The 57671-nt window shown below is 66.6% G+C and carries 47 protein-coding genes and 1 pseudogene (2 of these 48 running past the window's edge); 23 read left to right on the top strand and 25 right to left on the bottom strand.

Annotated features, from left to right (window positions below; genetic code table 11):
• Positions 1-7, bottom strand: partial view of a TetR/AcrR family transcriptional regulator gene (locus ACQPW1_RS37830; protein ID WP_433657368.1) — the beginning only. 617 nt of this gene lie to the left of the window's left edge; 7 of the gene's 624 nt are visible here — the first part of the coding sequence; its start codon is at positions 5-7; its stop codon lies beyond the left edge, outside the window.
• A gap of 203 nt (positions 8-210) precedes the next feature.
• On the opposite strand from ACQPW1_RS37830, the gene ACQPW1_RS37825 reads away from it, so the two are divergent.
• The 4 genes from ACQPW1_RS37825 (at position 211) to nrdE (ending at position 4072) form a co-directional block, all read left to right on the top strand.
• Entirely contained in the window at positions 211-780 is a 570-nt protein-coding gene (locus tag ACQPW1_RS37825) for an NAD(P)H-dependent oxidoreductase (RefSeq protein WP_433657366.1), read from the top strand.
• Positions 781-1193: 413 nt separating this feature from the next.
• Complete coding sequence (nrdH, locus tag ACQPW1_RS37820) at positions 1194-1427, top strand: glutaredoxin-like protein NrdH (protein WP_150407919.1); 234 nt, start codon at positions 1194-1196, stop codon at positions 1425-1427.
• A gap of 39 nt (positions 1428-1466) precedes the next feature.
• Positions 1467-1928: a class Ib ribonucleoside-diphosphate reductase assembly flavoprotein NrdI gene (gene nrdI, locus ACQPW1_RS37815; protein WP_433657365.1), complete on the top strand. Its 462-nt coding sequence runs from the start codon at positions 1467-1469 to the stop codon at positions 1926-1928.
• A 38-nt stretch (positions 1929-1966) separates the two neighbouring features.
• A complete protein-coding gene (nrdE, locus tag ACQPW1_RS37810) occupies positions 1967-4072 on the top strand; it encodes a class 1b ribonucleoside-diphosphate reductase subunit alpha (RefSeq protein WP_433657363.1) in 2106 nt (701 codons plus the stop codon).
• 93 nt (positions 4073-4165) lie between these two features.
• Here the strand turns inward: nrdE and sthA are convergent, their stop codons facing one another.
• The 12 genes and pseudogenes from sthA to ACQPW1_RS37750 form a co-directional block, all read right to left on the bottom strand.
• Positions 4166-5566, bottom strand: a complete 1401-nt coding sequence (gene sthA, locus ACQPW1_RS37805) for a Si-specific NAD(P)(+) transhydrogenase (protein WP_433657361.1) — start codon at positions 5564-5566, stop codon at positions 4166-4168.
• Between the two features lie 134 nt (positions 5567-5700).
• Positions 5701-6693, bottom strand: a complete 993-nt coding sequence (locus ACQPW1_RS37800) for an LLM class F420-dependent oxidoreductase (RefSeq protein WP_433657359.1) — start codon at positions 6691-6693, stop codon at positions 5701-5703.
• Positions 6694-6816: 123 nt separating this feature from the next.
• Entirely contained in the window at positions 6817-7761 is a 945-nt protein-coding gene (locus tag ACQPW1_RS37795) for a TauD/TfdA dioxygenase family protein (RefSeq protein WP_433657358.1), read from the bottom strand.
• Positions 7762-7872: 111 nt separating this feature from the next.
• Positions 7873-8199: a 4Fe-4S dicluster domain-containing protein gene (locus ACQPW1_RS37790; protein ID WP_433657356.1), complete on the bottom strand. Its 327-nt coding sequence runs from the start codon at positions 8197-8199 to the stop codon at positions 7873-7875.
• On the bottom strand, positions 8196-9776 hold the full coding sequence (locus tag ACQPW1_RS37785) for an FAD-dependent oxidoreductase (RefSeq protein WP_433657354.1): 1581 nt from the start codon (positions 9774-9776) through the stop codon (positions 8196-8198). The genes ACQPW1_RS37790 and ACQPW1_RS37785 overlap by 4 nt, the downstream gene beginning before the upstream one ends.
• The gene (locus tag ACQPW1_RS37780) at positions 9773-11113 is read right to left on the bottom strand and encodes an LLM class flavin-dependent oxidoreductase (protein ID WP_433657352.1); all 1341 of its coding nucleotides are present in this window, start codon (positions 11111-11113) and stop codon (positions 9773-9775) included. Before ACQPW1_RS37780 ends, ACQPW1_RS37785 begins: the two co-directional genes overlap by 4 nt.
• Before the next feature lie 29 nt (positions 11114-11142).
• A pseudogene (locus ACQPW1_RS37775) lies at positions 11143-12032 on the bottom strand (ABC transporter permease).
• A complete protein-coding gene (locus ACQPW1_RS37770; protein WP_433657350.1) occupies positions 12025-12876 on the bottom strand; it encodes an ABC transporter ATP-binding protein in 852 nt (283 codons plus the stop codon). The pseudogene ACQPW1_RS37775 and the gene ACQPW1_RS37770 overlap by 8 nt, the downstream one beginning before the upstream one ends.
• The gene (locus ACQPW1_RS37765; RefSeq protein WP_433657348.1) at positions 12873-13955 is read right to left on the bottom strand and encodes an ABC transporter substrate-binding protein; all 1083 of its coding nucleotides are present in this window, start codon (positions 13953-13955) and stop codon (positions 12873-12875) included. The genes ACQPW1_RS37770 and ACQPW1_RS37765 overlap by 4 nt, the downstream gene beginning before the upstream one ends.
• Positions 13956-14264: 309 nt before the next feature.
• Positions 14265-14999, bottom strand: coding sequence for an IclR family transcriptional regulator (locus ACQPW1_RS37760; protein ID WP_433657346.1), 735 nt, complete (start codon positions 14997-14999; stop codon positions 14265-14267).
• 91 nt (positions 15000-15090) lie between these two features.
• A complete protein-coding gene (locus tag ACQPW1_RS37755) occupies positions 15091-15822 on the bottom strand; it encodes a class I SAM-dependent DNA methyltransferase (RefSeq protein ID WP_433657344.1) in 732 nt (243 codons plus the stop codon).
• A gap of 66 nt (positions 15823-15888) precedes the next feature.
• The gene (locus tag ACQPW1_RS37750) at positions 15889-17289 is read right to left on the bottom strand and encodes a glycosyltransferase (RefSeq protein ID WP_433657342.1); all 1401 of its coding nucleotides are present in this window, start codon (positions 17287-17289) and stop codon (positions 15889-15891) included.
• A gap of 302 nt (positions 17290-17591) precedes the next feature.
• Between ACQPW1_RS37750 and ACQPW1_RS37745 the strand changes: the two genes are divergently transcribed.
• From ACQPW1_RS37745 to ACQPW1_RS37710, 8 genes are all read left to right on the top strand, one after another.
• Positions 17592-18182: a DJ-1/PfpI family protein gene (locus ACQPW1_RS37745; protein ID WP_433657340.1), complete on the top strand. Its 591-nt coding sequence runs from the start codon at positions 17592-17594 to the stop codon at positions 18180-18182.
• Positions 18183-18246: 64 nt separating this feature from the next.
• Positions 18247-18765: a hypothetical protein gene (locus ACQPW1_RS37740; protein ID WP_433657338.1), complete on the top strand. Its 519-nt coding sequence runs from the start codon at positions 18247-18249 to the stop codon at positions 18763-18765.
• A gap of 270 nt (positions 18766-19035) precedes the next feature.
• Positions 19036-20400: a magnesium transporter gene (mgtE, locus tag ACQPW1_RS37735; protein WP_433657336.1), complete on the top strand. Its 1365-nt coding sequence runs from the start codon at positions 19036-19038 to the stop codon at positions 20398-20400.
• Between the two features lie 254 nt (positions 20401-20654).
• On the top strand, positions 20655-21731 hold the full coding sequence (gene mraY, locus ACQPW1_RS37730) for a phospho-N-acetylmuramoyl-pentapeptide-transferase (RefSeq protein ID WP_433657334.1): 1077 nt from the start codon (positions 20655-20657) through the stop codon (positions 21729-21731).
• Between the two features lie 12 nt (positions 21732-21743).
• Positions 21744-22535 (top strand): SDR family oxidoreductase, encoded by a 792-nt coding sequence (locus ACQPW1_RS37725; RefSeq protein WP_433657333.1) that lies wholly within the window; start codon positions 21744-21746, stop codon positions 22533-22535.
• 184 nt (positions 22536-22719) lie between these two features.
• Positions 22720-23202: an RICIN domain-containing protein gene (locus tag ACQPW1_RS37720; protein WP_433657331.1), complete on the top strand. Its 483-nt coding sequence runs from the start codon at positions 22720-22722 to the stop codon at positions 23200-23202.
• Between the two features lie 99 nt (positions 23203-23301).
• Entirely contained in the window at positions 23302-23946 is a 645-nt protein-coding gene (locus ACQPW1_RS37715) for an FMN-binding negative transcriptional regulator (RefSeq protein WP_433657329.1), read from the top strand.
• Positions 23947-24130: 184 nt separating this feature from the next.
• Positions 24131-24676, top strand: a complete 546-nt coding sequence (locus ACQPW1_RS37710) for a hypothetical protein (RefSeq protein ID WP_433657327.1) — start codon at positions 24131-24133, stop codon at positions 24674-24676.
• A 57-nt stretch (positions 24677-24733) separates the two neighbouring features.
• Here ACQPW1_RS37710 and ACQPW1_RS37705 read toward each other — a convergent pair whose 3' ends face one another.
• The 5 genes from ACQPW1_RS37705 to nrdF form a co-directional block, all read right to left on the bottom strand.
• Positions 24734-24940: a DUF397 domain-containing protein gene (locus ACQPW1_RS37705; RefSeq protein ID WP_433657326.1), complete on the bottom strand. Its 207-nt coding sequence runs from the start codon at positions 24938-24940 to the stop codon at positions 24734-24736.
• Positions 24937-25815: a helix-turn-helix domain-containing protein gene (locus ACQPW1_RS37700; RefSeq protein ID WP_433657324.1), complete on the bottom strand. Its 879-nt coding sequence runs from the start codon at positions 25813-25815 to the stop codon at positions 24937-24939. Before ACQPW1_RS37700 ends, ACQPW1_RS37705 begins: the two co-directional genes overlap by 4 nt.
• 407 nt (positions 25816-26222) lie before the next feature.
• A complete protein-coding gene (locus ACQPW1_RS37695; RefSeq protein ID WP_433657322.1) occupies positions 26223-27074 on the bottom strand; it encodes a TIGR03619 family F420-dependent LLM class oxidoreductase in 852 nt (283 codons plus the stop codon).
• A 74-nt stretch (positions 27075-27148) separates the two neighbouring features.
• A complete protein-coding gene (locus ACQPW1_RS37690) occupies positions 27149-27523 on the bottom strand; it encodes a MerR family transcriptional regulator (RefSeq protein ID WP_433657320.1) in 375 nt (124 codons plus the stop codon).
• Between the two features lie 135 nt (positions 27524-27658).
• Positions 27659-28621, bottom strand: coding sequence for a class 1b ribonucleoside-diphosphate reductase subunit beta (nrdF, locus tag ACQPW1_RS37685; RefSeq protein ID WP_357377903.1), 963 nt, complete (start codon positions 28619-28621; stop codon positions 27659-27661).
• 406 nt (positions 28622-29027) lie between these two features.
• Between nrdF and ACQPW1_RS37680 the strand changes: the two genes are divergently transcribed.
• The gene (locus ACQPW1_RS37680) at positions 29028-29426 is read left to right on the top strand and encodes a DUF7144 family membrane protein (RefSeq protein WP_433657317.1); all 399 of its coding nucleotides are present in this window, start codon (positions 29028-29030) and stop codon (positions 29424-29426) included.
• A gap of 72 nt (positions 29427-29498) precedes the next feature.
• Here ACQPW1_RS37680 and ACQPW1_RS37675 read toward each other — a convergent pair whose 3' ends face one another.
• From ACQPW1_RS37675 to ACQPW1_RS37645, 7 genes are all read right to left on the bottom strand, one after another.
• Positions 29499-30317, bottom strand: coding sequence for an ABC transporter permease (locus ACQPW1_RS37675; RefSeq protein ID WP_433657315.1), 819 nt, complete (start codon positions 30315-30317; stop codon positions 29499-29501).
• Entirely contained in the window at positions 30317-31135 is an 819-nt protein-coding gene (locus ACQPW1_RS37670; protein ID WP_433657313.1) for an antibiotic transporter, read from the bottom strand. Before ACQPW1_RS37670 ends, ACQPW1_RS37675 begins: the two co-directional genes overlap by 1 nt.
• On the bottom strand, positions 31132-32136 hold the full coding sequence (locus ACQPW1_RS37665) for an ATP-binding cassette domain-containing protein (RefSeq protein ID WP_433657311.1): 1005 nt from the start codon (positions 32134-32136) through the stop codon (positions 31132-31134). The genes ACQPW1_RS37670 and ACQPW1_RS37665 overlap by 4 nt, the downstream gene beginning before the upstream one ends.
• Entirely contained in the window at positions 32133-45578 is a 13446-nt protein-coding gene (locus tag ACQPW1_RS37660) for an amino acid adenylation domain-containing protein (RefSeq protein ID WP_433657309.1), read from the bottom strand. Before ACQPW1_RS37660 ends, ACQPW1_RS37665 begins: the two co-directional genes overlap by 4 nt.
• Before the next feature lie 199 nt (positions 45579-45777).
• Complete coding sequence (locus ACQPW1_RS37655; RefSeq protein ID WP_433657307.1) at positions 45778-46233, bottom strand: AMP-binding protein; 456 nt, start codon at positions 46231-46233, stop codon at positions 45778-45780.
• A gap of 152 nt (positions 46234-46385) precedes the next feature.
• Entirely contained in the window at positions 46386-47480 is a 1095-nt protein-coding gene (locus ACQPW1_RS37650; protein WP_433657305.1) for an ABC transporter substrate-binding protein, read from the bottom strand.
• 157 nt (positions 47481-47637) lie between these two features.
• Positions 47638-48444, bottom strand: coding sequence for a VOC family protein (locus ACQPW1_RS37645; RefSeq protein ID WP_433657303.1), 807 nt, complete (start codon positions 48442-48444; stop codon positions 47638-47640).
• A 250-nt stretch (positions 48445-48694) separates the two neighbouring features.
• Between ACQPW1_RS37645 and ctaD the strand changes: the two genes are divergently transcribed.
• The 10 genes from ctaD to ACQPW1_RS37595 form a co-directional block, all read left to right on the top strand.
• The gene (ctaD, locus tag ACQPW1_RS37640; RefSeq protein ID WP_433657301.1) at positions 48695-50437 is read left to right on the top strand and encodes an aa3-type cytochrome oxidase subunit I; all 1743 of its coding nucleotides are present in this window, start codon (positions 48695-48697) and stop codon (positions 50435-50437) included.
• 236 nt (positions 50438-50673) lie between these two features.
• Positions 50674-51894: a phosphoserine phosphatase SerB gene (gene serB, locus ACQPW1_RS37635; protein ID WP_433657299.1), complete on the top strand. Its 1221-nt coding sequence runs from the start codon at positions 50674-50676 to the stop codon at positions 51892-51894.
• 130 nt (positions 51895-52024) lie between these two features.
• Entirely contained in the window at positions 52025-52468 is a 444-nt protein-coding gene (locus ACQPW1_RS37630; protein WP_433657297.1) for a protease inhibitor I42 family protein, read from the top strand.
• Positions 52468-53274, top strand: a complete 807-nt coding sequence (locus ACQPW1_RS37625; protein ID WP_433657295.1) for a peptidyl-tRNA hydrolase — start codon at positions 52468-52470, stop codon at positions 53272-53274. Before ACQPW1_RS37630 ends, ACQPW1_RS37625 begins: the two co-directional genes overlap by 1 nt.
• Before the next feature lie 277 nt (positions 53275-53551).
• Entirely contained in the window at positions 53552-53719 is a 168-nt protein-coding gene (locus ACQPW1_RS37620) for a hypothetical protein (RefSeq protein WP_433657293.1), read from the top strand.
• A gap of 61 nt (positions 53720-53780) precedes the next feature.
• Positions 53781-54614: an ABC transporter ATP-binding protein gene (locus tag ACQPW1_RS37615; protein WP_433657291.1), complete on the top strand. Its 834-nt coding sequence runs from the start codon at positions 53781-53783 to the stop codon at positions 54612-54614.
• 116 nt (positions 54615-54730) lie between these two features.
• The gene (locus ACQPW1_RS37610; RefSeq protein WP_433665450.1) at positions 54731-55501 is read left to right on the top strand and encodes an NUDIX hydrolase; all 771 of its coding nucleotides are present in this window, start codon (positions 54731-54733) and stop codon (positions 55499-55501) included.
• 34 nt (positions 55502-55535) lie between these two features.
• The gene (locus ACQPW1_RS37605) at positions 55536-56327 is read left to right on the top strand and encodes an enoyl-CoA hydratase-related protein (RefSeq protein WP_433657289.1); all 792 of its coding nucleotides are present in this window, start codon (positions 55536-55538) and stop codon (positions 56325-56327) included.
• A 168-nt stretch (positions 56328-56495) separates the two neighbouring features.
• Complete coding sequence (locus ACQPW1_RS37600) at positions 56496-57515, top strand: class I SAM-dependent methyltransferase (protein WP_433657288.1); 1020 nt, start codon at positions 56496-56498, stop codon at positions 57513-57515.
• Positions 57515-57671: the beginning of a THUMP-like domain-containing protein gene (locus ACQPW1_RS37595; RefSeq protein ID WP_433657286.1), read on the top strand. The gene runs 1121 nt beyond the window's last position; 157 of the gene's 1278 nt are visible here — the first part of the coding sequence; its start codon is at positions 57515-57517; the stop codon falls past the right edge of the window. The genes ACQPW1_RS37600 and ACQPW1_RS37595 overlap by 1 nt, the downstream gene beginning before the upstream one ends.

Below are 57671 nucleotides of genomic sequence, written 5' to 3'. Positions count from 1 at the left end.
CGGGCATGGGGAGATCCGATGTGGGGTAGCTCACAGCACTCACGCAATCTCCGCGGGAAGTAATCGGACCACGGTCCAGTTAGTCATCAGTGAAAGTTCGGACACCACACACTCAGTACACCAGGAGTCGTCATGAGCGAGCGCAGTGAGCGAATCATTAGTACAGCGCCTTTGGCGAATGCCGGAGCCGAGCGCCAGCGAGGCGCAGGTATGAGCCAGACCCGCATCCTCGCTCTCGTCGGTAGCCTCCGCGCCGCGTCCATCAACCGGCAGCTTGCCGAGACGGCCGCGCAGACGGCTCCGGAGGGTGTCGAGATCACCCTCTACGAGGGCCTCGCCGACATTCCTTTCTACAACGAAGACCTCGATGTCGAGGGTGCCGTGCCCGCCGCGGCGCAGGCGCTGCGCGACGCGGTCGCCGCATCCGACGGCCTGCTCGTCGTAACCCCGGAGTACAACGGCACCCTGCCCGGCGTGTTGAAGAACGCCATCGACTGGGCCTCCCGTCCGTACGGCGCCGGTGCGATCAAGGCCAAGCCGACCGCGGTGGTCAGCGCGTCGATCAGCCCGAACGCCGCGCAGTGGGCACACGGTGACGCGGTCAAGTCGCTCGGCGTGGCCGGTGCCCGCGTGGTGGAATCCGCACACCTGCACTTCGCCACGATCGGCGAGCGGTTCGGCGCGACACACCCGCGCGAGGATGCCGAAGCGCTCACCAAGCTGGCCGCCACCGTGCACGAGCTGGTCCAGGCCACTCGGGGCGAATTCGCCGCCGTGTAAGCTTCCGGTCCGGTCTTCTCGAGGGTCATCTCCGCGCGGCGGAGGTGACCCTCTTCGTCTGTTCAGGGAGTTTGCTGGAAATCAGCTACGGTACGAAATTGTGATCTGCACCACGGTCGTGTCGGGTTGCGAATCGAGCGTCCAGGTACTTACGACGTTCGAATTCCATCAATGTGACTCGCAACATGTCGTGTTGGATGAATCTGTCGGCCACTAGGTGTAGTGTCTTCGGTACTGGAAGACGGCAAGGCACCCCGCTCTGCGAAATCCAGCCCGAAGGGGCTGAGCAGGGGATTCGAGTCCAGATCCAGGAGTTTGCGCAGCAAGGTCGGAACGTGCATCGCTAGGTCGCTCGAACGATCGGCATACGGATCACAGGCTGTGGATCAGGCACAAGGAGAAGAGGGATACCAATGACCGTCACCGTGTACACCAAGCCCGCTTGCGTCCAGTGCAATGCCACCTACAAGGCCCTCGACAAGGTCGGGGTGGACTACGAGGTGATCGACATCTCCGAGAACGACGAGGCACGTGACTACGTCATGGCCCTCGGCTACCTGCAGGCTCCGGTCGTCGTGGCCGGTGAGGACCACTGGTCCGGCTTCCGCCCCGACCGCATCAAGTCGCTCGCCACCGTGGCGGCCTGACCGCTTCCACTTCCGTTCCTCCGAGAGGAGAGGGTGACCGTGTCCGAACAGGCCGCGCTCGTCTACTTCTCCAGCGCCTCGGAGAACACGCATCGCTTCGTCGAGAAGCTGGGCCTCCCGGCAGCTCGCATTCCACTGCACACCGCCGATTCGCTGCGCGTCGACGAACCCTTCGTGCTGATCGTCCCCACCTACGGGGGCGGTCGGCACGTCCTGGGTGGGAACAGATCCGACAAGGATTTCGTGCCGCGGCAAGTCGCCAAGTTCCTCAACGATCCGCACAACCGCGCTCTGCTGCGCGGGGTGGTCGCGGCGGGAAACACGAACTTCGGCGATACCTACTGCTATGCGGGAGACGTGATCTCGCGTAAATGCGGGGTGCCGTACCTGTATCGCTTCGAACTCATGGGAACCGCCGAGGACGTCGAGCGCGTCCGAGAGGGATTGGGATTGTTTTGGCAACAACAACGACAGCGCCGGCCGGAAAAACGGCTCGCTTAGAGCAGTCTTCCGCCCGCGGTGCGGACGCCACCGAGGTCATGGACTACCACGCCCTCAACGCGATGCTGAACCTGTACGGTCCGAACGGCGAGATCCAGTTCGACAAGGACCGCGAGGCCGCGCATCAGTACTTCCTGCAGCACGTCAACCAGAACACCGTCTTCTTCCACAACCTGGACGAGAAGCTGGACTACCTGGTCGACGAGAAGTACTACGAGCCGGAGGTGCTGAACCAGTACAGCCGCCCGTTCATCAAGCAGCTGTTCCAGCAGGCGTACGCCAAGAAGTTCCGGTTCCCCACCTTCCTCGGCGCGTTCAAGTACTACACCTCGTACACGCTGAAGACGTTCGACGGCAAGCGCTACCTGGAGCGGTTCGAGGACCGCGTCTGCATGGTCGCGCTCACCCTCGCCGCCGGTGACGAGGTACTCGCGGGCAAGCTCGTCGACGAGATCATCGACGGCCGCTTCCAGCCCGCCACCCCGACCTTCCTCAACTCGGGCAAGAAGCAGCGCGGCGAGCCGGTGTCCTGCTTCCTGCTGCGCATCGAGGACAACATGGAGTCCATCGGGCGCTCCATCAACTCCGCGCTGCAGCTGTCCAAGCGCGGCGGCGGTGTCGCGCTGCTGCTCAGCAACATTCGCGAGCACGGCGCGCCGATCAAGCAGATCGAGAACCAGAGCTCGGGTGTCATCCCGATCATGAAGCTGCTGGAGGACTCGTTCTCCTACGCCAACCAGCTCGGTGCGCGTCAGGGCGCGGGCGCGGTGTATCTGCACGCGCACCACCCGGACATCTACCGGTTCCTGGACACCAAGCGGGAGAACGCGGACGAGAAGATCCGCATCAAGACCCTCTCGCTCGGCGTGGTGATCCCCGACATCACCTTCGAGCTGGCGAAGAAGAACGAGGACATGTACCTGTTCTCGCCGTACGACGTGGAACGCATCTACGGCGTGCCGTTCGCCGACATCGACGTCACCGAGAAGTACTACGAGATGGTCGACGACAAGCGGATCCGCAAGTCGAAGATCAAGGCGCGTGAGTTCTTCCAGACCATCGCCGAGCTGCAGTTCGAATCCGGTTACCCGTACATCATGTTCGAGGACACGGTGAACCGGGCCAACCCGATCGCGGGCAAGATCACCCACTCGAACCTGTGCTCGGAGATCCTGCAGGTGTCGACGCCGTCGGTGTTCAACGACGACCTGTCCTACGCCAAGGTCGGCAAGGACATCTCGTGCAATCTCGGGTCGCTCAACATCGCCAAGGCGATGGACTCACCCGACTTCGCGCAGACCATCGAGACGTCCATCCGGGCGCTCACCGCGGTGTCCGATCAGACGCACATCTACTCGGTGCCCTCGATCGAGCAGGGCAACAACGAGTCGCACGCGATCGGCCTCGGCCAGATGAACCTGCACGGGTACCTGGCCCGCGAGCGGGTGCACTACGGGTCCGAAGAGGGCATCGACTTCACCAACATCTACTTCTACACCGTTGTCTACCACGCGATTCGGGCGTCGAACCTGATCGCGAAGGAGCGCGGCAGCTACTTCGGCGGCTTCCCCGAATCCAAGTACGCCAGCGGCGAGTACTTCGACAAGTACACCGAGCAGGCGTGGGAGCCGAAGACCGAACGGGTGGCGCAGCTCTTCGCCGACGCCGAGGTGAAGATCCCGACCCAGGACGACTGGCGCGAGCTCAAGGCCTCGGTCATGGAGCACGGCATCTACAACCAGAACCTGCAGGCCGTCCCGCCGACCGGCTCGATCTCCTACATCAACCACTCCACCAGCTCTATCCACCCGGTGGCGTCGAAAATCGAGATCCGCAAGGAAGGCAAGATCGGCCGCGTCTACTACCCGGCCCCTTACCTCGACAACGACAACCTCGAGTACTACGACGACGCCTACGAAATCGGCTACGAGAAGATCATCGACACCTACGCGGCCGCCACCCAGCACGTAGACCAGGGCCTGTCCCTGACGTTGTTCTTCAAGGACACCGCCTCCACCCGCGACCTCAACCGCGCCCAGATCTACGCCTGGCGCAAGGGCATCAAAACCCTCTACTACATCCGCCTCCGCCAAATGGCCCTGGAGGGAACCGAAGTCGAGGGTTGCGTGTCCTGCATGCTGTAGGAACACCTTTCACGAAAACCTCAGTGCAGATGCTGCACTGAGGTTTTCGTGTTTCACGCCGCAAAGCGTCAGCGCTTGCCGTGCGTGCCCTGATCAGTCCATGCGCTCGATCTGGCGGATCTTGTTCATTGCGTCCAAGGCGGCGACCTTGTAGGACTCGGCGAGGGTCGGGTAGTTGAATACCGCGTCCACCAGGTAGTCGACTGTGCCGCCGCAGCCCATTACGGCTTGGCCGATGTGTACGAGTTCGGTTGCGCCGGTGCCGAATACGTGGACGCCGAGCAGGGATCGGTTCTCGCAGGAGACGAGTAGTTTGAGGACACCGTAGGAGTCGCCGATGATCTGGCCCCTGGCCAGTTCGCGATAGCGGGAGACGCCGACCTCGAACGGAATTCGGGCCGCGGTGAGCTCGTCCTCGGTTTTGCCGATGAAGCTGATCTCCGGAATCGTGTAGATGCCGATCGGCTGCAACGACGAAAGTGCCTGCACCGGTTCGCCGCACGCGTGGTGCGCGGCCAGTCGGCCCTGCTCCATCGAGGTCGCGGCCAGCGCGGGGAACCCGATGACGTCGCCGACCGCGTAGATGTGCGGTACCTCGGTGCGGAAGAACTCGTCCACCTCGATCCGGCCGCGTTTGTCCGCGCTGAGTCCGGCCTTCTCCAGCCGCAGGCTCGCGGTCATGCCCTGCCTGCCCGCGGAATACATGACCACCTCGGCCGGAATCTTCTTGCCGCTGGCCATGATTGCGATGGCACCGCGCGGGTGCCGCTCGACCGCGGTGACCGTCTCCTGGAAGCGGAAGGTGACCGCGAGATCACGCAGGTGGTACTTGAGCGCCTCGACCACCTCGATATCGCAGAAGTCCAGCATCCGTTCCCGCGATTCCACCACGGTCACCTTGCAGCCGAGCGCCGCGAACATGGAGGCGTATTCGATGCCGATCACCCCGGCGCCGACCACGATCATCGACTGCGGCACCCGTTCCAGATCCAGGATGTCGTCGGAGTCGATGATGGTCTTGCCGTCGAAGTCCACCGTGTCCGGCCGGGCCGGCTGGGTGCCGGTGGCGATCACGATCTTGTCCGCGGTCACCTTGGTCTCCTGACCGGTGCCGTCGATCACCTCGATGGTGTGTTCGTCCACGAAGGCGCCGAGGCCGGGCAACATCGCAACCCGATTGCGGGAGAGCTGATTACGGACGACGTCGACCTCGCGGCCGATCACGTGCTGTGCGCGGGAGAGCAGATCGGCGACGGTGATGTCGTCCTTCACCCGATAGCTCTGGCCGTACATCTCGCGCTGGCTCAGCCCGGTCAGATAGAGCACCGCCTCGCGCAGCGTCTTCGACGGAATGGTGCCGGTATTGATACACACCCCGCCGACCATGTCCCGCCGCTCCACCACCGCGGACCGTTTGCCCAGTTTCGCGGTGGCGATCGCCGCCTTCTGGCCGCCGGGACCGGACCCGAGAACCAGCACGTCGAAGTCGTACATCCGCCAAGTCTGACAGTGGAATATGAAATCCACGGTCGCTTCGGGTAACCGATCGAGCGAACATCGGAAACCGGTGGTGGCGGGTCGAAACGCGGGCGGGTGGTCGCGGATCGGCGACCACCCGTTCCGCGGATTCAGGCGAGGGCCGGGGCTACTTCTTTCTCGAAGAGCTCGATGCCCGATGTGTCGTAGGCGGCCTCGGGGAAGTTGAAGATGGCGTAGCCGAGGCCGAGTTCGCGGATGGGGGTGATGCGTTCGATGATCTGTTCCGGGGTGCCGACCGCGAACGACGGGCGGAACATGTTGTCGACGTAGGTCTTGGCGGGGTCGTCGCCGATGACCGACGCCAGTTTGGCCTGGATCGCCGAAAGGCGTTCTTCGACTTCGGCTTCGGTGGACCCGATCACCGCGTTGAAGTTCGCGGAGCGCACGATGGCGTCGAAATCGGTGCCGACATCGGCGCAGTGGGCGCGCAGGATCTCGGACTTGGCCGCGAACTCGTCCGGCGCGCCGCTGAAGTTGGTGTACTGGGCGTACTTCGCCGCGATCTTCAACGTCTTCTTCTCACCGCCGCCAGCCACCCAGATCGGAATCCCGCCCTCCTGCAACGGAAGCGGCCGCACGATGGCACCGTCGACCTGGTAGTGCTTACCGTCCAGGGTGGCCTTGCCCTCGGTCCACGCCTGCCGGAAGATCTGCACGCCCTCGTCGAGCCGGGCCAACCGCTCGCCCGCCGGCGGGAAACCGTAACCGTAAGCGCGCCATTCGTGTTCGTACCAGCCGCCGCCGATGCCCATCTCGACCCGGCCGCCCGAGATCAGGTCGACGGTCGCCGCGACCTTCGCCAGGTAGGCCGGATTGCGGTAGCTCATCGCGGTGCACATCTGCCCGAGCCGGATCCGCGAGGTGGACGCCGCGAACGCCGACATGAGCGTCCACGCCTCGTGCGTCGCCTCCTCGGTCGGCTCCGGGACGGTGTGGAAGTGGTCGTACACCCACAGGGACTCCCAGGTGTCACTGGCATCCGCGCGTTGCGCGAGATCCCGCATCACCCGCCACTGGTCCGCCGGGTCGATGCCGACCAGGTCGAGCCGCCAGCCCTGCGGGATGAAGATGCCGAAGCGCACAGATTTCTCCTTCGTGTGTTTGCCCCAAACCTAGTCAATCATCCCGTGATGGGCTGATCGTGGTATGGCGGCAGCGCAGTGCCCGGCCGAGCCTGGCCCGGCCGGGCACCTACCTGTCTACTCCTAAGCGCCGGTGAACTGCGCCCCGGCGATGGACGTGGACGGCGCACCGTCCACGCCGACCGGGATATCACCCTCCAGCGTCGTGCGATACAGCACCCGGGTGACGTCGAGATGATCGAGATCGCTGGGTGCGAGATGCGCCGTCACCCGGTTGTCCCAGAACGCGATGCTGCCTGCCGCCCAGCGGAACCGGACGGTGTAGGCGGGGTTGGCCACCTCGTCGAACAGCAGCTTCAACAGCGCGTCGCTCTGGTTGGGGCTCAACCCGACGATCCGGGTGGTGAAGCCCGGATTGACGAACAGCGCCCGCTCGCCGGTCACCGGGTGCACCCGGACCACCGGATGCTCGGTCACCAACGGCGCGGCGGCCACCTTCTTGGCGTAATCGCTGTCCTCGTGCCAGACCGGCCTGCGCCCGCCGAACCGGTGCTCGGCACGCAGCCCCTCCACGAAACGCTGCAACGACTCCGGCAGGTTCTCGTAGGCGGCAACCAGATTCGTCCAGCCGGTGTCGCCGCCCTGCGCGGGCGCGATCTCGGCGCGCAGGATCGAGGCGGCAGGCGGGTTGATCAGCGGCGAGACATCGGTGTGCCAGAAGTTGGTGTAGCTGAACTTCCTTACACCGAACCGCTTTTCGTACAACCGGCTGTCCACGGCGAGGATCTCCGGGAACTCGGTCGGCGCGTCGGCATCGTAGGGATGCGACGGGGTGACCGCGCCGAAGCGCCGGGAGAAGGCGATCTGCTCTGCGTGCCCGATGTGCTGGTCGCGGAAGAACAGCACCTTGTGCTTGTGCAGCGCGGCGGTGACCTGCTCGACCTGCTGGTCGGTCAGCGTTTCGCGCAGATCGACACCGGAGATGTCGGCGCCGATGTAACCGGCGACCGGGGTGACTTGCAGGGTGTCCGTGGTGGCGATCGTGGATGGTTCGTGCACCGTGGTCATGGGGACCTCGCTAGTGAAAAGTGATGTGGGGTAGGCGGGTTCGATCGCCCGGGCGACAAGCGCTGCGGCACACGCGCATGAAGTCGACCACGCGCCGTTTCGTCAACGGCGTCATGGCAATTCGGGACCGATCGCGTAACGCGCGCCCAACGGGCCACCGCCCCAACCGAGCGCCTTGCGGTAGCTACCCAACAGGCCGTGCTCGATCAGGTACGCCTCGTCACGTTGCACATCGTCCGGCGGAAGTGGTTCCGTGCGCGCGGCGACGAACAACGCGTCGGCGGGGCAGTACGCCTCGCACATGAAGCACGTCTGGCAATCGGATTGCCTTGCTAGCAGCGGTATTCCGTCCGCACCCCGGTCGAAGACATGGGTGGGGCAGACCTCGATGCACTTGTCGCATTCGATGCAGCGGGCGACCGAGACCAGTTCGATCATGCCGACACCAGCTGTGACTGGGCGAGGAACGCCGGTTCCGGCGCGGTCCACAGCTCGTCGAGCCCGCCGGTGATCAGCCGATGATGCTGGGCCGGATCGAGGTCGGGGAATTCCTGACGGCGAGCCATGCCACGCGACTCGGTGCGCGCGAGCGCCGCCGTGTACATCCACCGCGCGTGCGCGACCATCGCCGCCGCCGACCGAACCTCGGACGGATCTGCCTGCGCGATAGTCAGATTCGCGCGAGCCTGCTGCCACATCTCGTTCAGCGTCGCCAACGCAGGCCGCAGCCGATCGCCGTGCCGGAGATGGTTCTTGTCGTACGGCAGCACCTCCCGCTGCACCACCGCGACGATATCCACCGGCTGCAGCTCGACGTCCGGTCGGCCGGTGGGGCGGACACCAACCCCGCCAGCACCGAACCGTTGCCGATCGTCGACCGAATTGCCCTGCTGCCGTGCGTATTCCGCAGCACCGGCGCCCGCCCAACTGCCGGACGACATCGCCCACGCGGCATTGTGGCTGCCGCCGCTGGTGAAGCCGCCGCAGATCAGCTCCCGAGTCGCGACATCATCCGCGACGTACAGACCGGGCACGCTGGTCGAGCAATCCGCGCCCGCGACGCGAACCCCACCGGTGCCACGAACCGTGCCTTCGAGCAGCAGAGTGATCGGGAACCGATCCGTGAACGGATCGATGCCGAGCCGATCGAAGGTGAGGAAGAAGTTCGGCTGCCCCAGCCGCATCGCCCGCCGCTGCTCCGCGTCCGCCCGATCCAGCGTGCAGTACACCGGTCCGGTCAACAGCGCCCGTGCGATCGGCGAGCGGCTCTTGCCCGACGCACCCGCCAGCGGCTCGCCATTGCCCAGGTAGAAGGTCGCGAACGAGTAGTAGGCGGTCTTGGTCACCGAGGTGAACTCCGGCGCGATGGCATAGGCATTGGAGAACTCCATGCCGGAAAGCTCGGCCCCCGCCTCGACGGCCATCAGCGCGCCGTCGCCGGTATTGACGTTGCAGCCCAGCGTCTTCGACAGGAACGCACATCCACCGGTGGCGAGAACGACTGCGCGAGCACTGGTGTCGACGAGTTCACCGGTTGCCAGCCGTTGCAGGCGCGCGCCCGCTACCGAACCAGCGGCGTCGGTGAGCAGTTCGATCGCCGGAGCATGATCGAGGATGGGTACCCCCGCCCGCTGTAGCCGGAGCCGTTGCCGCCGCATGTATTCCGGCCCCTGCACACCGGTACGCAGCGAACGACCCTTGCGATCGGTCGGAAACGGGTAGCGGCCGACCTCGGCGAGTTCGTTGACCCTGGCGTACGTTTCGTCGAGCACGCGGGCCATCCACCCGCGATCGGCGAGGTAACCACCGAGCGCCTCGCGGCTCGCCATCGCCTTCTCGCGCAGTTCCGGCTCGGGCTGCACGTACCAGATCCCGGTTCCAGCGGCGGCCGTCGCGCCGCTGCTCCCACAGAAACCCTTGTCGGCCAACATAACCGAGGCACCGGTGGCCGCAGCCTTCAGCGCCGCCCAGGTACCGGCCGGGCCGCCGCCGAGTACGAGGACGTCGACGGTCATGCGCTCGCCTCGGTCCGTTCCCGCGTGTACCGGCTCTCCACCGGCCCGAGCCCGTAATGCCCACGCAGCGTGTCCGCCTCGTAGTCGGTGCGGAAGAGGCCGCGCTCTTGCAGGATCGGGACCACCCGGTCGACGAAGTCTTCCAGCCCACCAGGCAGATACGGCGGCATGATGTTGAATCCGTCGGCGGCACCGTTGTCGAACCAGCTCTGCAACTCGTCGGCGATCTGGGTCGGCGTGCCCGCGAAAGTCCGATGACCGCGCCCACCGCCGAGCTTGCCGATCAGCTGGCGCACGGTCAGGCTCTCGTTCTCCGCCAGCTCCTTGACCAGCGTGAACCGGCTCTTGTGCGTTTCGATCTCGCTCTCCGACGGCAGCGGCGGCAGCGGCGCGTCGAGCGCGTGCTCGGTGAGATCGACACCCAGCATGGTGGACAGCTGCCGCAGCGCGTAGTCCGGCGAGATCAGATCGGTGAACTCCTGCTCCAGCGCCTGCGCCTCCTCGGTGGTGTCGGCGATGAACGGCACGAGCCCCGGCAACACCTTGAGCTCGTCGGCCGCGCGACCGTACTTCGCCAAACGCGACTTCAGATCGCGATAGAACGCCTGCCCCTCGGCCAACGTCCGCTGCGCGGTGAACACTGCCTCGGCATGCCGCGCGGCGAATTCCTTTCCGCTCTCCGATGATCCGGCCTGCACCAGCAGCGGCCGACCCTGCGGTGTGCGCGGCGAGTTCAACGGTCCGCGCACCCGGAAGCGCGGCCCGTCGTAGTCGACGGTGTGCACCTTGTCCGGGTCGGCGAAGATGCCGGTCTCGGTGTCGAGCACGATCGCGTCGGCCTCCCAGCTGTCCCACAGCTGATTGACCACGTCGACGAACTCCTGCGCCCGCTCATAACGCCGCGCGTGCTCGGGGACACCGTCGTAGCCGAAGTTGAACGCCTCGTCCTCGCCCGCCGACGTGACGATGTTCCAGCCCGCGCGGCCACCGCTGATGTGGTCGAGCGAGGCGAACTTACGGGCCAGGTTGAACGGCTCGTGGTAGGTGGTGGATGCCGTCGCGATCAGCCCGACATGCGTGGTGGCGGCGGCGATCGCGGCCAGCAGCGTGATCGGCTCGAAGACGGCCAGGGTGTTGCGCTTGATCCGCGGACCGACCGCGAGGCCGTCGGCGAAGAACACCGAATCGAGCTTGCCACGCTCGGCGATCTGGCCCAGCTCCTGGAAATGCCGGACGTCGAGCACCCGGTGCGCCTCGGTGCGCGGGTGCCGCCACGCGGCCTCGTGATGCCCGACGCCCATCAGGAAGGCATTGAGGTGGAACTGTTTACGAGACATGGTTCTTCCTTGCGTTGCGGAGTGGACGGTCAGGCGTTCGGTTCGGTGCGCCAGCGCGAGAATCGGCGCTCGAGGGCGACCAGCAGGCCGTTGAAGGCCAGACCGAGCAGGGAGATGGCGATGATCCCCGCGTACATGTTCGGGATCTGGAAGTTCTGTTGCGCGGCGGTGATCAGGTAGCCGAGTCCCGCTCTGGCGCCGAACATCTCGGCCGCCAGCAACACCAGGATCGAACTCGCCGCGGCCATCCGCAGACCGGTGAAGATGGACGGCAGCGCGGCGGGCAGAATCACCTTCTGGAACAGCCGCAGCGGCGAGAGACCCAGTGACACAGCCGATTTGATCAGCAACGGGTCGACGGTGCGAACACCGCTGATCGTGTTCAGCAGGATCGGGAAGGTGCTCGCGTACACCACCAGGGCGACCTTCGAGGTCTCGCCGATGCCGAGGATCAGGATGAACACCGGCAGCAAGGCCAGCGCCGCGGTGTTGCGGAACAGCTCCAGGATCGGGTTGAGGAAATCCGCCACCGGCTTGTACCAGGCGATCGAGATGCCGAGCGGGATGGCCACGGCCAGCGCGATCGCGTAACCGGCCAGCGAGCGGCTCAGGCTGGCCGAGATGTGGGTCCACAGCTCACCGCTCACGACCAGGTCGGCGACTGCGCGACCACCGAGAACGGCGGCAGGAACACCTCGTCCACCAGCCCGAGGGTGGGGGCGAGCTGCCACAGCAGCAGGAATAGCGCGATCACGATCGTCGGTTTGAACACCCGCCAGGCGAAGCGGCCGACTAACCGGACCGCGCGCGATCCCGCCTTGAATGAAGGCCCTGCGGCAGGTCGAATAGCGGTGACTCGATCGGGTGGGGCCGCGCTCACCGCGATCGAACGCTCGGTGAAGTCCACTGCACTAGACATGGGTCAACCTCTCGACATGTGCATCTGCATGGGTCGTGTTGTCCGACAGCGACTCTCGCTCCAACGACGCCGCGCGCTGAACCTCGCTCTGCAACAGCGTCCAGATCTCGTGGCGGTAGTCCCGGAACCGCTCCGACGAACGGATATCGCCACCCGCCTCCCGGTCGATCTCCACCTCGACCACCGCCTTGATCCGACCGGGCCGCGAGGTCAGCACCGCGACCCGCTGACCGAGATACACCGCCTCGTCGATGCCGTGCGTGATGAACAGGACCGTCTTCCCGGTGGCCCGCCAGATGCGTAACAGCTCGTCCTGCAACGACTCCCGGGTCTGCGCGTCGAGCGCGGCGAACGGCTCGTCCATCAGCAGCACCTCCGGATCGAAGGCCAGGCTGCGGGCGATCGCGACGCGCTGCTTCATCCCGCCGGACAGCTCGTGCGGGTAGCGATCGCCGAACCCGGTCAGTCCCACCAACTCCAGGTAGTTCTCGGCGATCTCGCGCCGGGCCCTGCGCCGTAATCCCTTGGCCTCCAAGCCGAATTCGATATTGCCGCGCGCCGTACGCCACGGCAGCAGCGCGTACTGCTGGAACACGATGCCCCGGTCCAATCCCGGCCCGGTGATCGGCTTTCCATCGAGGAGGATCTCGCCGGAGGTCGGCTTGCTCAAACCGCCGAGCAGATCGAGCAGGGTCGACTTGCCGGACCCGCTCGGTCCGACCAGGACGAGGAACTCCCCATCACGCAGATCCAGCGAAATGTCTTCGATGGCAGTGAACTTCTCGTTCGAGCCGCGGATCGAGAACTGCTTGTGCACCTGGGTCAGCGACAGTTTCGCGGTCATTTCGCGGCCACCGCCTCGCCGGTCGGTCCGCTCTGCGGGGTGAATGTGCCGTTGGCGTAAGGGTTGTCCTTGTTGGTGAACAGATCCTTGGCCTGCAACTGCCCGTCCTTCAGTTCGCCGTTGCGGACCAGCCAGTCGATCCAGATCTGCAGTTCCTTCTCGGCGACCACCCCGCCCGGCGTCGGCAGCCCGGAGCTGCGCCAGTACTTCACCAGGCCGGTGTTCTCGTTGCGGCCGCGCTTCTCGATGATCGAGGTGAACCGGGCGAGCACCTCGTCGCGCGGTGTGAGCTGCAGCCAGCGGGTGGCGCGGGCGGTGCCCTGCACGAAATCCTTGACCGCTTCCGGGTTCTTGGCGATGTAGTCGTTGCGGAACACGTAGGTGCCGTAGTTGAGCGCGCCGTAGAGCGCCGTGTCGGTGTACAGCGCATGGAGCCCGCCGCGCTGGACGGCGGTCTCCCGGAAGACGCTGCCCAGGGCCCCGACGTCGATCTGTCCCTTGCGGATCGCGTCCTCCGTGTTGGCCGGCGGCACCACCGTCAGCTCCACCTGCTTGATCTCCTTCTCGGACAGACCCTGCTGATGCAGCCACTCCCGGGTGATGAACTCGTGGTGCGCGCCGAGGGTGTTGACGGCCACCTTCTTGCCGATGAGATCGCGTGCCGAATTGATGCCGGAATCGTCGCGGACGAAGTATCCGGTGAACGATTGTTCGTCCGAGCCATAGGAACTGAGCACCGAGGTGACTTTCGCGCCGCCCGCGATCAGTTTCACCACCGCGCCGTTGAACGCGCTACCGAATTCCACCTGATTCGTCGCCGCGGCCTGAATGTTGGCGGGGCCGCTGGTGGTATCGCCCTCCCAGCGCAACGCGATTTTGTTGAAGTAGCCGAGATCCTCGGCCAATTCGTAGGGGGAGACCTGACCGGTGGCGCCTTGATAGCGGAGCACGGCCCTTCCGTCGGCGGTGCTGCCTGGCTCGGACTTGCCGCAGCCTGCGAGCACGGAAACACTGGTGAGCAGGGTGAGAGCGGCGGCGAATGCGCGGACCGCGCGCCGCGGGGGAGCGGAGGAGGGCATGCTGGAAGTCCTTAGTAAAAGCGCGTGCGGAAACGAAAAGGGCACGGCGACAACAGAAGAGAAGGTCGCGACAATGGAATATCGGAAATGACAGGCGCCAGGAAACTGGCGTCAGCGGCGACAGATCCCATGCGGTACCCGCATGAGGTCGATCGCGCGGCGGCGGATCAGCGCGGTAGGGATCAACTCTTCGAGACTTCCGTGAACTGTGCCGGGCGCCGGATTCGGTACCCGTGGCCTTCTATGGTGTTGCCCCGCACGGCGACAAACAACGGCCATTCCACATTGTGAAAATCGCGGTGAGTTTAACTACGGCGTGTATACCCCTGAGGCGGAGCTGTTTTGCACGACCCCGCCGATCCGCACGGCGATCTGGCGCATCGCGGGCAGGATCTCGCGGACCAGTTCATCGTTCAGCCGCGCCGACCGGGCCTGAACGCTCAGCGCACCCCACACCTGCTTGTCCGCGTCGAAGACCGGCACCGCGACGGATCGGATCGGATCGTCCGCACCCTCGAATTCCTCGACCGCAAAACCCTTGCGCCGCACCAGATCCAACTCGGTGGCCAGATAGGGTGCCGCGGGCAGATGCGCGAGCAGCGCCCGCCCCGAGGCGCTCGAACCCAGCGGTTGGCGCAACCGCGGCAGCTGATGGTTGCAGAAACGCACCGGCGGTCGAGCCTGTAGCACGGTCACCGCGTCCCGCGAATCGGCGACGCTGAGACTCGTCGTGATCCTGATCCCCGCCGCCAGGGCATACATATGCGGTGCGGCGGAATCGATGCCGAGCCTGGTCAGCGCGGGCCGGGCCATCGTCGCCAGCCCCTGCCCGACCCGGTATCGATCGGTGGCCGGGTCCTGCTCCAGCAGCCTGCCGCGCACCAAAGCCTGAGCGAGCCGATGCGCCGTACTCACCGGCACCCCCGCCAGATGCGCCAACTCGCTGATCGACAGCTCAGGATCGTCGCCCTCGAAGCAATTCAGCAGATGCACCGCCCGCTCGACGGCCTGCGATCCCGAACGTGGCTGATCGGCAGTAGCCATAGCGCCCTCCTGGCTGTTCGCTCCAACCGGCCAACTCTCCCGTGGCCCGGCCGCGCGAACAACCCTTCGACGCCGGCTGCGTGTAACCCCGTCAGCCGATGGGTTTCTCCCAGATCGACACGTGTTTGCGGCTTTCGTTGGTGAAGGGTTCGCGCAGCCAGCCACCCCAGCGCTCGCGTAGTCGCAGCCCGGCGAGTTGAGCCATCAGATCGAGCTCGGCGGGCCACACGTAGCGGAACGGTATCGATCGGTACTCGCCGCGGCCGTCGACGATCTCGATGTAGTTGGAGCTCATCTGCTGGGTGGCGACGTCGTAGCGGTCGAACGCCCACTGAGTCGGGCTGTCCTGGAACGGGACCATGGTCTGGCCGGGCGGCAAGCTGCGCAGGTCGGGGACGCCGACCTCGATGACGAAGCAGCCACCTGGTTCGAGATGGGCGGCGACGTTGGCGAAACAGGCCACCTGTTCCGCCTGCGTCGTCAGATTCATGATGGTGTTGAAGACCAGGTAGGTGACGGCGAACGGGCCGTCCACCTTGACCGTCGCGAAGTCGCCGATCGTCACGCCGATCGCGTCGGCACCGGGTTTGGCGTGCAGCCGGGTGACCATCGCGGGCGACAGGTCGATGCCGTGCACCGGGACGCTGCGGCGCGCCAGCGGTAAGGCGACGCGCCCCGTGCCGATGCCGAGCTCCAAGGCCTGGCCACCGTCCGCGAGCCGCACGAGCACATCGACCATCGGTCCGACGATGTCCGGTTCGAACAGTTCCGCGTACGACTCGTCGTACCGGGCCGCTACACGCTCACCGAAGTAGTCGTCCATCGCCGGACCGTACCGCGCCAAACCCGCGCGGCGCACATCGTTTTCACGCGACCTCGAGCGAACGGGTCAGCGATCGCGACGCTGCCACGTGGTCCAGTACCGGTCGTCGGTGGGCGGAGAGTCATTGGGCGGGAGGACAATCGGGTCCGGCTCGCCCTGAGTGATCTCCGGCGCAACCTCATTGGTCGGATACGGGTGCGAGCTGTGGGTCGGCGTGGCACCGGTCTTGGCCGGATGCGTGATCGGGTGCCCGGCGAAATGCCGCTCCAGCAGCTCGGCGGCGCGCAACGTGCCACCTGCCGCAGCGAATCCGGCGGCCACCCTGGCCGCGCCGTCGCGGCAGGCCATCGCCTTGTCGATACCGGCGCGCAGGCTGGCGGCGGTGAGTCGCTTCGCGGACACCCAGCTGCCCGCCTCATTGGTGACCACCCGCCGCGCGACCTCGGACTGGCCCCGGCCGAACGGCACCACGCACACCGGAACGCCTGCGGCCAAGGCCTTTTGGGTGATGCCCATGCCGCCGTGCGAGACGACGACGGCGGTCCGGTCGAGTAGCAGATGGTGTGGCAGGAACTGCTCGACCCGCGCGTTCGGCGGGACCGTGAGGGTCGCCGGGTCGATGGCGCCCGAGGTGACGACCGTGTACAGCCCGCTGTCGGCCAGCGCGTCCATCGCCGCCTGGGCGAGCTTGCCGTCGTCCTGGAATTCGGTCGAACAGGTGACCAGCGCCAGCGGCCGATCGATCTCGTCCAGCCACGCGGGCGGCTCGGCGTCCGGCGCCCACAGGCCCGGCCCGATCTGGTGCACCGACAGCGGCCAGTCACCGCGCACATCGTCGAACGGTGGCGCGGTGAAGTTGAGCATCAGCGGCGGCTGCCGCAGGTAGTCCACGGTGTTCTCCAGCTCATCCAGCCCGTAGTACTGGCGCATGTGATTGAGCTGCGGCAGCACCTCGTTCCAACGGCGATTGAGGAACCAGTGCACGGTGTTGTCGCGGGCTCGGCCGAGCAGGTCCGTGCGCGGCCGCAGCCCGGGGCCGAAGGGTGGCGCGTCGTGCGAGGGGATCGGCAGCAGCATCGACGCCCACGATGCCCAGGGCAGCCCGCTGGCCGCGGCGAGAATGTGCGCGCCGGGTGCGCTGACGTCGATCAGCAGGGCATCCGGTCGTTCGGCGATGATCGCGCTGCGCAAGGCCTGGATCTCGTCCGGGATGCGGGCGACGAGCGCGCGGACCGCCGCGCGCAGGGCCGCGATCCGCGAGGTGGTCGCCCAGTCGTGCAGGGTGTCCCGCGCCAGCGCGGGCGGGAGATCGCGCACGGTGATGCCGAAGGGTTCCAAAGCCTGTTCGCTGCCGGGCAGCGTCAGCACGGTCACGTCGTGGCCCCGCGATACCAGCTCCGCCAGGACCGGCGCGAGCGGATACAGGTGTCCTTTTGCCGGTGAGGTGAATGCCAGTAGTTTGGTCATGCCCACAGGCTAACTTGTAGCTAATAGCCACGTCACCTGTCCTGGGATAACGTTATGGGTCACGGAAGAGGCTCGTGTTACGTGCTTTTCTGCGCCATAAGGCGTGACGGAACCGGTGTTTCGGGTGAGTGACATGGCGATCAGTCTGTCGACTATGGAAGAACCAAACTTGAGGTACGAAAATGTCTTGCGCTGATTACGGGTTTGTGGCAAACGATTAGTTGACGGCTCGGACGAGCTGTCTTCCTTCCCGGGCCGCTACCGTCTACCCAGAGCCCGCGAGTTCCGGCATGAGGAGAAGGATGACGCAAACCGTCGGTCTGCTGCTGTTCCCCGGAGTCGAAGAACTCGACGCGGTCGGTCCGTGGGAGGTGCTCGCCTTCTGGACCCAGTACTACCCCGACGACGGCTACACGGCGTTCACGTTCTCGATGGACGGCGGGCCGATCAAGTGCGCGAAAGGCATGACGATCGAGGCGGAGTACTCGTTCGACACCGCGCCCCGCCGCGACGTGCTGATCTTTCCCGGCGGCATGGGCACGCGGCCGATGGTCGAGGACGAGGCCATGCTCACCTGGGCCCGGGCCCAACGCGAAACGACACCGCTGATCACCAGCGTGTGCACCGGTTCCCTGGTCCTCGCGGCGGCGGGCCTGCTGGCCGGTCGACCGGCGACCACGCACTGGAAGTCGCTGGACCGCCTGGCCGAACTGGACCCCCCCATCGAGGTCCGCCGCGAGGATCGCTACGTCGACGACGGCGACGTCATCACCTCCTCGGGTGTCTCCGCGGGGATCGACATGGCACTGCACCTGGTCCGTCGGCTGGCCAGTGCCGACCGTGCCAAAGAGGTGCGCCGCCTCATCCAGTACGACCCGATGCCGCCGGTCTGACCCGCTGCGCGAGAAGGAAATTCGCTCGCGTCGACACGGTTGCCCGAGTCATGCTTGGACGCAAATGAATACAGATAGACAATCTCGACTCGGCGTTGATTTCGGCCGGGTCATCCAGGGGGCGGCCCTGCGACCCGGGGCCGCGGACACGGTATTTCTCTCCGGCGGACTCGACGAGGCATTGCGAACTCCGCCCAGCCCCAACGCTTTCGACGCCCTACCCCGCCTGGTCCAGCGTTTCGAGGGCCGGGCGTGGGTGATCTCCAAGTGCGGGGAGCGGATCGAACAGCGCACCAGACAATGGCTGGACCACCACGATTTCTACGACCGCACCGGGATCCCGCGCGACCACCTGCGCTTCTGCCGCAAACGCGCGGACAAGGCCGGACACTGCGCCGACCTCGGCATCACGCACATGATCGACGATCGGATCGACGTGCACCATGCCCTGCGCGATCTGGTGCCGCACCTCTTCCTGTTCGGCGCGCAACCGGATCCGGTGCCCGACTGGGTACACCACGTGCCCACTTGGCGCGATGCCGAGACCGCTGTCACAGCCACGCTGATCGACCGAGCAACGTGATCGTTCGTGGTGAACACTTCAACCGATTGCCTGTATCCTGCACAAGGATGCTTTCGCGTCCGAGCAGCGTTTCAGTGATGGTGCGGGCCCGACCGGTCTGCGGCAGCGACGAGAAGGAGGTGGGGTTGCCATGCGCAGCGAACCTCCCAGTCGAAGGCCGCGCGGCGTCGCCCCTTCGCACTCCTGAGTAGTTAGCGACGGTTGGGGCGGGCGCCCGCGGTGTGAAATCTCGCGCTCCCATTCACTCACGCATATCGCTGAGGACACCCCATGTCGCAGACCGATGTCATCGAAGTACGTCCGACGCTGTCCGAATCACTGCAGGACATCGCCGACAGCCACCGCGTCGACGCCGCGCTCGCCTGGCTCGACAACCACCCGCCGCATGTCATCGCCGACCAGCTCGCCCGGATGGACGCCGTCCAGGCCGGGATCGCGTTCCGGCTGCTCGACAAGGACCTGGCGCTGGCGGTCTTCGAAGAACTCGAACCGGTCGACCAGCAGCAGATCCTGCAGGGCCTGCGGGACCAGAGCTTCCGCGACCTGATCGAGGGCATGGCGCCCGACGACCGCGCCCGTATGCTGCGCGAGGCGCCCGCGAAGGTCGCCAAGAAGGTGCTCGCCGGCCTCAGCCCGCGCGAGCGGCGGATGACCGCCGCGCTGCTCGGCTACCCGGAGGGTTCGGCGGGCCAGTACATGACCCCCGAGGTCGTCGCGCTGCCGCAGAACCTGACCGTCGCCGAGGCGCTGACCATGGTGCGGGCCAAGGGCGCGAACGCCGAAACCGTCTACACGCTGCCCGTCGTCGACGCGGGCCGACGGCTCACCGGCATCGTCGAACTGCGCGAACTGGTGCTCAGCAAGCCGGACACGATGATCGCCGAACTGGTCGTCACCGAACCGGCCTGCGCGCGCGCCACCGACTCCGCCGAGAAGGCGGCCCGGCTGATGCGCGAGACCAACGACATCAACATGCCTGTCGTAGACAGCGAGAATCGGCTCGTCGGCCTGCTCACCATCGACGACGCCGTCGAGGTGATCGAGGCCGCGGACAGCGAGGACGTGGCCAGGCAGGCCGGCTCGGCGCCGTGGGAGGGCCACTACATGGCCGCGGGCGTGTTCCAGCTGGCCCGCTACCGCGCGATGTGGTTGCTGCTGTTGCTGTTCGCCGCGACACTCACGGTCAGCGTCACCGACATGTTCGAGGGCACCCTGCAGCAGGCCGCGCATCTCGCGCTGTTCATCCCGCTGCTCATCGGCGCGGGCGGCAACGCGGGCGCGCAGGCCGCCACCTCCTGTGTGCGGGCGCTCGCGGTCGGCGAGGTGCGGGTCACCGACCTGTTCAAGGTGATCTGGCGCGAATGCCGGGTCGGCCTGGTGCTCGGATCCATGCTCGCCGCAGCGGGATTGGTGATCGGCGGGTTGTTCGTCGGCCCGCGCGTCGCGCTGGTCGTCGGCATCACCCTCGTGCTGATCTGCGGCTGGGCCGCCACCATCGGCGGCACCATGCCGCTGCTCGCCAAGAAGCTGCGGATCGACCCCGCGGTGGTGTCCGCACCCATGGTCACCACCCTGGTCGATGCCACCGGGCTGATCATCTACTTCACCACCGCCAAGCTGGTCCTCGGCATCTGAGTTCGACGCCGCCCGCTGCCGCGGCCGTCCTGATGGACGGTCGCGGCAGCGGTGTTTAGCCGAACTTCAGGAGGCCGCATGGATCCGTTCGGCTTGCTAACGTCATGGCATTTCGCGAGGGACGATGGTGGGTTCGGTGGACGGCAGCGGTACAGGCATGAGTCGGGTATCGACCAGGCCGGGCAGTGAAAAGGTGCCCGTGCGTTGATGTTTCAATTACTCGACTTTTCCGATGACGGCCGCATGAGGGGCGCATGAGACAGATCTTGTACTCGGCGATGATCGCGCTGGCGGTCTCGATCACCTTGACACCATTGCTGATCAAACTGATGACCAGGCGAAAGGTCGGGCAGGAGATCCGGGCCGACGGACCGGCCAGCCATCAGGCCAAGCGCGGCACGCCGACGATGGGCGGCATCGCGATCCTGATCGGTATGTGGGCGGGTTATCTCGGCGCGCATCTGATCGGCATCCGGCACGACGCGGAGGGGATATCCGCGTCGGGGTTGCTCGTGCTCGGCCTGGCCACCGCGCTGGGCGTGGTGGGTTTCCTCGACGACTTCATCAAGATCCGCAAGCGGCGCAACCTCGGATTGACCGCGACCGGCAAGTACGTCGGCCAGCTCACCGCCGCGGTGGTTTTCGGTGTGCTCGCGCTGCGGTTTCCGGACAGTACCGGGCTGACGCCGGGCAGTCGGCACATGTCCTATGTCCGGGACGTGGAGACCGTCTCGTTCGGGTTGGTCGGGTTCCTACTCGTGGTCAGTTTCCTGGTGGTGGCCTGGTCCAACGCGGTGAACATCACCGACGGTCTGGACGGACTGGCCGCCGGATCGATGAGCTTCGCGCTCGGCGCCTACGTGATCATCACCTTCTGGCAGTACACCAATTCCTGCGCGATCACCCCGAACGCCGGTTGTTACAACGTCCGCGATCCGCTCGATCTCGCGGTGGTCTGCGCCGCCGGTGCGGGCGCCTGCATGGGATTCCTGTGGTGGAACGCGGCACCGGCCAAGATCTTCATGGGCGACACAGGTTCGCTCGCGCTCGGCGGAATGCTCGCGGGCCTGTCCGTCACCACCCGCACCGAGTTGCTCACCGCGGTGGTCGGCGCACTGTTCTTCGCCGAGATCCTCTCGGTGCTGCTGCAGATCGTCGTCTTCCGGACCACCCGCAACCGCCTGTTCAAGATGGCGCCCTTCCACCACCATTTCGAACTCAGCAAGTGGGCCGAAACCACCGTGATCATCCGCTTCTGGTTGCTGGCGGGCATCTCGTCCGCGGTCGGCCTGATGCTCTTCTACGGTGAATACCTCTCCGCCATCGGCTGATCGGACATCGCAATGACATCGCACCCAGGGTTCGCCGGGCGAACGTATGTTGTCACCGGTTCGGCGTCCGGCATCGGTGCCGCGACCGCCGCGCTGCTTCGCGAGCGCGACGCCACGGTCATCGGGTGCGACCTCAGCGACGCCGAGATCCAAGCTGATCTGTCCACGCCTGCCGGTCGGCAGTCACTGATCGATCAGGTGACCGACCGCGGGCCGATCGACGCGGTGCTCGCTATCGCCGGGGGCGGCAAGACAGGTCTGCTCGAAACGAACTACTTCGGTGCCGTCGCGACATTGCAAGGGCTTCGGCCGCTGCTGGCGCAGAGCCCGGCGCCCCGCGCGCTGGCCGTATCGTCGACTTCGTCGCTGGCACCGGCGGACGAGCGCGTCGTGCAGGCCTGTCTCGACGGCGACGAGGACGCTGCCGTCGCCTATCTCGAAGCCGATCCCACACTCGGTGGGCCTACCGGCGGCTATGGGATCGCGAAGCGCGCGTTGAATCGCTGGGTTCGCAATGTCGCCCCGACCCCCGAATGGGCCGGTGCCGGAATCGCTCTCAACATCGTCGCCCCGGGCGTCGTCGATACACCCGCGGCCGCGTGGATCCTCGCCGACGAAGAGGTGCGCAAGACCGTCGAAACCGCTGCGCCGCAACCGTTCGGCGGTTTCCCGGGCCGACCGGAATGGATCGCCGAAACCATCTGCTGGTTGACCAGTGCGGACAACCGGTTCGTCACCGGCCAGATCATCTTCGCCGACGGCGGCGGCGAAGCGGCGATCGTCGGCGACCACCACTGGCGATGATGTCGGCCACCCTCGGGGGGTGAATTTCGCACCCCGCAGCGGTCCAGCTACCCCCGAGGGTGCCTTACGGAGTGGTTGCGTTTGCTCGAACATTGGTTCAGACAAGCAACGCAACAACTTCCACCAGAAAGATCAGTCCTTGACTCACTTCACCAGCCGCGCAGCCGCAGGATTGTTCTTCGCAATGCTGACCACCGCAGCCATCGCCGCAGTTCCCGCCACCGCAAACGCCGCACAGCCGGACGACATCGTCACGATCCAGCAGGTCTCGAGTGGTCGCTATCTCGACGCATGGGCCGACGGCACCCACGACTACAACGTCGTCACCCGGCCGAAGCAGGGCGACGCCAGCCAGCAGTGGCGCATCCACTGGGATCAGAGCGGCACCGGCACCGGCACCGTGCAGCAAGTCAGCAGCCACCGCTACCTGGACGCCCACGAGATCGAATCCCTCGACTACCACCTGGTCACCCGCCCCGCCCAGAACAACCCCACCCAGGTCTGGCACTTCAACTCCATCGGCGCCGGCAAGTACACCATCCAACAGGCCTCCAACAACCGCTACGTGGACGCCCACGAGTACGACGCCAAGGACTACGGCGTAGTAAGCCGCCCCGCCCAGAACAACCCCACCCAGCAGTTCGTCCTGGTCGTAGTCGGCCACTGACCCCTCACCCTGTTCCGCCGCACCCCTCGGGGTACGGCGGAACAGTCGCGTTCCCAGTCGAAGTGGTCCTGGCGAATGTCGACGAAGTGGTACTGGTGTATGGCAACTCGGCCGACGATGCTGGAAAGTATGTACGTCCCCGCACATTTCGCCGCCGATGAACAGGCGATGCACGAGCTGCTCACCCAGCACGGCGCCGCCGATCTGATCACCGCGACCCCGGACGGTCTGGTCGCCACCATGCTGCCGTTCGTCTACGACGCCGGCACGAGGACGCTTCGTGGTCACCTCGCCCGCAACAACGATCAGTGGCGACGGTCGGTGGTCGGCGAGGCGCTGGTCATCGTGCGCGGACCGGACGCGTACATCTCTCCAGGTTGGTACCCGAGCAAGGCTGAGCACGGTCGCGCGGTGCCCACCTGGAACTACGCCACCGCACACGTCTACGGCCAGCTCACCGTGCACGACGACCCGGCCTGGGTCGAACGACTCGTCCGCGACCTGACCGAACGCCATGAGGCCGGGCGGCCGCAACCATGGTCGGTCGACGACGCACCACCACAGTTCATCGCGGGTCAGCTGCGCGCCATCGTCGGCATCGAACTGGCGATCACCCGCATCGAGGCCAAGTTCAAGCTCAGCCAGAATCGGCTCGCCGCCGACATAGACGGCGTGATCGCGGGGCTGACTGCCGACGGTCGCGAAGACACAGCCGATGCGGTGCGGCGAGCGCGAACGACCTGAAATGCGATCTCTCCGAGACGATTAGGTGTCGGTGCCCAGGGATACGATCCGCTCGTAGTTTTTCGATGCAGTAGCGGACGAGGGGAGGGCTCGACCCATGAGCAGCAGCGAGAAGTCTTTGGAAGAACGTGTGCATGAGCTAGAACGGTGGCGGGATCAGCAAATCACGCGCGATACTGTCACGGTGACCGGATTCGAGGAGAAGTTCGACGCCGTCCACGCCGCCCTGGGTGAGATTCGGACCAGCATCGGCGTCCTGGACAGCCGTATCGGAGACCTGGACGGCCGCTCGGTTGCGTCCCGGTTGATTTCGATGAGTATCGACATCGGCAACTTGATCTCTGGTCAGGAGTCGATGGCCGCTCGACTCGGTTCCATGGATGGCCGGATCGGGGCCGTCGAGGGCCGGATCGAGTCGATGGATGGCCGGATCGGGGCCGTCGAGGGCCGGATCGAGTCGATGGATGGCCGGATCGGGTTGTTGGATGGCCGGATCGGGTTGTTGGATAGTCGGGTCGAGTCGTTGGATAGTCGGATCGAGTCGTTGGATAGTCGGATCGAGTCGATGGATGGCCGGGTCGAGTCGTTGGATAGTCGGATCGGGACCATGGATTGCCGGATCGGGACGATGGATGGTCGATTGGCGACGGTGGAATCGGACGTTGGCGACATCAAGTCCGATGTGGCTCAGATCCTGAGCATTTTGCGGAAGCCGAACGGCGACAAATAGTTTGGCGTAAAGCACGAAACCCCCACGGAAGGTGGGGGTTTCGTGTGGACGGTAGGGCTACGGGTGGTTGAAATCGCCGTGTACAACACTGGCGATGAAGGTGTCCCACGCGTCGGGGGTGAGTACCAGGGCTGGGCCGGTGCGGTTCTTCGAGTCGCGGATGCCTACTTGGCCGCTGTCGAGATGTGCTACTTCTACACAGTCTCGCGAGGAAAAACATCGCGCGCTCTTGAACCATCGTGCATGAGTAATGTCAATGTTCACGGGTTGGTGTCCTCTCTGATAGTGCGGATGAGACCGAGGCTGTCGGCCTCGTCCAATGCCAGACGCTTGATGTCTGTGTGCACCGCACGATAAGCGGCAATTTCCTCGGGGCGTTCCAGATATAGATCGTCGATATAGCCTTCGACGTAGACCACTGGCGGCTCTGTCAGGTATGCGGTCGGGTGTGGCGGGAACTCCAGCAGTACGAATGAGCGACCGATCAAACCGCCGTAAGTGCCTGCCGACAGTGGCACTATGCGGACCGAAATATTAGGCAACTGTGCGGCATCGGCGAGATGTGCCAACTGGTTGGCCATGACTCCGGGGCTGCCGGTCGGGCGGCGAAGCGCCGATTCGTCGATAAAGGCTTCCAGTGTCAGCGGATCGGTCGCTTCGGTGAGTCGATCTCGTCGGCGTGCGGCAATCTGGATCTTCGTCTCTACCGCCGATGTCGGCATGTTCGGGTGCTCGATCAAAGCCATCGCCCGGCGGTACTCGTCGGTTTGCAACATTCCAGGCAGGAACGTTGTCTGAAACGAAATCGCCCGTTGTGCTGCGTCTTCCAGGCCGACGAACAGTTTGAAGCTGTCGGGGATGGCGTCGTCGAACGCATGCCACCACCCTTTGGCTTTCGTCTCTTCGGCGAGCGTCATCAGTATCTGCGTGAGGTCGGTCGTTACCCCGTAGATCTCGCATAACCGCTTGACGAACAACGGATTCAATCTGGTCGGGATCCCGTTCTCCATTCGCCAGAACGTTTGTTTGCTGACACCGATCTGATTCCGCGCAGCCTCCGAGCTGACTTTCGCCGCCTCGCGGGCATTGCGGAGCTCGCGGGCCAGAAGCCTGCGCGGAAGGGTAGAACCAGTCGTCATGGCTGCATCTCCGAAGGGTTGCTGAATACGGTCGTCTGTTGTGGAACCCATATGCGGCAGCAACTGTGGAACATTCCAAACTGCTGGCGAGGTCAGTTCTGGAATGTTCCTATTGTTTGGCTGCGGTTTTGGCTGCACTGCTTTGTATGTCGGAAAGCCGACCCCAATCGGCCTCCGTGCTCATACAATCAGCTGACTGTAATGGAGGTGCACCGATTCGCCGAATTACTCAGTGCCGCAAGGCGACAGGAACAATCCAGAACGGAAATTCCTTTTCGGAAAGGAGCTATTGGAAATGTGCCAGGAGATGAATTGGCACGCGGGGCAGCACTCTGCCCCGGCACTCGGAGGGGAGTGCCGGGGCAGTTCGCGAACGTCGGATGCGCGAACGCGGAGGGACCGCCAGGTCAGCTACCGAGATCGAATCGCTCGGCGAAGCGCGACATTTCGTCGAACTGGTCCTCGGGATCGATGCCGCCGATGACGACCCGGGTAACACCTTCTGCCGCAAGCCCTTCAGCGCGCTCGATGGGCATGTCGATCGATCCCCAGCGGGTGTATTCGAGCGCCGACGGATCACGCCCCGCGGCAACGGCTTCCGACCTGGCGAGGTCCAGTTGGCTGGCGCGTTCGTCCGGGCCGAGCATGCCGCCGGGGAAGTATCCGTCGCCGCGTCGACCGGCGCGGCGGGCGGCGGCACGGCTGGAGCCGCCGACGTGGATCGGTAACTCGGGCACGCCAAGGGGTTTCGGGAAACTGACCAGCGAATCGAAGGCGAAGAACTCGCCGTCGAAGCTGACGCCCTCCGCGCCGCCGGACCACAGCAGGCGCAGTACGTCGATCGCTTCGTCGGTCCGTCGCCCGCGAGTGGCGAAGTCGACGCCGGTCGCGCTGGCTTCGCCGGGCAGCGTGCCGATCCCGACGGTCAGCAGCCGCATACGCCCGTGCGACAGCACATCGATTGTCGCGAGCCGTTTGGCCAGGACCACCGGATGGCGGTACGGCAACAGCAATACGCCCGTGCCGAGCAGGATCCGCTGGGTGGCCGCGGCGACGAAGCTCAGGCAGTCGAGCGGATCGGGATAGGGGAGTGTGGCAGGCATCTCGAAGTTGCCGACCTTCGCGCCCGGATACAGCGCGATGTGATCCGGGAGATACAGCCCCTCGAATCCGCAGGCCTCCGCGTGCTGGGCGAAGGCGATGATCCGATCGGGGTCGGCGCCGTAATGCGGTGTGCTGTAACTGATCGCAAACTTCATCGAGCGTTCCTCGGGTGACGTGGGCAGCGACGATCGCACAACCGGCCTATCGAGACCGGCTGCCGGACAGGTGATTACCCGAATTCGCAGGCAGGCGGATGCTGCTCGGCACCGGCGAGCCGGTAGTGGAGTTCCGCCCGCAGCGTCGTCAGCCGGGCGAGCGCGTCGTCCACCTCGTCGAGCTTGCGCCGCAGCACCGCAACCGAATCCGGGCAGCTGTCGCCGGAGCTGTTGCCCGCTCGCAGGCAGGTGATGAAGGGGCGGATGTCGTCGAGGTCGAAACCCTCCTCGAGCAGCGTCCGAATCTTCAGGACAACCGGCAGTTCCGCCGCGTCGTATACGCGGTACCCGTTGGTGGAGCGGCCCGCCCGCACCAGCCCGTGCTGCTCGTAGTACCGCAGGGTGCGGGTACTCGTTCCGGCCTGTTGCGCCAGTTCACCGATCAGCATCCGACCTCCTCCGAGCGACCGTCACGGCCACGCTAAACGTTGTCGCCGGTGTCAACGCAAGCGTCGCGGAGTGCCATCCCGGAGACGCGAAACGGCGGCGGAAGAATCCGCCGCCGCCTCAGCCGGGTGTGTCGCTCAGAACTCCCAGTCTTCGTCTTCGGTGTTCACGGCCTTGCCGATCACGTAGCTCGAACCGGATCCGGAGAAGAAGTCGTGGTTCTCGTCGGCGTTCGGCGAAAGCGCCGACAGGATGGCCGGATTCACCTCGGTCTCGTCCTTCGGGAACAGGCCCTCGTAGCCGAGGTTCATCAGCGCCTTGTTCGCGTTGTAGCGCAGGAACTTCTTGACGTCCTCGGTGAGGCCGACCTCGTCGTAGAGGTCCTGGGTGTACTCGACCTCGTTGTCGTACAGCTCGAACAGCAGCTCGAAGGTGTAGTTCTTCAACTCGTCGCGCTCGGCCTGGCTGACCAGCTCCAGACCCTTCTGGTACTTGTAGCCGATGTAGTAGCCGTGCACGGCCTCGTCGCGGATGATCAGCCGGATCAGATCTGCGGTGTTGGTGAGCTTGGCCCGCGAGGACCAGTACATCGGCAGGTAGAAGCCGGAGTAGAAGAGGAAGCTCTCCAGCAGCGTCGAGGCCACTTTGCGCTTGAGCGGATCGTCGCCGTTGTAGTAGTCCAGCACGATCTCGGCCTTGCGCTGCAGGTTGCGGTTCTCCTCCGACCAGCGGAACGCGTCGTCGATCTCCCGGGTGGAGCACAGCGTGGAGAAGATCGAGCTGTAGCTCTTCGCGTGCACCGACTCCATGAACGCGATGTTGGTGTACACCGCCTCCTCGTGCGGGGTCAGCGCGTCCGGGATCAGGCTCACCGCGCCGACGGTGCCCTGGATCGTGTCCAGCAGCGTGAGGCCGGTGAATACCCGCATGGTCAGCTGCTTCTCATCGGCGGTCAACGTGCCCCACGAGGGGATGTCGTTGGACACCGGAACCTTCTCGGGCAGCCAGAAGTTGCCGGTCAGCCGGTCCCAGACCTCGGCATCCTTCTCGTCGGGCACCCGATTCCAGTTGATGGCCGATACCCGATCGATCAGTTTCATCCTGCCTCCACACCTTTCCCGAGCCCGCTGCCTGACGGATCCTGACACTACTCCTTGGGGGTGACAAGTCCGTGCAGCACAACACCTTGTGTCGCAGCGATGCGTGTCACCGAGGCGAGAAACGCCGGGAGCCATCGCGTGCGGCCCCTATTCTGCGCCACGATCGCACGAACAGCCACATCGGTGCTGGCGCGCCGCGCGAGATCGCTCATTGTTTGCCTGCGGTTCGCGTGTGCCCCGCCGCGGGCAGGCACCTCCGGGTGATCGGGGCGCGGCACGTTTGCTCGACTCGATCCGGTGCGTGGCGCGACCCGGTGACCCACCCGCCGACCTGCGCCGGTTTTGCCTGATCAGCGGCTACGTTGGGCCGAAAGAAGTATCACGCGTTTCGAAAGGAGTGTGTGTTATGACTAGTCCCGGACCCGTCCGGACCGGCCCGGTGCTCAACGACATGACCATCTTCGCCGGTGTCCTGATTCTCATCGCCGGCCTGCTGCACCTGCTGAGCGCCATCGCCGCGATCGCAGGCCGCGACATCTTCGTGGTCACCGAAGATCAGGTCTTCCTGATCGACGTCTCGGCCTGGGGCTGGATCCACCTGGTGATCGCCGCCCTCATCCTGATCGCCGGATTCGGCATCGTCACCGGCAAAACCTGGGGCTACCTGGCCGGCATCGTCATGGCCGCCCTCAGCATCCTCGACAACTTCCTCTTCGCCCCCATCTACCCCATCTGGGCCCTCGTCATCATCGCCATCGACGTCCTCGTGATCTGGGCCCTGTCTCGCCAGTTCGCCATCCAGTAACCCCCGAATCCCGCGGCCCCGGTACCCCTTTGGGCTACCGGGGCCGACTCGGTGTGAGCCGTTCGTCGACTGTCATCTCCTGCTGGCGCGGCGGTAGCCGATGGTGGCGGGGATGGCGAAAAGGATGATGGCGCCCAGGGACCAGATGAGGGTGAGGGTTAGGGGGCGGGCCAAAGGGCCTTCCAGGGCAAGGGCTTTCATGGCGTCTACGGCTACGGACATGGGTTGGTTGCGGACTACCGGTTGGATCCATTGGGGGTAGGCGGCCAGGGGGACGAAGCCGGTGCTGAAGAACATCATCAGGGAGGTGAGGATGGTGATGCCTTCTACCAGGGCGGCTTTGGCGGTGAAGACGGCTACCGAGGTGACTACGGTAGCGAAGGCCAGGCCGAAAAGCACTGGGATGGCGAGGAATAGGAGGGTGTTCAGCAGCCCTTGGTGGAAGCGGAAGCCGAGCAGGTAGCCGACGAGGATGATGGCCAGGGTGCCCGCGAAGATGCGGCAGCCTTCGGCGAGGATGCGGGAGGCGAGGCCGGAGGCGCGGTGCACGGGCAGCACCCAGAAGCGGGCGAGTAGACCGGCCTCGCGTTCGCGGCCGAGCAGGACACCGCAGGCGACGGCACCGGAGACGGCGCCGGTGACGGTGACCATCGGGACGGAACCGTAGAGGGCGCTCTCGCCGGTGAACTTCCGAATCTGGCCGCCGACAACTGTTTCCAGCATGATCAGCAGCAGGCACGGGATGATCAGGGCTTCCAGCAGGGTGATCGGATTGCGCACCCAGCGCAGCAACAGGCGTTGTGTCTGAATCAGCGTGTGCCGCACCAGGGACGCGGACGACACCTCCGAGACGGTGCGGACATCTTCGGTGCGATCGGCCAGTAGTGTCATCACGCCCTCCCCGAGCTCAACCGGATGGTCAGTGGCACACAAACAATGAGAATCGCGGCCGTCCAGGCCAGTGACGGCCCCATCAACGACCACGTCACCTGCCCCGCATTCCCCAGCGTGTCACCCGCCAATGCCCGCAGCGCGAGCACGAACTGCGACACCGGCTGATTGCGCACGAACGGCTGCACCCACGCCGGAAACTGTTGTGCCGGTGCCAACCCCGCCGACAGCATGCCGAATATCAAGGGCGGCAACACAAGTGCCTGGGTGACCGCTTCCGGGCTACGCGACACCGTCCCGATCACATCCGCGCCGAGCGTCAACGCGATGCCGATGAGCATCGACAACCCCAGGAACGCGATGGTGTGCGCGGTATCCAGATAGAACCGGAACCCGATGACATACCCACAGGCAATGGCAGCGCACAGCGACAACGCCAGCCGGAAGACGTTGCCGGACATCCGCGCCCCGGCGGGCACGAGCCGCCCCACCGGCATCGACCCGAATCGCCGATTGAGCCCGGCCACCGAATCGGTCGCCGATCGGAAGGCGGCCGAGATGGCGGTGAACGCGGCGGCCTGCAACACGACGAGGGGCATCATGAACTGCGCGTAGCTACTGAATCCGGTGCCCGCGAACGTCATTACGGTCTTCAGCGGAATGTAGAAGCCCGCCGTGAAGGTCGCCGGAGCCAAGATCGAGGTCAGTACCTCGCCGGTCTTGACCGAGGGCACGATCAACCGGGTGGTGAGCACCCACCACTGCCGCGCCCGGTCCGGGGTGGCTCTGGCCTCGGCCAGCCAGGTGCCCGTGGTCATGAGACCACCTCCACGTCAACGGCTTTCGCGTCGGTCTGGACACCGTCGGCGGAGGCCAGATGCCCGGTCAGCTGAAGGAACACATCGTCGAGTGACGGCCTGCGCAGCGCGATGTCGACCAGCTCCACCTCCGCCCCGTCCAACCGTCGCAACGCTTCCGCGAGAGTCTTCGCGCCGTCCGGCGCCGGGATGGTGATGCGGTCCGAGTCCGGCGTCAGCGCGGCCCGATTCTCGACCGGTAGCAGCGATCCGAGCGCGGCGGCGATGACGTCGAGATCCTTCAGATCCAATGGCACCACTTCGCAGTAACTGCCGCCGGTCCGCGACTTCAGTTCGTCCGCGGTGCCCTGCGCGATCACCACACCGTGGTCGATGACGATGATCCGATCGCTCAGCGCGTCAGCCTCTTCCAGGTACTGCGTGGTGAGCAGGGTGGTGATGCCCGCCTTCTTGAAACTGCGCACCAGATCCCAAACCCCTTGCCTACTGCGCGGATCCAGCCCGGTGGTCGGTTCGTCGAGGAACACCACATCCGGTCGGACGACGAGACCGCAGGCGATGTCGATGCGCCGCCGCATACCTCCCGAGTAGGTGCCGACCCGGCGACCCGCCGCGCCGACGAGATCGAACTCGGTGATCAGTTCGTCCGCGCGGGCACGGGCGGCCCGCTTGCGCAGCCCCATCAGCCTGCCGAACATCACGAGATTCTCGTAGCCGCTGAGCATGTCGTCGAGTGCCGCATACTGCCCGGTCAGCATGATGGATCGGCGCACCGCCGCCGGATCGGTGACCACATCGTGCCCGGCGACGAGTGCGCGTCCCCGGTCCGGCGCGATGAGCGTCGACAGGACGTTCACCATGGTGGTCTTGCCCGCGCCGTTCGGGCCGAGGATGCCGAGGATCTCACCCGGTGCCGCAGTGAAATCGACTCCGCGCAATGCCTTTACGGCGCCGAAGGATTTCTCCACTCCCTCGACGACTACGCCCAGATCGGAATTCATGCCTGTCCCTTCAGATGTTCGTCGAGTACGCGCGCGATGATCGGCAGCACGTGCGGTGCGGTCAGCTCGTTGTGCGTGACCTCGATGTCGTAGTTGGTGACGGTGCCGGTCGCGTACGGCCGCCAGCCGTCCGGGCCGACGGCGTCGGAGCTGTCCACGGTCGCGCTGAAATACAGGACGTCGCCGTCGAATACGGGACGCTGATACCCCGCGCGGGCGCGCGCCGCCGCGTTGTACGACTCGGTCAGCCGCTCGATCATGTCCGCGTCGACCACCGTCAGGCCGCCGAGCCGGTCGCGGATGAGGTCCGCCACTTGGCTCGCGGTGGCTTCGGCAGGCACATCGCGAATCCCGAAGATCGCGCCGAAGCTGTTGACGAAGGCCCCTGCGGTGAGCTGCTCGACGTCCGCGTCGTCGACGTCGGCGGACTCCGAATCCAACAGCGCGACAACGCCGACACGGTCGCCGGTCTCTTGTAGCCGGGCCGCGATCGCATGCGCGATCAACCCGCCGAACGACCAGCCGAGCAGGTGGTATGGGCCGGACGGCTGGATGGCCCGGATCTCGCGGACGTACCGCTCGGCGAACTCCTCGATCGAGCGCAACGAGGGTTCGTTGCCACTGAGATCCGGCGCCTGCAACGCGTAGATCGGGCGTCCCTCGCGCAGCACCTGCGCGAATCCCAGGTAGCTCCAAGAGATTCCGGAGGACGGATGGATGCAGAACAACGCGGGCTCGGTACCGCCCGGACGAATCGGCAACACCACGTCCAACCCGAGCGTGGCCTCCAGCGCCGGTTGGCTGGCCGCGACCGCCGCTGCCTCTTCGGCCGCAGCGGCTGCCGCTGCCGGGGTTCCGGCGAATTCCGCTGCCGCACGGAGCACATCGACCCACAGTCCCGCCAGCTCGGCGATCTCGCCACGGTCCAGCAGCGTCTTCGGGTAGGTGAAGTCCGCTCGCAATCGATTACCGACCACCACCGCGGTCACCTCGAGCTCCGAAAGCACCGGAATCTCGGGATCTTCGACGGAGGTCAGGTCACCGAACTCGTCGGTCAGCGTCCAACCCAGGCCGTGCAGCCCGGCTGGGACATCTCCGGCGGTATTCCGGCCGCGGTAGCTGAAGCCGACCTGTCCTGGAAGACGATGGGCCCCACTCAGTTCGGCTGCCGTGTCGGGATTGAGGTAGCGCAACAGCCCGAACCCGATCCCGTTGTCCGGCACCGACCGCAGCTGATGCTTCACCGCCCGGATCGCCGTCCCCATCGCCGGACCGCCCGCGAACGCCTCATCGACATCGACCCCGTCCAGCCCGAGTCGCACCGGGTGGACAGTGGCGAACGAGCCGATCGTGCGGGAAAGCGCGGCACCGGGAATCACGTCTTCCTGCCTGCCGTGCCCCTCGAGCCGGATCGTGACGTCCGTGCCGGTGCCCCCGGATCGGCGCGCACGCCAGCGCGCCAGGGCCAGCGTGAGAGCGGCCAGCAGGATGTCGTCGGGGTTGCCCGCGAAGTGCGTGGGCAATGTAGCGAGTACCGCGGTGGTGACGTCTTCCGACACCTCGCAACGCACGGTGCGCAGCGTCCGTGCCTGATCGACGGTCGGGTCCAGCACACGGGAACCGATGAACGGGTCCGCACCGGCGAGCACACCTTGCCAGTAACCGAGCTCGAAAACTCGCTTAGCCGTGCGTGATTCGTCGGTCAGGGCGTGTGCCCAGCGCCGCATCGAGGTACCCGTCTCGGCGAGCACCGGGGTGTTGCCGACCGACACCTGCGCCCAAGCGGCCACCAGGTCCGGCAGCAGAATGCCCCACGATGCGTCGTCGATCAGCAGGCGGTGCACCTGCACGATGAGACGCCCCGCCCTGGTCCGCGTTCCGCCATCACCGATCGGATCGAGCCAGAGGAACCGCAGCACAACGCCATTCGCCGGATCCAGTCGATTCGACTCCGAATTCAGTTCCGCCACCAAGTATTCGCGCAGATCTACGTGATCGGCAGCCCCGTCGAACTCGATGCGATGCACCAGTGTGTCGACATCGACCGAGCCGGGCTCACGCACCAGCAGGTGCGGGCCATCCGCGTCGTTCACCAGCCGTGCGCGCAACATGTCGTGCCGGTCGACCACCGCCGTCAGGGTGGCGACCAACTGCGCCCGCTCGATGCCGACCGGCAGCTCGAGCACCGCCGTCCGAGCCGAGCGCGGGACCCGTCCGCCCTGCTCGATGAGGTATCGCATCATCGGCGTGAGTGGTACCTCGCCAATGCCGCCGCCGGGCAGCTCGGACAGCGGCATTACCGCACCGGCACCGTCCACCGCAGCGGCCAACGCGGCAACGGTGCGGTGCTCGAACACCTGCAGCGGCGTGCAGCTGATGCCTCGCTGCTTCGCCCGGGACACCAGCTGGATCGCGAGAATGCTGTCGCCGCCGAGATCGAAGAACGAGTCGTCGACACCGACCTTGTCGCGACCGAGCAGCTCGGCGACGATCTGCGCCAGTGTGTCCTCGGTCGCCGTCCGAGGCGCCCGGTACTCGGTCTCCTCGGCACTGAATTGCGGTGTCGGCAGGGCTTTCCGGTCGAGCTTGCCGACCGCGGTGAGCGGGATCTCGTCCAGGACAACGAAGGCGGACGGGACCATGTAGCCCGGCAACGTGTCGGCCGCGATAGCGCGTACCCGGGCGATGTCGAGCTCTACGTTGGGCTTCCGCACCAGGTAGGCCGCCAATGCGGTCGAACCTGCGGGCCCGGTGCCGCCGAGCGTCAGCGCGAAATCGACGCCGTCGATCCGACCGAGCACGGCATCGATCTCGCCGAGCTCGATCCGCTGGCCACGCACCTTGACCTGGAAATCGGTGCGGCCGAGGTACTCCAGCGTCAACGCGCCCCTCGTGCCTGACGAAGCGGCGTTTGTCCACCGCACCAGGTCACCCGTGCGATACATGCGTTCGCCCGGTGCGCCATAGGGGTTCGCGACGAAGCGACCTGCGGTCAGCCCATGCCTGGCGTGGTAGCCACGGGCCAGCGCATGACCCGCGAGATAGAGTTCACCGGCGACACCGACCGGGACCGGATGGAGCCGACCGTCGAGCACCATGGCGGACGCACCGCGAATGGGCGGACCGAGGGACACCGGTGCGCCGGTATGCAGCACGGAACCCGTTGCCACAACAGTGAACTCGGTCGGACCGTACAGATTCACCATCTGCCGGTTTCGTTTGGCGCGACGGTGCGCGATGGTGTCGCGACCGCGCTGATCGGCGGTGCCGCACCAACGTTCGATGAGCTCGGCACCCACCGCTTCACCACCCACTGCGAGGACCCGCACACCTGGTGCCTCCGCGGGGTCGATGGTGGCGAGCGCGGACGGGGTGATCATCACGTGCGTGACCCGCTCCGCGTCGATCAACTCGGCGAGCGCGCTACCGCCGAACACCTCGGCGGGCGCGACGACCGATGCGCCACCCCACCCGAACGCCATCAGTGCCTCCAGAATCGAAGCGTCGAAACTCGGCGAGGCAACATGCAGCACCCGCGAACTCGCATCCAGGTCGAGCAGATCACGCTGCGCCGCAACGAAATCAGCGATGCCACGATGCGAGACGGATACACCCTTGGGCGTGCCGGTCGACCCGGAGGTGTAGATCAGCCAGGCGGGGTTGTCCAGCCGGACCGGCCCCGGCAACTCGCTGTCGCGCAGTTGGTGGGGGCTCGCGGCGGACCACCGTTCCACTAGGCCGAGGTCATCGAGCACGAGCCACTGCGTGCTGTCCGGCAGCGTCGGTCGGTAGGCGACCGTCGTGAGGCCGACGCGGGCGCCGGAATCGGTCAGCATGTGATCGATCCGCTCGATCGGATGCTTCGGATCGACCGGCAGGAAGGCCGCCCCGATCTTTGCCGCCGCCCAGATGCCGGTGAGCAGATCGGGTGAGCGCGGAAGACCGAGCGCGACTACGGTTTCCGGACCGGCACCCGCCTCGAGCAGGAGCCGAGCCAGCCGGTTGGCGTGCGCGTCGAGCTCGCGGTAGGTCGTCGTGTCTCCGGCGGCAACCACGGCCGGACGATCCGGATACCGGGCGACGGTCGCGGCGAGCAGCTCGGGAAGCGTTGTCGTTCCCACACTTCCGAGCCCGCGAACCGGGACCAGGGTCGCGCGTTCGGTGTCGTCGAGGATGTCGATATCGGCGAGCCGTACGTCGGGCTCGGCCAGCACGGTTGCGAGCACCCGCCGCCAGCGAGTGGCGAATGATGCCACCGTTGCCTCGTCGAACAGGTCCGTCGCATAGGTCAGCACACCGACGAGCCCGGCCGGACCTGTCTCGTCGAACCGCTCGCGCAGGTCCAGGGTCAGATCGAATTGCGAAGCGCGCCGATCGAAGTCCTCCACCTCGAACCGCAAGCCGGGCAGCTCCAGTACCGGTTCGATGAAGTTCTGCAGCGACAGCGACACCTGGAACAGTGGATGATGCGCCGTCGACCGGGTCGGATTCAAAGCCTGGACCAGTCGTTCGAAGGCCACGTCGGCATTCGCGAACGCATCGAGGTCGGCCGAGCGGACCGCGGTGAGGAAGTCGATGAACCCGGCACCGGGATCGATGAGCGTTCGCAATGCGAGCGTATTGACGAACATGCCGACGAGCTCGTCCAGGGCCTCCTCGCCACGCCCGGCCACCGGTGTCCCGACGACCACGTCATCGGTCCCGCCGAGCCGGGCCAGCAGTACAGCGAGTGTCGCGTGCACGACCATGAACAGGCTGACGTTGTGTGCCGCCGCGAATTCCACCAGGGCGCTGTGCAGTTCGGCATCGATGGCGAACTCGACATCGGCACTGCGCATCGTCTGCACCGCGGGCCGTGGCCGGTCCGCGGGCAACTCCAGCACATCCGGCGCGTCGGCGAGGGTGTCGGTCCAGTACCGAACCTGCTGCGCCGCCAGCGATTCCGGATCGGACTCGCTGCCGAGCACCTCCCGATGCCACAGCGCGAAATCGGCGTACTGCACGGCAAGCGGCACCCGGGTGGTGTCCGCGCCGGATGCCCGCTCCGAGTACGCGGCGACCAAGTCGGCGGCCAGCGGTGCCATCGATGCGCCGTCCGCGCTGATGTGGTGCACCACCAGCACGACAACGTGCACCGAACCGGTTCCGGTTGTGCCAGCGCCGGATACCTGAGAGTCGGGGTTCGAATCCCCGGAGTGGCTGGATGACACGGCAGCCACACCTGCGGTGGCGCTGGACGATATGGCTGGGGCGCCGCCGAACGGCCCCGATGACACCGGCCCGAAATCAGTGGACGGCACCGGCACAGGTCCGGACGAGACCGCCCCGTTGGCTGTCGAATCCGAACTCGTGGCGATCCGGAACAACCCGACCCGCAGCGGCGGCTCCGAGCTGATATCGAATCCGTTCCCCGCCAAGGCATTGATCCGATCCCGCAGGGCCGTACCATCCTCGGTCTCGACCACCGCCAGGGCGGGCGCAGCCATCTCGGTACCCATGACCACCTGGCGTGGCCCCTCCGCGTCGGCGGGGTAGATCGTGCGCAGGCTTTCATGCCGCTCGACGACATCGGTCAACGCCAGACGCATCGCGTCGACGTCGAGCTCGCCGGTCAAACGCAGGGCGACCGCGATGTTGTACGCAGGTGAGGCCGGATCGAGCCGGTTGAGCACCCACATCCGTTGCTGCGCAGGCGACAACGGGATCCGGTCCGGCCGGATCCGCGGCGCGAGCGCGAAGCGGCCCGGCATGCCATCGGTCGCCGGAACCACCCGCCCGGACAGCTGCGCGACGGTGGGCGCATCGAACAGATCCCGCAACGCGATTCGCGAGCCAAGGGCCGAATTGACCCGGGCGACAACCTTGGTCGCACTGAGCGAGTTGCCACCGAGCTCGAAGAACGACTGGTCGACGCTGATCCGCTCGCTGCCGAGCACCTCACCGAACACCGCCGCCACCGCCCGCTCCACCGGCGTGCGCGGCGCGAGATACGGCCGATTGGTATCTGAGAAGTCCGGGACCGGAAGGGCTTTACGATCCAGCTTGCCGACCGGCGTCAGCGGAATCGAGTCCAGCACAACGAGATAACCCGGCACCATGTACCCGGGCAGTTCACCGGCGATCTGCACCCGCAGTCGCTCGGTATCCAACTCGACACCCTCGGCGGGCAGCACATACGACACCAGCACGGTCGCACCGGCGGGCCCGGCCCGCCCGATCGTCACCGCGTACTCGACCTGCTCGTCGCGGGACAGCACCGCATCGATCTCACCGAGCTCGATCCGCAGACCACGAATCTTGACCTGGAAGTCGCTGCGGCCCAAGTACTCCAGCTCATAGCCGTCGCCACCGGCAACCCAGCGCACCATGTCGCCGGTCCGGTACATCCGCTCGCCGGGCGCACCGAACGGGTCGGCGACGAACCGGCTCGCCGTCATCTCGAAGCGATTGAAGTAGCCGCGGGCCAGCGCGGGCCCCGCCAGATACAGCTCACCGGCGACGCCGACGGGTACCGGCCGCAACCAGGTGTCGAGCACCATGTTCGCCGCGCCGCGGATCGGTCCACCGATGGTGATCGGTTCGCCCGCAACGAGTTCCGCCGGTCCGGTCGCCCAGATGCTGAATTCGGTCGGACCGTAGAGGTTCACCATTCGCCGACCGACCGACCAGCGTTCGATCAGCTCCGGTGTCGCCGCCTCGCCGGCCACCGACAGCACCCGCAGGTGGTCGAGATCGGTCGGTTCCATGGTGGCCAGCGCGGATGGTGTGATCACCGCATGGGTCACCCGCTCGGCGCGCAGCAGTCGTTCGAGTTCCGCGCCGCCGTAGACGTCCGGCGGCGAGACCACCAGTCTGCCGCCCGACCCGTGCGCGGTCAGCAGCTCGAACACCGAGGCGTCGAAACTCGGCGACGCCACCTGCAACGCGCTCGCCGTCGGATCCAGTTCGAGCGAATCACGCTGGTTGGAAACCAGATTCGCGATGCCCCGATGACTGAGCAACACGGCCTTCGGCTTGCCGGTGGAACCCGAGGTGTAGATCAGGTACGCCGTCTGGTCGATATCGATCGGACCGCCGCGTTCCTCGTCGGTGATCGGTGCGGCGGACACGGTCATGACCCGGCGGATCGTGTTGAGGTCGTCGAGCAGCAGCCAGTCGATGCTGCCGGGCAGCGTCTCACCGGTCGCGGTGACCGTCACGCCGATGGGCGCCTTCGAGTCGGTGAGCATGTGCTCGATCCGCTCGACCGGATAGTTGGGGTCCAGCGGCGCGAACGCCGCGCCGGACTTGGCCAATGCCCACACCGCGACCACCGATTCGAGCGACCGGGTGAGGGCGAGCACGACGAACACCTCGCGCCCGACGCCCCGATTCAGCAGCAGTCGGGCGAAGCGGTTCGACCAGGCGTCGAGCTCGCCGTAGGACATGGTGAGCTCGCCCACGCTGACCGCGATGGCATCGCTGTCGATCGCCGCACCGGCGGCCAGGATCTCGGGCAGCGTGCGCACCGGCAGCGACTCGGGACCGCGCACCGGCAGCAGCGCGGCACGTTCGGCGTCGTCGCAGTACTGCAGCTGCGAGACGAGGGCACGCGGATTGTCGGCGAGCTGAGTGAGTAGCCCGACGAAGCGATCCAGCAGTGGTTGCGCCGCAGCGGGATCCAGCTGATCGGCCATGAACTTCAAGCTGACCCGCAGGGTGTCGTGGCCGTCCGTGCCGCGCAGCGGAATGACCATGAGGTTCAACGGATATGGCGTCGCGTCGGTGCCTTCGACATCGAGCACCCGCATGCCCGCGATATCCAGGGCCTGGGAGAGGGCCTCGCGGTCGATCGGATAGGACTCGAAAACGGTTAGGGTGTCGAACAATTCGGCAAGGCCGACGGCTTGGTGGATCGCGGCCAGCCCGACGTGCTGGTGATCCATCAGCCGCGCCTGCTCGGCTTGCAGGCGGGCGAGCAGGTCGACCACCTTCTCCGCCGGGTCGAGTCGCACCCGCACCGGCAGGGTGTTGATGAACAGGCCGACCATCTCTTCGACACCGGCCAGCTCCGGTGGCCGACCGGAGACCGTACCGCCGAACACCACATCGGTGCGCCCGGTGAGCATGGCGAGCAGCATCGCCCAGCTCGCCTGCACGAGTGTGTTGACCGTGGCACCGGATTCGCGGGCGGTCGATTCCAACCGGGCGACGGTGTCGGCGGACAGGTCGGTGGACACCATCCCGGTCTCGGTCGACTCGATGCCCGCCAGGGTGGGTACCGCGCGGGTCGGGGTATCGATACCGGCCAGCGATTCCGCCCAGGCGGCAATCAATTCGGCGTCGTCCCGGTCGTCCAACCACGCCAGGAACTCGCGATAGGAGTGTGCGGGCGGCAGCGCGGACGCGTCGCCCGAGGTGACGTAGAGCGCGAGCAGTTCACGCACCAGCAGCGGCGTCGACCAACCGTCAAGCACCAGATGGTGATTGGTGAGCACGAACTGGTACGCGTCTGCGGCGGTCCGGATCAGGGTGAAGCGGATCAGCGGTGGCCGGGTGAGCTCGAATCGGGTGCGGGCGTCCAGCGCGATCACCCGGTCGAGTTCTCGCTGCCGTGCCTCCGGGTCGGCAATGGAGGTCAGGTCGATGTCCTGCCAGTGGATTTCGGCGGCCGCCAGGACGAGTTGACGAGGACCGTCGTCTGTCTCCACGAAGGCGACCCGCAGGTTCTCGTGGCGGGCCACCAATGCCTGTGCGGCGGTGCGCAACCGGGACGCGTCGACGGTGCCCGCCAGGGTCAGCAGCGACTGCACGGTGTAACCGTCGGCGGTATCGGAGTCGTACAGCGCGTGGAACAGTAGGCCGTACTGCAGCGGCGAAAGCGGCCACACATCAGCGAGATTCGAATAGCCGTGTTCCCACGTGTCGATCTGCTGTTGAGTCACCGGGACCAGGTCGAAGTCGGACGGGGTGCGGCCGCCCGAGCCCGCGGTTTCGGTGTGCTCGGCGAGGGCTCGCAGCGCCTCGGACCAGAGCTCGGCGAGCTGGGTGACGTCGTCCGCGTCGAGCAGCCGAGATGCGTAGGCCCAGGTCACTTCCAAGCCCGCGTCGGTAAGGACCGCGTTGATGTCGACAACGGCGGCGAGCGGGGCCCGATCGTCCTGCGTGGCCGCGAAGCGTTGCGGCAACCAGGGTCCGGTTTCCGCGCCGGTGTTCGCCCGGCCGAGGTAGTTGAAGCTGATCTGCGGGATCCGGCTGTCGGCAAGTGCCGCAGCGGTTTCGGCGGCGAGGTAGCGCAGCATGCCGAAGCCGATGCCTTTGTCCGGCACCATTCGCAGCTGTTCCTTGGTGGCCTTGATGGCGGTGCCCGCCGCCGGACCACCGGCGAACGCGTCGGCGAGATCGATACCCGCCAGATCGACCGCCACGGGATACACGCTGGTGAACCAGCCCACCGTGCGCGCGACATCGGCGCCGGGCAGGATCTCCTCCGCGCGTCCGTGCCCCTCCAGCGTGAACAGCGTCGCGGTCTGCCCACGCCACCGGCCGACCGCCATCGCGAGCGCGGCAAGCAGCACATCGTCGGCGCCGCAATGGAATCGATCAGGCGCAGTACTGAGCACGGTCTGCGCGATCGCCGGATCGATCACGGTCTGGTGGTGCGCCATGGTCGCGACGACATCGACGGCCGGATCGGCGAGGTCGGTACCGAGCGCCGGGTCGGGTGTCGCCAGGAGGCCTTGCCAGAGCGGCAGTTCGACGGCACGGTTCGCGGCCTGCTCGGCCTGGCCGTGGGCCCAGCGCCGGAACGAGGTGCCGACCGGAGCGAGCGTGCCGCCCATGGCGGCGGTGGCCAGATCCGGCAGCAGGATGCGCCAGGACACACCATCGGTCACCAGGTGATGCAGCACGAGCCACAGCACGGGCTCGGCCTCCTCGATGAGCACGAAGCGCGCGACCACACCGGCCGCCGGGTCGAGCAGGTCTGCGGCGCGCTGCAATTGGCGCTCGCGCGTCTCCTCGATGTCTGCTCCGGCCGCGACGGCCTCCACCAGTGATTCGGCATCGATGGCACCGCGGTCGGCCACCGTCCATTCCCAGCCGTCGTCACCATGCCGCAGCGCGGAACGCAACAGATCGTGATGGTCGAGCAAGGCCTGCACCGCCGCGACGAGTTGCGCACGCGTGGTGCCGACGGGCAGGCCGACGAGCACCGCTTGGCTGAACCGCGGCCAACTGTCGCCCTGATCCAGCATGGCGTGCACGATCGGCGTGAGCTCGACCGCGCCGACCCCGCCACCGGGCAGCTCGTGCACCACCTGCGCCCGCACCTCGGTGGCGACCGCGGCCAGTGCGGCAACGGTCTTGCGCTCGAACACATCTCGCGCACTGAGCCCGATGCCCGCGGCCTTGGCCCGCGACACCAGCTGGATAGAGACGATGCTGTCGCCACCGAGCGCGAAGAAGCTCTCGTCCACCCCGACCGTCTCCAGTCCGAGCACCTCCGCGAACAGCGCCGCCAAGGCCTCCTCACGCGGGGTGGACGGCGCGCGACTGACGACCGCCCGTGCACCGAAATCCGGTGCGGGCAAAGCCTTGCGGTCCACCTTGCCGAGCGGTGTGAGCGGGATGCTGTCGAGCACCATCACCACGGCGGGCACCATGTACGCCGGAAGCGTCTCCCCGGCAGCAGCTTTCAGAGCTTCGGGATGCACCTCGGCACCGGGCTTCGGGAGCACGTACGACACGAGTGCGGTGGCACCGGAGCCGGTCTCGGCACCGAGGGAGATCGCGAAGTCGATATCCGGATGCCGTTGCAGCGCGGCATCGATCTCGCCGAGCTCGATCCGGAAACCGCGAACCTTCACCTGGAAGTCGCTGCGGCCCTGGTACTCCAGCTCGAGCCGCCCGCCGCGAGTGCTCCAGCGCACCAGGTCGCCGGTGCGATACATCCGCCCACCGGCCGCATAGGGGTTGGCGACGAATCGGCCCGCGGTGAGCCCATTGCGCTGGTGGTAGCCGCGTGCGAGCCCGGCACCCGCGAGATACAGTTCGCCGATGGTGCCGGGGGGAACCGGTCGCAACCAAGGATCGAGCACGGCAGCGGAGACACCGCGCACGAGGCTGCCGATGGTGACCGGCGTGGCAGGCACGAGCGCCTCGCTCAACGTCACCGTCACGGTGGTTTCGGTGGGCCCATACCCGTTCAACAGCGTGCGACCGGCCCATTTGGCCACCAGCTCGGGCGGGCAGGCATCGCCGCCGACGATCACCGTGTGCAGGTCCGGCAGCGTCGCCGGATCGAGCGACCCCACGACCGTCGGTGTGACATTGAGATGGGTGACGCGGTGGGTGCGCAGTACCTCCGCCATCTCCTCGCCCGCGTACGCCGAGGGCGGCACGACCGCTAGGGTGGCACCGGTGGCCAGGGTCACCAGGATCTCTTCGACCGAGATGTCGAAGCTCGGCGACACCGCATGCGCCACCACGGAATCGGCGGTCACGCCGAATCCGGCGGCAGAGCCGGTCGCCAGGTTCGCCAGCCCGCGATGCGAAACCAGCACGCCCTTGGGCAATCCCGTCGATCCCGAGGTGTAGATGATGTACGCAACCTGGTCGAGGTGCATCGCGGCGGTCCGCTCGGCGGCCCCGACGGCCGCCGCATCCTGCTCGCGTACCCTGCGGGTGGTCGCCTCGTCGTCGAGGATCAGCCAGTTCACCTTGTCCGGCAACGACTTCCGCGCGGCCGCGACGGTCACGCCCGCGACAACACCGCTGTCGCCGACCATGTGCTCGATCCGGTCGGCGGGATAGGTGGGATCGATCGGCACGAACGCCGCCCCGGTCTTGGCCACCGCGATCATCGCGAGCACCGACTCGGCCGAACGGGGGATCGAAATGGCCACGGTGCGTTCGGGTCCGGCACCGGCGGCGATGAGCACCCTGGCCAGACGATTCGTATGCTCGTCGACCTGTCGGTAGGTGAACGAGGTCGCACCGGCACGGATCGCGACAGCGTCAGGCTTGAAAGAAGCTCCAGCCGAGAGGATTTCGGGAAGCGTGCGAGGTGTCACACCCGCGGGCCCACGGGCAGGCACCAACTGGGCCTGCTCGTCCTCGGACACCACCGGCACTGTCGACAGCGCGGCCTCCGTTCCCGCGGCGAGGAACGCGTGCAGGAACAACAGGAACCGACGATGCTGCGCCGCCAATTCGGCGTCGCTGTAGAGGTTTCCGTTGCCCTGGAAGTCGATGTGGGTGCTCTCGCCGCCCACCCCGGGATACACATTGACGAACAGATCATCGATCAACCCGGAGGTCAGTACATTCAACCGCCCGGTCACCGCACCGAGCTGAATCCTGGTGTCCACCATCATCAGGTTCACCGACGGACCGAACGACGCGGCCTCGTCCATCGACCAGCCCAGATCCCGGAAGATGTCCTCCTGGCGGTAACGCTGCCGCCGCAGCGCCCCGGTCAACTCGCCCTGCGCCGCGCGGATCACATCACCGACCGTCGTGGCCGGAGTCAGGGTCAGGCGCAGCGGAACGACATTGGCGATCATGCCGCCGGAACGACGCAGTATCGCCGTGGTGCGCGCCGAAACCGGCAGGCTAAGCACAACTTCCGGTGCACCGGTCATCGCGGCGAGATACGCACCGAACGCCGCGACCACCGTCGGTGCGACACCCGACGACGCCGCCTTCGCGACGGCATCGAGCAACGCCGTGGTCTCCTGCGGCAACGCCCCCGCGACCCGACTCGGGTGCGCGTCGACATCGGCGGTGCGACCGGCCAGACTCACCGGATCGGCCATCCCGTCGAGATGCTCGAGCCAGTGCTCCCGATCGGCGCCGAAACGATCCGAACTGCGGTACGCCAGATCGGCCTCGACGATCTTGCGCAGATCCTCGGCCTTCGCGGCGGGCGGCTGCTTGCCCTCGACCGCCGCGTTGTACAACTCCCCGGTGCGCTGCACCACGGTCAGCGCGCCCATGCCGTCCAGCACGATGTGATGAATCCGCGAGTACCAGTACCAGCGGTCGTCGGCGAGCCGCAGCATCGCGACGCGCACCAGCCGGTCCCTGGTCAATTCGAGTGGCGCCTCGTACTCCGCGCGCATCCACGCGTGCGCGGCCGCCTCCGGGTCGCGTTCGCCGCGCAGGTCCAGCGTGAGCAGGCTGTCGTCCAGGGTGGTGTCCACGAACTGGTACGGATGGCCGTCGACCTCGAGCAGCCGCAGATATCCGGTACCGAACTCCCGGCCCGCCTGGCGGGCCGCACCGGCGAGCAGGTCGAGATCGATCGGTCCGCTCAACTCGACGTACTGGGCGATGGAAATCGGAGTGTCGCCCGCGATGTGCTGGGCGAACCAGATGCCGCGCTGGGCCGCCGACAGCGCGAAGGCGCCTTCGGGCAGAGCTCCGCCGGTCTCTAGGGGCGAGGGGAGAGGCTGTTGCATGAATAGTCCTACGTTCTTACCGCCCGCAGCTGCCGCGGAGTGACCGCCGCCAGCCACTGCGGTAGTGGTAGTACCCTGCCGCACAGCTCGCGACAGGATTCATTCTGAACCGATGACGTGTGCACCGATGCCGATTGCCGACAAGTGCGGCAAACATGCCGCCGGGCGCGCCCGAATGTCGTCGGGTGCGCCCGGGGGATCAGGCCGACAAGGGCAGCTGGTCGGCTTCGGTGAGCGGTGCGTCGGAGCCTGCGAGGTAGCGCTGCAGGGTCGAGCGATCGTCCAGCACCAGCCAGGAGATCGCGTCGGTGAGCTCGGCGCGCTGCGCCTTGGTGGTCACGCCGAGGGTGGTGCCCAGCATGAACGTGCCGTCCGCGGCGGCCGGTACCGGCATGGCGCCGATCTTGACGATGGCCCGCTCGGCGACCACGGACTCGATGTCGTCGGTGATGGCGATGGCGACCCGGGTGTTGGCGCCCGCGCCGATCCCGAGCAGCAGCCTGGCCAGCCGGTTGGACCAGCGATCCAGTTCGGCGTAGGTGAGGACGCAGTCGGCGGTGGACACTACGACCGCGTTCGGATCGACCTCGGCGACGGGCCGCGCGAGCGGCAGCAGGCGGAGGTTGTCGGCGAGCGATTCGGTCAGCGTATGCATTGTGGTGTCCCTCGAAGTCTCGGTGAAGAGGTTGTTTTGCGTACCTCTAAATCTCGTCTACGAGGGAGAACTTCGACAGCAACCCAAGCGCTGGTGGTTGTCCCTCCCAGGGTGGGGAAATTCCACCCTGGGGGTACCTCCGGGGAGCTAGCTCAGTCGGTGACGAACCCGTTGAGCGTGCCGTTCAGATCGGCGAGCAGCGCGCGGGCGGCGACCAGGCCGTTGCCGTGCCAGACGGTGTCCTCGACGGCGAAGACGCGTTTGTCGGTCGCGGCGCCGAGGTCTTTCCAGTCGTCGGTGCGCATCACCTGCTCACCGCGCTCCTTGCCCTTTTCACCGGCCAGGATCACGTAGATCAGGTCGCCCTCCACCTTGGTGGCGAACTGATCCGGGGTGACGTCGAAGGAGGGGCCGCGCTGGGCGGTCGGGCGCTGCACACCCACGTCGCCGACGATCTGACCCGCGAAGCTGTTGTTGCCCTGCACCTGGTCGGTATCGGCGGTGAATCGGACGAGCGACGCCTGGGTTTGATTGGCGGAGATCGCGTTACCGGTGTCGGTCGCCTGGGTGCGGTAGTCGTCGAGGGCGGACTCCGCGGCCGCCTTTCGGCCCAATCCCGCTGCGAGCGCGGTGAATTCGGCCTGCCAGCTGTTGTTCGCGCCGACCAGCACGGTGGGCGCGATCGCCCGCAGCGTGTCGAAACTCGCCGTGGCGGTAGGGATATCGCCGAGGATGAGGTCGGGGTGCAGACCGGCGATCAGCTCCGGATTCGGCTGCGCGGCCGTGCCGACGCCGGGGATCTTCAGCACGCCGGTGCCGAGGTACTCGGGTTGCGAGCTCGGGCCGTCCAGGGTGACCGCGCCGACGACGCGTTCCCACAGGCCGACCGCGCACACCGCGTCCAGCGCCGAGGTGGTGAGCACGACGATGCGTTGCGGATCGGCGGGCACCTCGGAGACGCCCGCGGCGTGCGTGACGGTGCGGGTGCTGCCGTTGCCCGGATCGGGTGCGCTCGGCAGGGCGCAGGCCTTGGTGGTGTCGCGTTCGAGCCCGATCACGCCCGCACCGGCGATGTTCGTGGTGGTGCGGACGATGCTGCTCGCGTCGTCGGGCTTGCTACTGCAGCCCGCGGCGACGACGGTCGCGCACAACGCGCCGACGGCGACGATCCGGCGCGCCACGCGGGCGGTGCCGGATCGGGGTGAAGCTGTGCGGTTTCGGGTACGAACGAAGGCGCTCAGCGGCATGCGGGTGAGGGTACATGCGTGGACGGGGCCGGAGGGGGAGAGGTCAGCGCCACCGCGCGCCGTATCCCATGGCCAGCGCATACCCGCGATAGGCCCGTCTACCGCAGCCGCGCGGAATCCCACTGTCGGACAGGGAATTCCGCGCGAGCCGATGCCGTCAGGCCTTGTCCCCGCCGAGGCTGAACCGGGCGCCGGTGACATCGGTAACCGTCGCCAACCGGCCGAATTCGCTGTCCTCGGGCGGATTCACCACTGAACCACCCAGCTCGACGACCTTGGCGACCGTCTTGTCCACATCGTCGGCGCCGAAGTACACCGACCAACCGCCGGGCACGCCCTCGGGCAGGAAGGCCGACGCATCGAGGACGCCGCCCAGCATCGGGCTGTCCGAGTGAATGGTGGTGTAGCGGAACCCCGCCGCGTCCGAGATGGTGAAGGGATCCTGCCAACCGAAGACCTCGCGGTAGAAGTCGAGCGCGGTGTCATAGGCGCGGGTGTGCAGCTCGAACCAGGACGGCACGCCGTTGCTGTCGCCCCATTTTCCGCCGGTGACCAGGGCGGGGGTCTCGATGCCACCGAACGTGCCCGCCTGCCAGACGCCCACCCCGACACCGCCCGCGTCGCCGAGCACGGCCATGCTGCCGATATCGCCGATCGGCATCGGCGGCACGACCACCGTTCCGCCCTGCGCGACAGCCTTGTCCGTGGTGGCCTGGATATCGGTGCTGGTGAGGTAGATGGTCCACTGCTCGGGCGCGTCGGCGTCCCCCTCGGTGTGCCCCATCGCGCCCGCGACCGCGAGCCCGTTCCGCCGGAACGTGACGTAGCCGCCGAACTCCGCGCCGGCGCGGTCGGCGGTCCAGCCGAACAGCTCGCCGTAGAAGGCGATGCTGCGGTCGAGATCGGAGGTGTAGAGATCGACCCAGCAGGGATCGCCGGGCTTGGGCTGGTTCTGGTCTGTCATGGCTGGTCTCCTGGGCTGGGGTGGAACACTGGTCACCGATATAGACGCCTGCCGCGAACGAAACTCATCGCTGCCGTCGGTCCGACCCCGACCAACGAAATACGACACAGAGTAGGACCCGTGCGGATTGCTGCGGCAGCACGGTTTACGATTCCAGAAGCGCAAGCGAACTGTCGTCTGTTCCGACACGGGGATGGATGCAAGCAGCGGAGCCTGCGGAGCGAACCTAAAGGCACCTTCAGGAGGATCAGTGACTGCGGTAGAGCCCCAGCCAGTCCAGCAGTTGGAAGCGACTCGGCCGTATCCGGCACGGACCGGGCCGAAGGGTTCGTATCTCTACAAGATGGTCACCACCACCGACCCCAAGGTGCTCGGGGTCATGTACCTGGTGACCGCGATGAGCTTCTTCCTCATCGGTGGTCTGATGGCGCTGATGATGCGGGCCGAGCTGGCCCGTCCCGGCCTGCAGTTCCTCTCGCCCGAGCAGTTCAACCAGCTGTTCACCATGCACGGCACGATCATGCTGCTGTTCTACGCGACCGCGATCGTGTTCGGGTTCGCGAACATCGTGCTGCCGTTGCAGATCGGCGCCCCCGACGTCGCCTTCCCGCGCCTGAACGCGTTCAGCTACTGGCTGTACCTGTTCGGCGGCACGATGGCGACCGCGGGCTTCATCACCCCGGGTGGCGCCGCCGACTTCGGCTGGACCGCCTACACCCCGCTGACCGACATCCTGCACTCGCCCGGTGTCGGCGCCGACCTGTGGATCCTCGGTCTCGCCGTCTCCGGTCTGGGCACCATCCTCGGTGGCGTCAACATGCTGACCACCGTCGTCTGCCTGCGTGCCCCCGGCATGACCATGTTCCGGCTGCCGATCTTCACCTGGAACATCGCCGTCACCAGTGTGCTTGTCCTGCTTGCCTTCCCGCTGCTGACCGCGGCGCTGTTCGGCCTGGCCTACGACCGGCACCTCGGTGGCCACATCTACGACCCGGCCACCGGCGGCGTGCTGCTCTACCAGCACCTGTTCTGGTTCTTCGGGCATCCCGAGGTGTACATCATCGCGCTGCCGTTCTTCGGCATCGTGTCCGAGATCTTCCCGGTGTTCTCGCGTAAACCGATCTTCGGTTACACCACGCTGGTGTACGCGACGCTCGGCATCGCCGCGCTGTCGATCGCGGTGTGGGCGCACCACATGTACGCCACCGGTGCCGTGCTGCTGCCGTACTTCTCGTTCATGACGTTCCTGATCGCCGTGCCGACGGGTGTGAAGTTCTTCAACTGGATCGGCACCATGTGGCGCGGGCAGTTGACGTTCGAGACACCGATGCTGTGGTCGATCGGCTTCCTGGTGACCTTCCTCTTCGGTGGTCTGTCGGGTGTCATCCTGGCCAGCCCGCCGCTGGACTTCCACGTCACCGACTCGTACTTCGTTGTCGCGCACTTCCATTACGTGCTCTTCGGGACCATCGTGTTCGCCACCTTCGCCGGTATCTACTTCTGGTTCCCGAAGATCACCGGGCGGATGATGGACGAGCGCCTGGGCAAGTGGCACTTCTGGACCACGTTCGTCGGCTTCCACACCACCTTCCTGGTGCAGCACTGGCTGGGTGCCGAGGGCATGCCGCGTCGTTACGCCGACTACCTGCCCAGCGACGGTTTCACCACGCTGAACACCATCTCCACCATCGGCGCGTTCATCCTCGGCGCCTCGATGCTGCCGTTCGTCTGGAACGTCTTCAAGAGCTTCCGCTACGGCGAGGTCGTCACCGTGGATGACCCGTGGGGCTACGGCAACTCGCTCGAATGGGCGACCACCTGCCCGCCGCCGCGGCACAACTTCTACGAGCTGCCGCGGATCCGGTCCGAGCGTCCGGCGTTCGAGCTGCACTACCCGCACATGGTCGAGCGGATGCGCGCCGAGGCGCACGTCGGCTGGGGTTCGGGTAAGCACTCGACCGAAGTCCACGAGAACGCCGTGGCAACCAAGTAGGACTTAGTAACGACAACGAGTGTGCACCTGCTGGTGACAGCGGGTGCATGCGCGTTTACTCTGCAAATGTTTACGGATACGGCCCTCCTCATGTTGTAAATTGCTCGCCGCCCCGGTCGTTGCGGTGGGCGGGGCTGGTGCCGCGGTGAGGGTCGTTGCTGGATCTAGTTGCTGTGCTCGGCTTTTACGCTAGCGCGGAGCGTCTCCATCGAACACAGGACTTGGAGCTACATCAGTTGGCCGACACCACCGTTCTCGTCACCGTCACCGGACCCGACCGCCCCGGCGTGACGTCCGTGCTGCTCGCGGCGATGTCCCGGCACCACGTGAGCCTGCTGGACGTCGAGCAGGTCGTCATCCGCGGTCGGCTGACCCTCGGGGTACTGGTGACATGCCCGGGTGACCCCGAGTCGTTGCAGGACGAGCTCGAAGAAGCGATGAACACCGTCGGCGTGCACGTCGACGTGGAGGTCGACGCGGCGATCGGCCGCGAGCCGATGTCCACCCACGCGGTCGTCATCCTCGGCTCACCGGTCACCGCGCACGCGTTCAGTGCGGTGTCACGGCAGCTGGCGTCCCTCGGCGCCAATATCGACACCATCCGCGGCATCGCGGATTACCCGGTCACCGGGATGGAGCTGCTGGTCACCGCGACCGACACCGCGCCGGACACCGATTCCCGGCTGCGCACGGCGCTGGCCGAGGTCGCGGTGGCCGAGCGGGTCGACGTCGCGGTGGAACGGGCTGGACTGGCCCGCCGGGCCAAGCGGCTCATCGTGTTCGACGTCGACTCGACCCTCATCCAGGGCGAGGTGATCGAGATGCTTGCCGCGCACGCGGGCGTGGAGGAGGAGGTCCGCAAGGTCACCGAATCCGCCATGCGTGGCGAGATCGACTTCGGTGAGTCGCTGCGCCAGCGGGTCGCGACGCTCGAGGGCCTGGACGAGTCGGTGATCGAGGAGGTGGCCGACCAGATCGAGCTGACCCCCGGCGCCCGCACCACCATTCGCACGCTGCGCCGTCTCGGCTTCCGCTGCGGTGTGGTGTCGGGCGGCTTCCGTCAGGTGATCGAGCCGTTGGCACACGAGCTCGAGTTGGACTTCGTGCAGGCCAACACGCTGGAGATCAAGGGCGGCAAGCTGACCGGACGGGTTGTCGGCGAGATCGTCGACCGTGCGGCCAAGGCCACCGCGCTGCGTAAGTTCGCCGCCGAGGCGGGGGTGCCGATGGAGCAGACCGTCGCGGTCGGTGACGGTGCCAACGACATCGACATGCTCAATGCGGCAGGCCTCGGCGTCGCCTTCAACGCCAAGCCTGCGCTCCGTGAGATCGCCGATGCCGCACTGTCGCACCCCTACCTGGATGCGGTGTTGTACGTCCTCGGTGTCACCCGGCACGAGGTGGAGGCCGCGGACGCCCGCGACGGACTGGTCCGCCGGGTGCCGCTCGATCAGTGACCCTGCGGGTTGTCCGGCCGGGGCGGCGCTGCCGCTGACCCCGGCGGAGCGGTGTCGATGGCCGGATTCGGTGGTCGCCCTCGGTAGGCTGGCGCCGACCAGGATCGTGCGGGCGAAATCGGAGGGTGCGTTGCGGAAATCTCTGCTTGTGCTGCTGCTTGGATTGGCGGTTGTCGGGTGCGGCAAGAACGATTCGTCCTCGGACGCGACCTCGTCGGTCGCGCCGACCTCGGCCAAGGGACCTGCCGCGGTGACGGCGGGTGAAGGTGACAACGGGCAGGAACGGCGGATCGCCGTCGGGCAGTCCCTCGTGGTGACGCTGCCCGCGAACCCGTCCACCGGATACATGTGGCAGATCACCCAGCTGGACGCGAATCTGCTTCAGGCGCAAGGTGATCCGGGGTTCAAGCCGGACCCCAACGTTCCGGTCGCGCCCGGCTCCGGTGGCGGTTCGGTGTGGACCTTCGTGGGCAAGGCCGCCGGTATCACCACGCTCTCGATGGAGTATCTGCGGCCGTGGGAGCAGGGTGTCGAACCGGCGCAAACGTATTCATTGACGATCAAGGTGGAGTGATGTCGAGCATCCCGGAATGCGGTGCCGGAGTCCGGGACGCCCTGGCAGACCCTGTGCAGCCGGTGGCATTCGACGAGGAGGGGTTCCGCGTCCGGCACGCGGAGCTCGCGCAGGGCTACGGCGGCGCGGGCGACCCCGAGGATCCGGCTATGGTGCAGGCCATGCAGCTCGTGCTGCACCTGCCCAAGGTGGATCCGCCGCCGCGCAGTGCGCTGCTCGCCGCGGCGGCGACCGCGTCGGTGGCGCTGTGCCTGGACGAGCGGGTCGGACCCGACGGCGAGTGGGCGCAGCGTTACCTGGCCTGGAAGCGCTCACGTATCCGCAAGGTGAGTCGGCGCGCCCGTGGTGCACAGTGGCTCGCGGCGAACGAGGTGGACGGTGTCACAGTCGATCTCGACGGCGCGCAGGCACGAGCGCTCGTCCCCGGGCCGGTCGGCGAGGTCGATCCGCGGATCCGGCGTTTACAGATCGGCGGCACCGACCTCGAGCACGACGATCCGGGCCCCGCCGATCCCGAACTGCCGGTGCTGTGGGTGAATTCCGAACTCGGCATGACACTGGGCAAGGCCGCCGCACAGGTGGGTCACGCCAGCATGTTGCTGGCGGGCGCGTTGACCGCGGATCAGGCGTTGCGCTGGGCCGAGCAGGAATTCCGTTGTTCCGTAAGGGAAGCCGATGCGCGACAATGGAAGGCGTTGATCGAAGAGGTCTCGTGCGGCACAGCGGTGGCGGTGCGCGACGCCGGGTTCACCGAGGTGGCGCCCGGCTCGATGACAGTGATCGCGGTGCCGGCTCGATCGTCATAGGCTCGATCGTCATGAGGAAGTGCTTACGGATGGGCGAGTCCGTTTAGAGCGCTTGCGATCGGGTGTGCGCGAGGCAGCAAGACGCGCTTGCGAGCGTGAATACCCGAGGCCGCATCGTTGCAAAACACCCACACTGAATGCGCTTCGCGCGAGTCGAATTTGGGTATGACTTTGAGCAACTTCACCGAGGACGTTGTGCCCTACCCCCGCCGGTCCCTTCAGGCGGAGGCTCGTTATATCGGCATCGCGGCCTTGCCGACCGAAGGAAGGACCAGCTATGACGACGCTGCTGGTGATTCTCGCCCTGTGGGTGCTCCTATCGGTTCCATTGGCACTCATCGTGGCCCGGCTGCTACACAAGTCGGACGACGAGGACCATCACCATCCGAACCAACCCGACGACCAGCGCCTTCGCGATCTCTTCGCGCTGGGCCGCCGCCGCTGACCCGAGCGACACGCTTTTCAGACCCGCCCGCGTTGGCGAGTAGCCGGGCGGGTGGGCCAAGATGGACCGCGTGCCGCAACCGGATCCCGATCTGCTCATCGATTTCACCGACGTCACCGTTCGCCGTTCGGGCCACACGCTCGTCGGCCCGGTGACCTGGCAGGTCGAGCTCGACGAACGCTGGGTCGTGCTCGGCCCCAACGGCGCGGGCAAGACCTCACTGCTTCGCATGGCCGCCGCCGAGATGCACCCGACCTCGGGCATCGCCCATCTGCTCGGTGAGGTGCTCGGCAAGGTCGACGTCAGCGAGCTGCGGCCGCGGATCGGACTGTCGTCCGCCGCGGTGGCCGGGCGGGTGCCGCGCGACGAGAAGGTCAGCGATCTGGTGGTGTCGGCGGGGTACGCGGTGCTCGGCCGCTGGCGCGAACGCTACGACGACGTCGACACCGACCGCGCCGTCGACATGCTGGAAAGCCTGGGCGCCGAACACCTTTCGGACCGCACCTACGGCACGCTGTCCGAGGGGGAGCGCAAACGGGTGATGATCGCCCGCGCGCTGATGACCGACCCGGAGCTGTTGCTGCTCGACGAACCGGCCGCGGGTCTCGACCTCGGCGGTCGCGAGGAACTGGTGGAACGACTCGGCGATCTGGCCGCCGACCCGGACTCGCCCGCCATCGTGCTGGTCACCCACCACGTCGAGGAGATTCCACCCGGCTTCACCCACGGACTGTTGCTCAACGAGGGGGAAGTGGTCTCCCAAGGTTTGCTGACGGACGTGCTGACATCGGAGAACCTCAGCGACGCCTTCCGCCAGTCCATCGCCTTGGACCGCGTGGACGGCCGCTACTTCGCCCGTCGCGCGCGACGCGCCGGGAAGCACCGCACCCGCTGAGCCGCTACCCGTGACGGCGCTCACCAAGCGCGCGTTAGGGTGCAGGAGTGAGTGAGATAAACGCATCGGCTGACTCTCAGCCTCAGGTCGTGTCGCCCAAGGACGCGTCGACGGTGATGCTGGTGCGTGACGGCGCGGCCGGACCCGAGATCTTCCTACAGCGCCGGGTCGGCGCGATGGCGTTCGCGGCCGGGATGACCGTGTTCCCCGGCGGCGGCGTCGACCCCTCCGACGGCACGGCCGACATCGAGTGGGCCGGACCCGAACCCGCTTGGTGGGCTGAGCGTTTCGCCACTACCGAGCCGGTCGCCAAGGCGCTGGTGTGCGCCGCCGTGCGCGAGACGTTCGAGGAATGCGGTGTGCTGCTTGCCGGTCCGACCGCGGACAGTGTCGTCTCCGACACCACGGGCTATCGCGAGGCTCGCGGCAAACTGGAGCGGCGCGAGCTGTCACTGGCCGGTTTCCTCGCCGCGGCGAAACTGGTGTTGCGCGCGGATCTGCTTCGGCCGTGGGCGAATTGGATCACCCCGGTGATCGAACCGCGACGCTACGACACCAGATTCTTCGTCGCGGTACTGCCGGACGGACAACTCGCCGACGGCGCCACCTCCGAGGCTGCCGAGGTGCAATGGCGCACACCGGCCGACGCCCTGGACCGGTGGCGGGCGGGCACCGACATCCTGCTGCCACCCACCTGGTCGCAATTGGACGCGTTGCGTGAATTCGGTTCCACCGCCGAGATTCTCGCCGCCGAACCGCTGATCGAGCCGATCATGCCGGTGCTGGATCGGACCGGCGGGCAGCGGGTGCTGACCTTCGCCGACAGTCAGCGCTACTTCGCCGATCTCCCGGATGCGAGCAGGCTCAAGGGATCCGTCCGCAAGTGAGTGCCCGGACCACCACCCGGTAGCGTGGCGTCCCATGGCCGAATTCGTGACCCTGGAGCTGCCCGCGCTGAAAGCCCTCCCGCCCGATACCGCGCGCCGCGTTGCCGTCCTCCGGATCGCCCGCCCGCCGATGAATCTGCTGAACGCGCAGCTGGTGCGGGAGCTGGCCGAGGCGGCCGATGCGGTCGCCACCGACCCGACGGTCGCCGCGGTCATGCTCTACGGCGACGAGCGCGTCTTCTCGGCGGGCGACGATCTGACCGAACTGGCCGGACTGAGCGAAGACCAGGCCCGCGCGATGGCGGCCGATCTGCAACGCGACCTCGGCTGCCTCGCTCGGCTGCCGCAGCCGACGGTCGCGGCGATCAGCGGCTACTGCCTCGGCGGCGGCCTCGAGCTCGCGCTCGGCGCGGATCGGCGGATCATCGGCGACAACGTCAAACTGGGCCTGCCGCAGATCAAGGCCGGGCTGATCCCGCTGGCCGGGATCCGGCGGCTGTCCCTGTTGATCGGGCCGGGACCGGCCAAGGACCTCGTCTACAGCGGCCGCTTCGTCGAGGCCGAGGAAGCTGGCACGCTGGGTCTGGTCGACGAGGTCGTCCCACCGGACGACGTCTACACCGCCGCGCTGAAGTGGGCCCGGCAGTTCACCGACGGCCCGGCTCGCGCGCTCGCCGCCGCGAAGGCGGTGTTCGAGGCGGGCCCGCACGGCCTGGACCGCGCACAGACCGAATGGTCTGATCTGTTCGCCACCGAAGACCGCCGCATCGGGACCGAGTCGTACCTGGCCGACGGTCCGGGATCGGCCGCCTTCGTCGGTCGCTGAGCCGGCTCGAAGGCGATCTTCGGGACCTGGTTTGTGCCGGTCTGAGCAGCGGTTTATCGAAGATCACCTGATGGGAACAGGTTGCTATCTGGCCAGCGGTCCAGCTGTGGCCGGAAACCATGGGCCGACAGCAGGCCGGATCCGCGTGTTTGGGTAGGCTTGGCCTCCATGACGGTACGTCCCGACGACCCCGCGCCTAACCCGCACGCCACCGAGGCAGAGGTCGAAGCAGCTCGCAAGGATACGAAGCTCGCCCAGGTGCTCTATCACGACTGGGAAGCCGAGACCTATGACGACAAATGGTCGATTTCCTACGACGAACGCTGCATCGAATATGCCCGCGGCCGGTTCGACGCGGCCGTCGGCCCCGCCCCACTGCCGTACGACCGCGCCCTCGAACTCGGCTGCGGCACCGGCTTCTTCCTGCTGAACCTGATGCAGGGTGGCGTGGCCAAGTCCGGCTCCGTCACCGACCTGTCGCCGGGCATGGTGAAGGTCGCCCTGCGCAACGCCGAGCACCTCGGTCTGGACGTCGACGGCCGAGTCGCCGACGCCGAGACCATCCCGTACGAGGACGACACCTTCGATCTCGTGTGCGGGCACGCGGTGCTGCACCACATCCCGGATGTCGAACTCGCGCTGAAGGAATGTCTGCGCGTGCTCAAGCCCGGCGGGCGCTTCGTCTTCGCGGGCGAGCCCACCACCGCGGGCAACTTCTACGCGCGTTGGCTCGGCCGGGCCACCTGGAAGGCCACCACCACCGTCACCAAGCTGCCGCAGCTGGCCGGGTGGCGGCGTCCGCAGACCGAGCTCGACGAGTCCTCGCGGGCCGCGGCGCTCGAGGCGGTCGTCGACCTGCACACGTTCGATCCGAGCGACCTGGAGCGGATGGCGAGCTCGGCCGGTGCGGTCGACGTCAAGGCGACCACCGAAGAGTTCGCGGCCGCGCTGTGGGGCTGGCCGGTGCGCACCTTCGAGGCGGCCGTGCCGGACGAGAAGCTCACCATGGGCTACCGGCTGGCCATGTACAAGGCGTGGCTGCGGCTGAGCTGGCTGGACGAGAACGTCATGCGCCGGGTGGTGCCGCGTCAGTTCTTCTACAACGCGATGATCACCGGCGTGAAGCCCAGGGGGATGGAAGGCGGCGGAGCCGGCGGGGCGGGTGAGTACAGCACGTCTGCCAAGTAGTGGGCTACGGCTTCAGTCGCGAGGATGTCGCCTTCCTCGGCAGTGCGGCGGGCATTGCCGCACTGACCGAGGTGGATCGGCTGGAGCTGACCCAGGCAACGCACCTGCGTGATCTGGAGCGGGTGCGCCGCGAACACGGTGCGTGGGCTGCCGCGC

The sequence above is a fragment of the Nocardia sp. CA-128927 genome, from assembly GCF_050955855.1.
In the GTDB taxonomy this organism is placed as follows: Bacteria; Actinomycetota; Actinomycetes; order Mycobacteriales; family Mycobacteriaceae; genus Nocardia.
This window is presented reverse-complemented; position numbering and strand designations above follow the sequence as displayed.

Coding starts and splice junctions, on each gene's coding strand:
- ACQPW1_RS37825 (WP_433657366.1), top strand. CDS start 211: ATGAGCCAGACCCGCATCCTCGCTCTCGTCGGTAGCCTCCGCGCCGCG.
- nrdH (WP_150407919.1), top strand. CDS start 1,194: ATGACCGTCACCGTGTACACCAAGCCCGCTTGCGTCCAGTGCAATGCC.
- nrdE (WP_433657363.1), top strand. CDS start 1,967: ATGGACTACCACGCCCTCAACGCGATGCTGAACCTGTACGGTCCGAAC.
- sthA (WP_433657361.1), bottom strand. CDS start 5,566: ATGTACGACTTCGACGTGCTGGTTCTCGGGTCCGGTCCCGGCGGCCAG.
- ACQPW1_RS37795 (WP_433657358.1), bottom strand. CDS start 7,761: ATGACCACGGTGCACGAACCATCCACGATCGCCACCACGGACACCCTG.
- ACQPW1_RS37790 (WP_433657356.1), bottom strand. CDS start 8,199: ATGATCGAACTGGTCTCGGTCGCCCGCTGCATCGAATGCGACAAGTGC.
- ACQPW1_RS37785 (WP_433657354.1), bottom strand. CDS start 9,776: ATGACCGTCGACGTCCTCGTACTCGGCGGCGGCCCGGCCGGTACCTGG.
- ACQPW1_RS37780 (WP_433657352.1), bottom strand. CDS start 11,113: ATGTCTCGTAAACAGTTCCACCTCAATGCCTTCCTGATGGGCGTCGGG.
- ACQPW1_RS37770 (WP_433657350.1), bottom strand. CDS start 12,876: ATGACCGCGAAACTGTCGCTGACCCAGGTGCACAAGCAGTTCTCGATC.
- ACQPW1_RS37765 (WP_433657348.1), bottom strand. CDS start 13,955: ATGCCCTCCTCCGCTCCCCCGCGGCGCGCGGTCCGCGCATTCGCCGCC.
- ACQPW1_RS37760 (WP_433657346.1), bottom strand. CDS start 14,999: ATGGCTACTGCCGATCAGCCACGTTCGGGATCGCAGGCCGTCGAGCGG.
- ACQPW1_RS37755 (WP_433657344.1), bottom strand. CDS start 15,822: ATGGACGACTACTTCGGTGAGCGTGTAGCGGCCCGGTACGACGAGTCG.
- ACQPW1_RS37750 (WP_433657342.1), bottom strand. CDS start 17,289: ATGACCAAACTACTGGCATTCACCTCACCGGCAAAAGGACACCTGTAT.
- ACQPW1_RS37745 (WP_433657340.1), top strand. CDS start 17,592: ATGACGCAAACCGTCGGTCTGCTGCTGTTCCCCGGAGTCGAAGAACTC.
- ACQPW1_RS37740 (WP_433657338.1), top strand. CDS start 18,247: ATGAATACAGATAGACAATCTCGACTCGGCGTTGATTTCGGCCGGGTC.
- mgtE (WP_433657336.1), top strand. CDS start 19,036: ATGTCGCAGACCGATGTCATCGAAGTACGTCCGACGCTGTCCGAATCA.
- mraY (WP_433657334.1), top strand. CDS start 20,655: ATGAGACAGATCTTGTACTCGGCGATGATCGCGCTGGCGGTCTCGATC.
- ACQPW1_RS37725 (WP_433657333.1), top strand. CDS start 21,744: ATGACATCGCACCCAGGGTTCGCCGGGCGAACGTATGTTGTCACCGGT.
- ACQPW1_RS37720 (WP_433657331.1), top strand. CDS start 22,720: ATGCTGACCACCGCAGCCATCGCCGCAGTTCCCGCCACCGCAAACGCC.
- ACQPW1_RS37715 (WP_433657329.1), top strand. CDS start 23,302: ATGGCAACTCGGCCGACGATGCTGGAAAGTATGTACGTCCCCGCACAT.
- ACQPW1_RS37700 (WP_433657324.1), bottom strand. CDS start 25,815: ATGACGACTGGTTCTACCCTTCCGCGCAGGCTTCTGGCCCGCGAGCTC.
- ACQPW1_RS37695 (WP_433657322.1), bottom strand. CDS start 27,074: ATGAAGTTTGCGATCAGTTACAGCACACCGCATTACGGCGCCGACCCC.
- ACQPW1_RS37690 (WP_433657320.1), bottom strand. CDS start 27,523: ATGCTGATCGGTGAACTGGCGCAACAGGCCGGAACGAGTACCCGCACC.
- nrdF (WP_357377903.1), bottom strand. CDS start 28,621: ATGAAACTGATCGATCGGGTATCGGCCATCAACTGGAATCGGGTGCCC.
- ACQPW1_RS37680 (WP_433657317.1), top strand. CDS start 29,028: ATGACTAGTCCCGGACCCGTCCGGACCGGCCCGGTGCTCAACGACATG.
- ACQPW1_RS37675 (WP_433657315.1), bottom strand. CDS start 30,317: ATGACACTACTGGCCGATCGCACCGAAGATGTCCGCACCGTCTCGGAG.
- ACQPW1_RS37670 (WP_433657313.1), bottom strand. CDS start 31,135: ATGACCACGGGCACCTGGCTGGCCGAGGCCAGAGCCACCCCGGACCGG.
- ACQPW1_RS37665 (WP_433657311.1), bottom strand. CDS start 32,136: ATGAATTCCGATCTGGGCGTAGTCGTCGAGGGAGTGGAGAAATCCTTC.
- ACQPW1_RS37660 (WP_433657309.1), bottom strand. CDS start 45,578: ATGCAACAGCCTCTCCCCTCGCCCCTAGAGACCGGCGGAGCTCTGCCC.
- ACQPW1_RS37655 (WP_433657307.1), bottom strand. CDS start 46,233: ATGCATACGCTGACCGAATCGCTCGCCGACAACCTCCGCCTGCTGCCG.
- ACQPW1_RS37650 (WP_433657305.1), bottom strand. CDS start 47,480: ATGCCGCTGAGCGCCTTCGTTCGTACCCGAAACCGCACAGCTTCACCC.
- ACQPW1_RS37645 (WP_433657303.1), bottom strand. CDS start 48,444: ATGACAGACCAGAACCAGCCCAAGCCCGGCGATCCCTGCTGGGTCGAT.
- ACQPW1_RS37625 (WP_433657295.1), top strand. CDS start 52,468: ATGTCGAGCATCCCGGAATGCGGTGCCGGAGTCCGGGACGCCCTGGCA.
- ACQPW1_RS37620 (WP_433657293.1), top strand. CDS start 53,552: ATGACGACGCTGCTGGTGATTCTCGCCCTGTGGGTGCTCCTATCGGTT.
- ACQPW1_RS37615 (WP_433657291.1), top strand. CDS start 53,781: ATGGACCGCGTGCCGCAACCGGATCCCGATCTGCTCATCGATTTCACC.
- ACQPW1_RS37610 (WP_433665450.1), top strand. CDS start 54,731: ATGCTGGTGCGTGACGGCGCGGCCGGACCCGAGATCTTCCTACAGCGC.
- ACQPW1_RS37605 (WP_433657289.1), top strand. CDS start 55,536: ATGGCCGAATTCGTGACCCTGGAGCTGCCCGCGCTGAAAGCCCTCCCG.
- ACQPW1_RS37600 (WP_433657288.1), top strand. CDS start 56,496: ATGACGGTACGTCCCGACGACCCCGCGCCTAACCCGCACGCCACCGAG.